35 protein-coding genes and 1 pseudogene (2 of these 36 running past the window's edge) are annotated in these 57,671 nt (G+C 37.6%); 15 read left to right on the top strand and 21 right to left on the bottom strand.

Annotation, left to right across the window (positions count from 1 at the left end; all coding sequences use genetic code 11):
• The 8 genes from BUB91_RS06740 to BUB91_RS06705 form a co-directional block, all read right to left on the bottom strand.
• On the bottom strand, positions 1–1,392 hold the 5' portion of the coding sequence (locus BUB91_RS06740) for a Gldg family protein (protein WP_073098470.1). It extends 870 nt beyond the left edge of the window; only the first 1,392 of its 2,262 coding nucleotides appear in the window; it begins with the start codon at positions 1,390–1,392; its stop codon lies beyond the left edge, outside the window.
• A 110-nt stretch (positions 1,393–1,502) separates the two neighbouring features.
• The gene (locus BUB91_RS06735) at positions 1,503–2,987 is read right to left on the bottom strand and encodes a PKD-like family lipoprotein (RefSeq protein WP_241652579.1); all 1,485 of its coding nucleotides are present in this window, start codon (positions 2,985–2,987) and stop codon (positions 1,503–1,505) included.
• A gap of 79 nt (positions 2,988–3,066) precedes the next feature.
• Positions 3,067–3,771 (bottom strand): DUF4843 domain-containing protein, encoded by a 705-nt coding sequence (locus BUB91_RS06730; RefSeq protein WP_073098468.1) that lies wholly within the window; start codon positions 3,769–3,771, stop codon positions 3,067–3,069.
• A gap of 22 nt (positions 3,772–3,793) precedes the next feature.
• On the bottom strand, positions 3,794–5,263 hold the full coding sequence (locus BUB91_RS06725; RefSeq protein WP_073098467.1) for a RagB/SusD family nutrient uptake outer membrane protein: 1,470 nt from the start codon (positions 5,261–5,263) through the stop codon (positions 3,794–3,796).
• An 11-nt stretch (positions 5,264–5,274) separates the two neighbouring features.
• Entirely contained in the window at positions 5,275–8,604 is a 3,330-nt protein-coding gene (locus BUB91_RS06720) for a SusC/RagA family TonB-linked outer membrane protein (protein ID WP_164917833.1), read from the bottom strand.
• Positions 8,605–8,767: 163 nt separating this feature from the next.
• Positions 8,768–9,937 (bottom strand): FecR family protein, encoded by a 1,170-nt coding sequence (locus BUB91_RS06715; protein ID WP_073098465.1) that lies wholly within the window; start codon positions 9,935–9,937, stop codon positions 8,768–8,770.
• Between the two features lie 163 nt (positions 9,938–10,100).
• Entirely contained in the window at positions 10,101–10,664 is a 564-nt protein-coding gene (locus tag BUB91_RS06710) for an RNA polymerase sigma factor (protein WP_073098464.1), read from the bottom strand.
• 643 nt (positions 10,665–11,307) lie between these two features.
• Positions 11,308–11,514 carry a hypothetical protein gene (locus BUB91_RS06705; RefSeq protein ID WP_073098463.1) on the bottom strand — a complete coding sequence of 69 codons (207 nt, stop codon included), beginning with the start codon at positions 11,512–11,514 and terminating at the stop codon, positions 11,308–11,310.
• A gap of 335 nt (positions 11,515–11,849) precedes the next feature.
• Between BUB91_RS06705 and BUB91_RS06700 the strand changes: the two genes are divergently transcribed.
• From BUB91_RS06700 to BUB91_RS06635, 14 genes and pseudogenes are all read left to right on the top strand, one after another.
• A complete protein-coding gene (locus tag BUB91_RS06700; RefSeq protein ID WP_073098462.1) occupies positions 11,850–12,923 on the top strand; it encodes a sensor histidine kinase in 1,074 nt (357 codons plus the stop codon).
• A complete protein-coding gene (locus BUB91_RS06695) occupies positions 12,916–13,593 on the top strand; it encodes a response regulator (protein WP_073098461.1) in 678 nt (225 codons plus the stop codon). Before BUB91_RS06700 ends, BUB91_RS06695 begins: the two co-directional genes overlap by 8 nt.
• Positions 13,594–13,795: 202 nt before the next feature.
• The gene (locus BUB91_RS06690; RefSeq protein ID WP_073098460.1) at positions 13,796–14,092 is read left to right on the top strand and encodes a hypothetical protein; all 297 of its coding nucleotides are present in this window, start codon (positions 13,796–13,798) and stop codon (positions 14,090–14,092) included.
• On the top strand, positions 14,085–15,647 hold the full coding sequence (locus BUB91_RS06685) for a TrkH family potassium uptake protein (protein ID WP_083557864.1): 1,563 nt from the start codon (positions 14,085–14,087) through the stop codon (positions 15,645–15,647). Before BUB91_RS06690 ends, BUB91_RS06685 begins: the two co-directional genes overlap by 8 nt.
• 24 nt (positions 15,648–15,671) lie before the next feature.
• A complete protein-coding gene (locus BUB91_RS06680; protein WP_073098459.1) occupies positions 15,672–16,349 on the top strand; it encodes a potassium channel family protein in 678 nt (225 codons plus the stop codon).
• 443 nt (positions 16,350–16,792) lie between these two features.
• Positions 16,793–17,476, top strand: a complete 684-nt coding sequence (locus BUB91_RS06675) for a response regulator transcription factor (RefSeq protein WP_073098458.1) — start codon at positions 16,793–16,795, stop codon at positions 17,474–17,476.
• Between the two features lie 20 nt (positions 17,477–17,496).
• Positions 17,497–18,870: a sensor histidine kinase gene (locus BUB91_RS06670; RefSeq protein WP_073098457.1), complete on the top strand. Its 1,374-nt coding sequence runs from the start codon at positions 17,497–17,499 to the stop codon at positions 18,868–18,870.
• Between the two features lie 67 nt (positions 18,871–18,937).
• Complete coding sequence (locus BUB91_RS06665) at positions 18,938–20,248, top strand: TolC family protein (protein ID WP_073098456.1); 1,311 nt, start codon at positions 18,938–18,940, stop codon at positions 20,246–20,248.
• A gap of 5 nt (positions 20,249–20,253) precedes the next feature.
• Positions 20,254–21,354, top strand: coding sequence for an efflux RND transporter periplasmic adaptor subunit (locus BUB91_RS06660; protein WP_164917832.1), 1,101 nt, complete (start codon positions 20,254–20,256; stop codon positions 21,352–21,354).
• 18 nt (positions 21,355–21,372) lie between these two features.
• Positions 21,373–24,476, top strand: a pseudogene (locus BUB91_RS06655) (efflux RND transporter permease subunit).
• Positions 24,473–25,453, top strand: a complete 981-nt coding sequence (locus BUB91_RS06650; protein ID WP_073098454.1) for a bile acid:sodium symporter family protein — start codon at positions 24,473–24,475, stop codon at positions 25,451–25,453. The pseudogene BUB91_RS06655 and the gene BUB91_RS06650 overlap by 4 nt, the downstream one beginning before the upstream one ends.
• Before the next feature lie 609 nt (positions 25,454–26,062).
• Complete coding sequence (locus BUB91_RS06645) at positions 26,063–29,221, top strand: SusC/RagA family TonB-linked outer membrane protein (RefSeq protein ID WP_073098453.1); 3,159 nt, start codon at positions 26,063–26,065, stop codon at positions 29,219–29,221.
• A gap of 17 nt (positions 29,222–29,238) precedes the next feature.
• The gene (locus BUB91_RS06640) at positions 29,239–31,077 is read left to right on the top strand and encodes a RagB/SusD family nutrient uptake outer membrane protein (protein ID WP_073098452.1); all 1,839 of its coding nucleotides are present in this window, start codon (positions 29,239–29,241) and stop codon (positions 31,075–31,077) included.
• Between the two features lie 55 nt (positions 31,078–31,132).
• On the top strand, positions 31,133–31,807 hold the full coding sequence (locus BUB91_RS06635) for a DUF3823 domain-containing protein (RefSeq protein ID WP_073098451.1): 675 nt from the start codon (positions 31,133–31,135) through the stop codon (positions 31,805–31,807).
• Positions 31,808–32,159: 352 nt separating this feature from the next.
• Here BUB91_RS06635 and BUB91_RS06630 read toward each other — a convergent pair whose 3' ends face one another.
• The 13 genes from BUB91_RS06630 to BUB91_RS06570 all read right to left on the bottom strand — a co-directional run bounded on the left by BUB91_RS06630 (position 32,160) and on the right by BUB91_RS06570 (position 56,373).
• Positions 32,160–32,459 (bottom strand): response regulator transcription factor, encoded by a 300-nt coding sequence (locus BUB91_RS06630; RefSeq protein ID WP_073098450.1) that lies wholly within the window; start codon positions 32,457–32,459, stop codon positions 32,160–32,162.
• A gap of 27 nt (positions 32,460–32,486) precedes the next feature.
• On the bottom strand, positions 32,487–33,905 hold the full coding sequence (locus tag BUB91_RS06625) for a TolC family protein (protein WP_073098449.1): 1,419 nt from the start codon (positions 33,903–33,905) through the stop codon (positions 32,487–32,489).
• Positions 33,906–33,982: 77 nt separating this feature from the next.
• Positions 33,983–34,651, bottom strand: a complete 669-nt coding sequence (locus BUB91_RS06620; RefSeq protein WP_073098448.1) for an ABC transporter ATP-binding protein — start codon at positions 34,649–34,651, stop codon at positions 33,983–33,985.
• Between the two features lie 69 nt (positions 34,652–34,720).
• Positions 34,721–37,141, bottom strand: a complete 2,421-nt coding sequence (locus BUB91_RS06615; protein WP_073098447.1) for an ABC transporter permease — start codon at positions 37,139–37,141, stop codon at positions 34,721–34,723.
• Positions 37,142–37,166: 25 nt separating this feature from the next.
• Entirely contained in the window at positions 37,167–39,611 is a 2,445-nt protein-coding gene (locus BUB91_RS06610; protein WP_073098446.1) for an ABC transporter permease, read from the bottom strand.
• A 25-nt stretch (positions 39,612–39,636) separates the two neighbouring features.
• Positions 39,637–42,033, bottom strand: coding sequence for an ABC transporter permease (locus tag BUB91_RS06605; RefSeq protein ID WP_073098445.1), 2,397 nt, complete (start codon positions 42,031–42,033; stop codon positions 39,637–39,639).
• Positions 42,034–42,058: 25 nt separating this feature from the next.
• Complete coding sequence (locus BUB91_RS06600; RefSeq protein WP_073098444.1) at positions 42,059–44,530, bottom strand: ABC transporter permease; 2,472 nt, start codon at positions 44,528–44,530, stop codon at positions 42,059–42,061.
• 66 nt (positions 44,531–44,596) lie between these two features.
• Complete coding sequence (locus tag BUB91_RS06595) at positions 44,597–46,972, bottom strand: ABC transporter permease (protein ID WP_073098443.1); 2,376 nt, start codon at positions 46,970–46,972, stop codon at positions 44,597–44,599.
• A gap of 63 nt (positions 46,973–47,035) precedes the next feature.
• Entirely contained in the window at positions 47,036–49,435 is a 2,400-nt protein-coding gene (locus BUB91_RS06590; protein WP_073098442.1) for an ABC transporter permease, read from the bottom strand.
• 58 nt (positions 49,436–49,493) lie between these two features.
• Complete coding sequence (locus BUB91_RS06585; RefSeq protein WP_073098441.1) at positions 49,494–51,851, bottom strand: ABC transporter permease; 2,358 nt, start codon at positions 51,849–51,851, stop codon at positions 49,494–49,496.
• Positions 51,852–51,876: 25 nt separating this feature from the next.
• Positions 51,877–54,264, bottom strand: coding sequence for an ABC transporter permease (locus BUB91_RS06580; protein WP_073098440.1), 2,388 nt, complete (start codon positions 54,262–54,264; stop codon positions 51,877–51,879).
• Between the two features lie 94 nt (positions 54,265–54,358).
• Positions 54,359–55,063 carry an ABC transporter ATP-binding protein gene (locus tag BUB91_RS06575; protein ID WP_073098439.1) on the bottom strand — a complete coding sequence of 235 codons (705 nt, stop codon included), beginning with the start codon at positions 55,061–55,063 and terminating at the stop codon, positions 54,359–54,361.
• 56 nt (positions 55,064–55,119) lie between these two features.
• Positions 55,120–56,373: an efflux RND transporter periplasmic adaptor subunit gene (locus tag BUB91_RS06570; RefSeq protein ID WP_073098438.1), complete on the bottom strand. Its 1,254-nt coding sequence runs from the start codon at positions 56,371–56,373 to the stop codon at positions 55,120–55,122.
• A 206-nt stretch (positions 56,374–56,579) separates the two neighbouring features.
• Here BUB91_RS06570 and BUB91_RS06565 point away from each other — a divergent pair, with 206 nt between their 5' ends.
• Positions 56,580–57,671 carry the 5' portion of a sigma-54-dependent transcriptional regulator gene (locus tag BUB91_RS06565; RefSeq protein ID WP_073098437.1) on the top strand. 255 nt of this gene lie beyond the right edge of the window, so only the first 1,092 of its 1,347 coding nucleotides appear in the window; its start codon is at positions 56,580–56,582; its stop codon lies beyond the right edge, outside the window.

The raw sequence follows: 57,671 nt of genomic DNA, 5'->3' as shown, positions 1-57,671 counted from the left end.
CGCAGCCCTAGTAATATCGCGTTCTCCATTCCCATTTAAAAAACCTACTCGCACCGGATTTTCTAATAATCGTTTTATCGCGGCTGCCATTTCAGGTTCTTGTGGATAACCAATCTGATCGTAGAACATACGTAAACTTGTAGTTTTACCCTTATAGCCCACCTTCCTAACAAAGAAGTTGTTCTCATCTCTAAGATCTACTCTAGAGCGTATTTCTTGAGGGCTTAAAACTTTATTAAAATCATAACCGTAGGCAACTGCTGATTTTCTGGCCTCCTTTTCAAAAGAATCAATAGTTGCATCACGAGAAGTATAGGTGGAGTCGTAATAAGCAACATAGGAAATATCAATTTCAGGAATAAAACGAGTAAACTTACTAAACTGATTAAATTCAAATATTCTGTATTTAGGGGCCCCTATGTGTGCATATCCATTGAGTACATTAACATATGTAGTTAAAGTTATAGGCTCTTCTAATCGATTAATAAGTTGCAGAGTAGTATCTGTTAACGTTTTCCTTTTGAAACGGGTTGTATCATAGTACACATCTAAAAGGGGCAATGAACTAACATAACCAACAATTAAAACACCAACAATTAATACTGTATATGAGGAAAATTTAGTTGCTTGCGAAGTCTGTTTTCTACCTTTATCAAAACGCATAACGGTCAAGGATAAGAACAACCCGATAATAAGTAAAAAATAGATAAGGTCTTTAGAGCTAATTAACCCATTTATAAAGTTATCGGCTCTTCCTGCAATAGATATCCAGTAAGTAATATCTCTAACAAAATCTATACTCTGCCCTATTGTACCAACATAATTTAGTGCAGCTAATACAGCTAGTGTACTTATGGCAGCAACGACCTGATAAGAAGTAAGGCTTGACATAAACAGACCTATACTACTATAAGCACAAAGCAACAGATAAAGGCCAAATACACCCCCCAATAAGTATTGCACATCAAGATTATCAATGCTAAAAGCTGCGGCAATTATTATTAATAGTAGCACACCAACTAGAAGTAAGCCATAGAAAGCCATAGCCAAGAACTTTCCTAATATGATTTGCCTACTGGTCACAGGAGAAGAGAACAAGAGTTTGATTGATCCACTTTGGAGCTCCTTGCTAATTAACCCCATAGTCAAAAGTGGAATATATAAATAGAGTTTATTTTGAACTGAACTAAAGAACCCTTTATTTCCTCCAAAAATATCCTCTGATAATGACTTTAAATTAGACCCTAGCTGCTGGCTGGTCTCTCTAGCGTCTATTAAATCGACAAAAGTAAGTCCACATTGAAGAATAAATAAGATGAGTACTAACCAAGCAATTGGAGAGAAAAAGAGTATATTCAATTCAACTTTGGCTATTTTAAAAATCTTTTGCATAAGACAAAAAAAGCTTGTACTGCAGATATTTCTATCTACGGCATCATTAAAAAATAAAGGGTTCTCCTTATCCTTTGAAAAGAAAAGGAGAGTGCCCTAGCTAATACAAATTAAAACTGACTGGTTAAAGCTGTAACCTCATCAAATCCTTCCCATATTTGTATATTATCTACATCTACGTTTCCAACACCTGTATTTATAAGAGGCATGAGATAAACTCGTCCTTCGTTTTCATCATAAGTTGATGCTAAAAGAGCTCTATTATTTAATGGTAAATAATCTGATCCAAATGGATAATCTGCATCTTGATAAATTTGAAGGGTAGTAAATCGCTCACCCTCACCTAAGGTATAACGTTCCTGTATGGTAGCCGTCGCAGTGGAATAAAGAACAGCGTATAGCTTTGTATCTGTAGCATAATATAAAATTCTCTGATTATCCACAAACACGAATAACTCTGCATTTTGAATTTCTGGTGCTTCAGATAAATCATAGTATCCAATCGCTGAAGGTGGAATAACATCAGGATAAACACTTTCGCCACTATCGAATATATATAATCCTACATCTCCGTTGTTTTCGTCCTTTAAAAGATGTCTAAAATTCCCATCAGTTCCTACACTTGCTGCTAAATTGATTTTATCATCCACAGTTGATGGATTGAACGCACCATCATTTGAATTAGGCATGGCGTACATATTGCTGTCCCCAAATTGAGTTATTGAAGGCTGGTATACAAATTCATCCACTTCTTCATCATAAAACATTATGGTTACGGGCGGGGATTGCACTGTCTTTCCAGCAATTATACCAGGGACGGTATATTCAGAATCAAAGGCTACACCGAATTTTTGAGATGCCCCAAAATAAGTAGCGGTAAGGTTTCCATTATTAATGAAAAGACTCCCTTGATTTACCTGCCCTAAAGCTTGAGGACTGTAAACAGGTCTATCTACGTAAAATAATTCTCCATTTGTACCACCTAATGTAAAGTCGACCGTATTTATTTTGTAGATCGAATTATCGGTAATTCCTAATACAGCATCTTGACCATAAATTGAGTAGTATTTAAGCTGTTTAGTTACTCCGTTAATCGTCCCATCATTTAAGGAGCTATACACATTGTACTTTACATCTAAACCATCAAAATCTGATGTCACCTGTTCACTCATTATATGACTTAAGTCTGTTGACATACCATCGGAAGTTGTAGCCACTACAATACCTTGTCCAATATTATTTAATACCCTCAATGGCCAAGCCATAATATAGTCAATATCAGTTTGAGTATCAGTAACAGTCAATATCAATTCATGGTTTCTAATTGCGTCTGTAGGTCTATAAGCTATTGGGGCATCCAAATTCTTATCATTACTCAATATGTCAAAAATAGTATCTGTAGGTGCGATATTTATTTTCCACTCAAAGGCCAGGTTTTCTTCATTTCCAGCATAGACCACATTGGGCTCAACAACTAGATTATCAAATTGAAATACTGTGAGTTCACTATTCCCTGTGGTATCGATAACTACACCATCTATTGTATTAATATCGAAACCACTGTTGTCTTCAAAACAAGACTGTGCTACTATCATAAGTAATAGCGCATAGGTTATTCTTAAAATTATTCTCATTGCTTTATTTGTTAAATAAGTTATATCGAAAATTCAATGCTTAATATACCGGAACGATTTCCTCCCCTGCATTTGGCCCATCATCATGAACTAAAGGTTCTCCAGGATGCTCCGCATTATAAGCTCTAATATAATCCCCATAAGCCCTACCTAAAGCCTGAGCACCGGTCGGACCAACCTCTCTATAGTCTGCTAATGAAAAAGTGGTCATTCCTGTTACTTCAATGAAAATGCGGTAAGCACGACTGCTGGGATATGCTGTAAAAAAATATCTAAAATAAGTCCACGCTGGAATGACTATTTTATTAGTCCAAATTAATTTAGTCTGATTGCTTTCTTCAGCACCAGCAACAAAATCATCAGAGGAAACTATCAAAAGTTTAATAGCTACAGAGCTTTCATCAAGTGCAGGACTTTTCCTTACTTCAACCTTCAGATTTCCACTAAAGCTGCCAGAAGGAATGATTCCTTCAACAATTTCATATTGACTTTCTGAAGCTGTAGTTTCAGGATCGTTAAGAACCTCTACGTTAAAAAACCGGTCATAAGAAGTTGAATCCCCTGTAACAAAAACTGGAATTTCTACGATATGCTCATCCGCTGGTTCCTGTATAAAAGAATATTGAGTAGAATCGTTTATAAAATTTATAGCAGGTGCAGTCGAGAAACCAGTCAACTCATCCTTTTCACATGAGCTAAGTACTATTATAAATACCAAGCTAAATATTAATTTAAAGATTTTCATAATGTTAAAAGTTTATGGAGTACTAATTTCTATTTCCAAATTCTACTTCATTGTCTGGATATGGTAATACATATTCTTGATCATCAATAGTAATGGTATTGTCAAATACTCCAGGTATTTCTGCAATACCATTTCTTTTTAAATAATAAAACCACTGACCTTCACCTAAAAATTCTTTGTGGTATTCTTTATATACTTCTAAAAGAACATCCTCTTGAGAAGCATCACTTGGAATTTGTTCAATTATGCCTCTACTACTTCTAACCGTGTTAAGAAGTTCTACAGCTTGATCAAGCATATTGCTCTTAGCATAAGCCTCGGCAGCTATATAATACATCTCTGGAAGCTTAATAAGCGGTATTTGATTATAATTTTCTGCACGCATATTATTTTGGAATAACTTTAAATTCACAACTCCCCTTGCTTGAGTTTGCATCAAGGTATTAAAGCGTACATCTGGAACACCCACATTTACATTTTCTGTTTCAAATGTTTCATTTACATAATTGGATGTATAATACAAAGCATCATAATTAGCATTGTCTCCTTCTGCTCTAAGCAAAGGGTTTATATCATCTATAAGACCTTCGACATCTATCATAAACAACACCTCTTGATACAATATGCGATCTGTAGAAACCGGATGAGAATCTGAATCGATAAGCATCGCAAAAGAATCATCAATAATCTCTTGCGCTACGGTTCCAGCCGCTTCTTGATCACCCTGCCATTGCAACACTCTTGCTAATAAAGCTTTTACAGCAAAATAATTCATACGTTGCTCACGGAAATTGTAAAATCCATCTCGGTTAACCTCAGCATAATAATTATCTGACTGTTCTGAAAAAACAGGATCTTCCTCTAATAAGGATAGTGATTCCTGCAAGTCAGCTTCCATCATCTCAAAAGTTTCACTAAAGCTTAACTGAGGTTTAATTTCTTTATCAAAGGTGGTTACATAGGGTATGGCATATTCTTGAAATAGCTCTGGTCGATTTTCTAGATTACCTGCATTAAATAGGCGCATCATATCAAAATGAAGAAATACCCGAAGACCTAATAGTTCTCCTCTTATCAGTCTATAATTAATATCTCCGAGTACCGACCTGTTTTTTTCAGTCATTTCCAATGCTAAATTTACATTTGCAATTGTATTATATGCCCCACTCCAAGAAGCCTCAATTTGACCAGCCGACCTTAGTGTCTCATACTGAAATTGCTGTATCCCAGCATATTGAGCCTGAACAGGTAAGGCTGCATATTGTTGACTCAGCAAGTCAACCATATTCCAAGATAAATCTTTTCCATAAAGCTCTTCAGCAGTTAAACCTATATAAGAGCCTATTAATGCATCCTTAAATCCATCGATAGTTTCAAACTGCTCTTCTGCAGTAAGTTGGTTGCTAGATTGCTCATCTAACCAGTCATTCTCACACCCGGCCCCTAAAACCAGAACTAAGCACATCAGAAATTTTATATATATTTTGTTCATAGTAATTAATTTTAGAAAGTAGCAGTTAGACTAAATGACATTGTTCTTGAAAAAGGATACAAGGTTCCACGCTCTATTTCAATGGTTGAAAACTTCACAACGTTATTCATATTGAACCCTAATCGTAAACGCTCTAGGCCAAGAGCTTTATTAATAGATTTACCGAAGTCATAATATGCACTTATTGCTGCGATATCTAATTCATTACGATCCTGTACAAAACGTGAAGTAGGCTTAGTTAAGCTTCTATCAAAGGTATATCCATTAGTAGCGTAATTGAAAACACGTATACCTCTAAAATAACTTTGCTGACCTTGATACTGCCATCTTCCAGTAAGCACACGTTCATCAACGTTGTAATTCATATCAACATTTTCAACCTTATCTACAAGAGTTTGATTGTACAGCTGACCGCCACCTAGATATCGTGCTGTAACACTTAGGCCAAACCGCTCATATTCTCCAGAAATACCAACTACTCCACGATACTTAGGATTATTATCTCCTACGACAACCATTTGGGTCGCATCCCATTCATAAGTTGTACTACCGTCTTTGTTGATGAAAATTTCACGACCACTGGCAGGGTCAATACCCGCAGATTGCACGGCCCAGATTGCATTCATAGACATCCCATCTTCATATCTTAGAACAGGAGTATTATTTTCCTCATCTGCAGCAAGTTCCTCTTGAGACTCATTAAAGCTTCGCATTGCATTAGATAGTTCAACAATTTTATTCGTGTTTGTAGCAATTCCAAAATTCACATTTAAAAAGTTGGTGCCGTTTGACCAAATGAGATAGGTAGCATTAGCATCTATACCACTGTTTTTTACCTTACCCAAATTTTCTTTAACACTATCAAACCCGTTAGAATAAGGTAAAGACACATCTGTTATTAAATTTTCTGTATAATTTTCATAATAATCAAAACGTAAACTCAATCCTCCTATCTTAGTATCTAGTCCAATATTGTAATCAAATTTGCTTTCCCACTGAAGATTAGGGTTACCTAGGTTAAGTATATACGATCCTGGAAAATCTTGATAAAAAGCGTCCTGATAATAAGCATAGGTTACAATAGACTGATTGGTATTAAAATTCTGATTTCCCGTTGAACCTAAAGAACCCCTAACTTTCAATTGCTCGAATACACTTTTTCTAAAAACACTCTCATTGTGTAAATTCCAGCCGAGCCCTAAACTCCAAAAGGTAGACCATCTTTTGTCTGCTCCAAATTGAGAGGAAGCACTTGATCTTAGAGTAAGGTCACTTAAAAACCTATTGTCATACACATAGGATCCTACTGCCAGAAAACCCAGCTCTCTTGAAATCCCACTTATTCCTATAGGTCTTGAGTCGAGTGCGTAAGCTCTTGCAAAGGTTATGTTGTTAAGTCTACTGCTAGGAAAACCTTCTGCAAGATGTTGTAGTTCTTCATATTTACGCTCATTTATATCAAAAGAGGCATTCCCAAATACAAAATGTTTCCCAAAATTTCTAGAGTATTGAAGATTTAGATTTCCCGTTAGAAATGTGCTTTTACCATTATTTACTTGATAAGACCCCTTGCGCTCATCATCTACATAATTATCAAATTGTGTATGTTGCCCAGGGTAAAACTCGTCTGCGTCATTTCGTTTTACATCAACACCTATTCTAGCAATTGTTTTCAAAGAAGGAATCAGCTGCCACTCCAAATAAAAGTTGTTTATAAAATTGAAATAACTAGATTCATTTTTTACTCCAATTGTGGAATTATAAAGTGGATTGGTATAGTTATTATCGGCATCAAAAAACTCAGCATAATACGGTATAGTCCCATCTATATTTTTAGCCCTCCAGTACGGATTCATAATTGCATACTCATTGAAAGTACCATAAGGAGATTCTGCTGCTGAATTCGAAATAACCGTTGTAATATTTCTAAACTTTAAATTATCAATGGAATACATAGTAGTAATTCCACCACCTATATTTTCACGATAAGAATCCTTCATTACACCTGCTTTTTTTTGATAATTAAGATTTGCAAAAACTCTTAAATTTTGCCCTCCTAATTCAACACCTAATGAATGTCTTTGCCCTATTGCATTTCTCAACGGAAGAGCCATCCAATCGGTGTTCAGCCCCTCCTTTGCAAGTTTTAGGCGGCTATTATATAATTGTTGTAACTCAATGTAATCTTCAACATTACGGGCCTCATAAAAACCATTTAACTGCTCTGCTTCCAGTTTTTGCAAAGAATTTGTTAGATTGTAACTAGAAAGATCTGGTAACTCTACATCCAACATAGCGTTATATGTAATGCGTGTCTCTGAATTTTTCAGTTGATCAGTTTCGATGACTACGACGCCATTTGCCGCTCTTGAACCATAGAGCGACTTAGAGGCCGCATCCTTTAAAATTGTAAGACTTTTAATTCGATTAAAATCCAGATCGAAAACACGTTCTACAGTAACTTCAAAACCATTGAGAATAAACAAAGGTTGATTGGGACTTTTTAAATAATTCCCTTTAAATCCATCAACCCCTTCACCCGGAAAAGTAGAAGTTCCACGAATCTGCATATCAGGTAATGCGTTAGGATTTGATCCTAATTCAAAATTATCCAGAATTGCAATTGACGGATCTATATTTTGAATAGTCTGAAAGATATTTTGATTCCCAACTCGGCTTAACTCTTCCTTAGTAAAAGTTACTGCTGAACCTGTGAAACTCTCTGCTTTTCTCTCAAAAATTCCATTAATAATAACTTCTGAAAGCTCTGAAGTACTCTGCTTCATTTGAACATTGATAGTCGATTGTTGGCCTACAATCCTTGACGTAGTAGTATAACCAAGATAACTGAATACTAAGGTATCCTGCGGAGAAACATTAATGGTATATTTTCCATCTAGATCACTTAATGTACCGTCATTAGTATTCTTCTTTACTATATAAACACCCGGAAATGGATTCCCCAAATCATTTGTTATAGTACCACTAACCGGTTTTTGAACTTCTTTATTATCAGAATAACTTATTGAAATCTTTGGCTTGTTATCTTGCTTTAAAATTATCTGCTTACCGTTTAAAGTAAAGCTAGTCTGAAGAGTGGCTAAAACATCAGTCAAAAGAGTTTCAATATCTTGATTCTTAGCATCTACATCAATCTTTTTTGTTAGGTCTATGTCTTGGACTTTATATACGAAGCGATAATCTGTAGACAATTCAATTTGATCAAATAGCTGCCCTATTGTAATATCACTTAACTTTAAAGTTATCAAGTTTTTAGGGTTTTTCTCGCTGGCTTGAAATAGGGATGTGGTAGTCAAGAAATAGAGAAGAAGTATTTTCATAGAAAAACTTTTAGGGTAAGACAATACTTTTCTTCTTGTTCTAGTAAGAAGTTTTTTCATACATTTAAATAATTAGATAATGGATTAGTTTTATGAGCTGATCGATTTAATTCAACCGGAAAGTGCTGGAACCATTTTCCGGTTACTTTTTTTTCATAAGTATTTAGTTTTTAATTATAATTTTATTTCCACTTATTTGGTAGTCAATTTTGTGAATCTCATTGAAGTATTCAAAAACTTCGTCAATATTAGAATCCCCAAAATTTGCATTGAAAATTTCCTTTCCTAATTCAGCATCATCATTAACAATAGAAACATTATAATGCCTTTCTAATCGTGTTAGAAGTTCATCAAACTCAATATTTCTAAATATTAACTTATCATTCATCCAAGAGGTATAAATTTCAGGGATGACTTGATGAATTTCGCTTTTATTTACTTTGGCATTATGAATAGCCATTTCACCTGGATTTAGGATGGCACTAGGTTCTTTCGACTGAAAGTCGATTTGAACCAAACCTTCTACAAGAACAACATTAGTCTTAGATTCATTTTGAAATGCTGAAACATTAAACTGGGTTCCTAAAACTTGTACATCAAGATTTTTTGTTTCTACAATAAATGGATGTTCTTTATTCTTTGTGACTTCAAAATAAGCTTCTCCTATTAGTTCAACTTTACGAGCTCCTTTGAAAGAAAAATGATTTGGAAACCGAAGCTGAGATCCTGCATTTAAAACGACTTTAGTACTATCAGACAAAATCATTCTTGCTTTTTTACCGTATGGAACTTTTAACGTTGAGAATTCTATATTCTTAACTAAGTTGCTTATTTGAGGAAGAATAATGGTATTATTACTTATCCTAGCGACCATCTTACCTGATACAGATATACTATCTTCCTGACTATCAGTAAGTGTTATTTCGAATTGTGAATTTCCTGTTTCTAATAGGACTTCCTCATTAACGATTAGAGCGTCCAAACTTGGCCGTTCAATATTATTCAAAGAATTCTTCACCAAAATGAAAGATATAAGACCAACAAATACAGCTGCAACAGCTGAAATCAAAGCAACCCTATTTCGACGTTTTATAACAGCATATTTCCTCTTATCACCAAGCCGGATTACTTCTTGATATATTTTCTCCGCTCTTCCCTTATCTAAATTGTAAGTGTCTCCCAAAGAATCTAAAATATGCACTACATCAATATCAGTTTCATCAATTTCATTTTGTTGAAATAACGTTGTTAACCGCGCTATTTCAACTGATGTGCATTTATTTAATGCGTACTTTTTTAGTAGATCCCTTATTTCTTGTTTGCTATCTGACATAAATTTTAATGGCTAGTCATATATAATACAACTGAGAATTACCTAAGTACTATTCCTTTTATTAAAAATTTTCACATATACACTCAATTTTTAGCAAAACAATAACAACAAAGCCCCGATTTACGGGGCTTTGTTAACACTTTATTAATTGAAATTTTTGTTTCTAAATTTGAAATAATACTAAAAGTAAAACTCCTATAGGTAGATCAGAATTCATATGAAGATATGTTCTTATATTCTCTAAAGCCTTACTCATTTGATTCTTTACTGTGCTTATGGATAAATTTAGTTCTCGACTGATATCTTCATAGCTCATACCCTCTTTACGAGACATCTCAAATATCAGTTTACGTTTAGGAGGTAAGCTATCTATAGCTTTTATACGTAATCTATTATAATCTTCAGTTATGAGGTTGTTTTCAGTAGTATTTGCACTTGACTCAATCTTTAGCTCTAGTGAACTCTTCAATTTATTTTCATATGCCTTTTTCTTTAGCGCATTAAATGCTGCATTTCTAACACAAGTAAATAAATACGACTTAAATGATTTTTTATGGTCAAGATTGCCTCTATTCAACCAGCATTGTAAAAACACATCTTGAAGTATTTCTTCAGCATTTGCCGATGATTTTAATAGACTAAGAGAGAATCTATAAACATCATTATAATACTTATTATAGAGAAATTTGAATGCACGTTCATCCCCCTTAGCTAATTTTTGGACCATTAGCACATCTTCATTTTTATGGAGGTTAAATTGCAAGATTAAAAATATATTATAAATAATTCATCAAATAATAAATATCATTAAATAATATTTATCCAATAGAGTCAAATGTAATATTATTTTTAAAATAACAAAATTTGTATAAAAAATTTTGCTTTATAAAAAGCCAATTCAATTGTAAAATTGAGATGTAATATTTTATATTAAAGTCAACATTAGAAATTCTATTTGTGTTAAAAATGTTAAACTTTCAAATTAGGTGTACGATTCGGTGAGTCATCAAAAATTGGCTATTTCAAACCCCTTACAACACTGGTGCTCACAGATTAGTTCGAGTCCCGTCCAGACCGCAAAAGCCTATTCCTAGTCCATGATAACGTATAAAGTAAGATTAGTATCTAGAATGAAATTCACGCAAAACCGAATGAAAAGTGGGCAGGAATGCTCGGTTTGTTTTTAAAGTTTGCAATGACGTTAAATCAGGAGTATAAGTCTATTTTAAAGGGACTTCATATTGCTAATTCACAAAAGGCCTAAAACTAGAAAACCGCTCATCCCGAGCTATCGGGACGGTTTAAATAAATGAGATTTTATAAGAATTAGGGGCTTGTGCAACGGTTATCGGTGTTACCAAACGTATTTTTTAATTTATTTGTTTCATTATTTTGCACCTTAATTCAATCCAACTTTTAATTTCTTTTTGAGGAAATACAACTCCTCCATTATAACCTTCTCCTTTTATTCCAATCCTACATTTTTCAGGAATATTTTTTCCGAATTCTTTTTCCGCAACTTGAAATAAGTCAACTCGATAGTCGCTTAGCAAATGAAATGCTGCAGATAAAACCATTCAACGAGGATCTTCATTTTCATCCGCTAACTATTTGATCAGAGCGTGTTCTTCAAAAAGTGACCTTTAAGGCTTCACTCTGCTCGACATGCGAAACACTTTGATTACTGATCCCCAGCTCTTGAGTAAGAGTTTCTTATTTCATCCCGAGCAGCTCACGGGTGCGGGCGATCTTTCTCCCGATATGTGTTTTCTTTTCGATTGCCGGTATTTAAAATTTAGAATTGAGGATAGCTTTTATAAAAAGAGTGACTTGAGAGCCTGACTATGCAAACTGCTTATTTTTTATAAAATATTTATAGAATCTAAAGTAACTTCGTAGAAACAGGAATTTGATGCCTTTAACAATCTATAAAAGATCGAATCCGTATTTGATAAGCGGCTTACTCATTGTCGCAGCAACGCTTATTTCTCAAGTATCAATTCACCATATTGGATATCAGGGAGTAGCTTTGATTTATTTGCTTGTAGTTTCGATAAGTGCCATGCTTTTTGATATTTGGCCGGTTTTAATTACAGCTTTAAGCAGTGCCGTATTGCTTAATTTCTGTTTTATTACACCACTTTACACCTTTAAAATAGTAAGTACCGAAGATGTACTGATGTTTTTTATGTACTTGATTTTGGCTTTGGTCAATGCCGTACTGACCTATAAAATCAGAGATTACAACAGTAAGAAAAGGGACGAAGAAGAAAAGACCAAGACCATAAACCTGTATAACATTCTCTTAAATTCACTTTCTCATGAGTTACGAACTCCTATTGCAACCATAATCGGTTCTATAGATACCATACAGGATCAAAAAGCCAAACTTTCTGAAACGCATAAACAGGAATTGTATGATGAGATTTCAATTGCAGGTTCGCGGTTAAACAGGCAGGTAGAAAACCTGTTGAATATGAGTCGACTCGAAGCTGGGATCTTAAAGCCCTCTTTTGACTGGTTTGATGTCAATGAGCTAATTTTTAATGTGCTGAAACAAAACCAGGAACACGTCGCAAATCATCAATTAGTCTTTACGCCGCAGAAAAATCTGGATCTGGTCTGGACAGATGGTGGGTTTCTGGAAACCATTCTTCAAAATCTTGTTTACAATGCGTTGCAACATACTCCGAAGCAAACCACCATATTAATCGAAGCACGTCTTAAAGATCAATCTTTAAAAATTAGTGTTTCCGACAATGGGAATGGTTTTCCTAAAGCGAGTATTCCTGTTGCTTTTGATAAATTTTACAAGCTCAATAATCAGGCTACCGGTAGTACGGGATTAGGTCTTTCAATTGCTAAAGGGTTTACCGAGGCTTTGGCGGGAACCATATCCTTAGAAAATAAGAAAACAGGTGGCGCTCTTTTCAATGTATGTATTCCATCTAAAACGCTTGCTTTAAAAGATTTTGAACATGAATAAAGCCGAGATTCTCATTATTGATGATGAGCCCCAAATACAGAAATTGCTTCAGATCAATCTGGAAAGCAATGACTATAAAGTAGTGCAGGCGCGTACTGCTAAAGAAGGGATTTTAATGGCGGCTAATCATCCTCCAGATCTCATTATTCTAGATATAGGGCTACCCGATAAGAGCGGGCACCAGGTTTTAAGCGAACTCCGGCACTGGTACGCCAAGCCTGTAATCATTCTTTCTGTATTGGATAATGAAAAAGACATCGTATCTGCTTTAGATACCGGTGCTACAGATTATTTGACCAAACCTTTTAGAACAGGCGAACTCCTCGCCCGCATTAGAGCTGCAATACGCAGAAGCCAGACCGCAGTTAACGCATCTGTAGTTACTGCAAACGAACTGGAAATTGATCTGGTAGCGCGTATTGTAAAACGCAATAACGAGATCGTAAAACTCACGGCTACCGAATATAACTTACTGGCTCTTTTTGCTAAAAATGAAAGTAAGGTACTTACCCATCAATACATCTTAAAAGAAGTTTGGGGCTATGGCTACCAGACCGAAACGCAATACCTAAGAGTATTTGTAGGGTCACTTCGGAAGAAAATAGAAGAAAACCCAAACAATCCCCAACACCTCATTACCGAGAGTGGCGTAGGCTACCGTTTTCAATAGTCTTTATAAAATCTTTATACCGGTTGCCAGTTCTTTGATTTTATACATATTCTTTTCGCCTCAACTTTGTATTGTCTAAGAAGCTAAGGTTTTAAGGGAGTTGAAGACTGTATAGATGTTCATTACAGTTTACTCCTCAAACCCGACTTCTTAATTAAGGGTAGAACACACAGTTTCAACCCTTTTTTAAAAATTCAGTAGGATGGAACAATCAAAGGCAAAGCTGCTTGTCGCTATTTTATTTCAAATGCGAAAGGTGAGCAATCTAACCAACTCCACACTCACCATTCAAGGAGTTGATTCAGAATTGAACAGGTTGATGGGAGAAGTCCTTTCAAGCGAGGAAGAACTTGATTTTTCGGGTAAACTTGTTCCCCTTCAAAAGTATGTGACGACTACCCGGCAAAACCTGAAGGTTTTTGAAGAACTGAACACCCTACTTCTTCAACTTCAAATGCTTCTACAACAATTTGGCACTAACCTGAATCCACATGTATAAGACAATTATCAAACAAATCTCGAGCCTTCTGATTATTCTTGGAGGTGTTATGCTTGTCCCATGTCTGGTAGCTATCCTTTACAAAGAATGGTACTCCTTATTAGGGTTTGCCACTTCGGGAATTTTAACTTCCGGTCTGGGGTATATTATTTATAAATTCCTGAATGACGCTCAAGAACCCAAATACCAGCAATCTCTTATTATTGCGGCATTTGGTTGGCTTAGTATTATCATTATGGGAGCTTTGCCTTATTATGTAATTGCAAACATCACCCCCCTTGAAATTATGCGGGAATTTATACCTGCAGGTGCTTCGTATACCGAATCGAGTATTCTCAATTTTAAAAACATCCTGCATTGTATTTTTGAAAGTACCAGTGCATTTACCACTACAGGCTTAACGATGGCTTATCATGAACCTTCGGTAGGTAAAGCGATTCTTTTTTACCGCTGTTTTTCACAATGGGTGGGTGGCGCCGGTTTTATTGTAATGGCTTTAGCTGTTTTTAAACACATTCCCGGACAATCTGCTATTTTACTCTATGGCTCTGAAGCCAGCGGAACCAAGTTGAAAACAAACGTGATCGAGACAGCACGGTCTATATGGAAGGTCTATTTCATAATCACGCTTATTATGTTTTTTTACATCGCCATCGGCACCTACTTTATTTTGCCTGAATATCCTTTAGCTGAAAATATTTTTGATGCCATCAACCATGCAATGGCCGGGCAATCTACAGGAGGTTTTAGCACGCTTGATGATAGTATAGCGGGTTACCATTCTGAAAAAATGGAAATGCTCTTTTTACTTCCGATGTTGCTGGGCGGACTTTCTATTCCCTTTTTATACCGATTTATTATTCTGAAAAAATTCAGTGAAGTCTGGAACGATATTCAAACACGTGCGGTACTTATAGCTTCAGTAGCAGGCGGTATTGTATTGTCGTTGTTACTGATGCAGTCTGGTACTGTTCTAGAACCTTTTAGAGAAGGTGTTTTTCAATTCATTAGCGCACTTTCTACAACCGGCTGGCAAACTTCAGCAATAGGCGACTGGAGTGATCTTTCCATACTCTTTATTGTTGCTGCAGCAATGATCGTAGGAGGTTCTGCCGGAGGAACTGTGGGCGGAATTAAAATCATAAGGGCTTTGTTATTACAGAAAGGCCTGCGCTGGCACATCAATAAGATCTTTCTCTCTGAAAATACCATTAAGAGCGTCAAGTTCAATAATCGCTATATGATGCCTGCAGAAATGAATCAAGAGTTAGCCCGGGCCGGGATTTTCACTTTAATCTATTTATTATTTGTTTTTAGCTCGACCATGCTTACGGTGTATTACATGAGTAGCGATTTTACACTGGCAGATGCACTCTTTGAAGCAGCATCTGCACAGGGAACGGTAGGTCTTTCTTCCGGGATATCAGACCCTTCTATGTCGCCGGTTTTAGAAACGGTTTACATCCTGCAAATGTGGTCTGGCAGAATCGAAATCATACCTGTGCTTGTGCTGGTTCGCATACTTTTTTTCGGAACCAAAGCACGCAAACTATAATCTTAATCTTAAAAAAATACTGTTATGCATATTATCATAGTAGGTTCTGGCAGAACCGGGAAACACATTATCGAAGCCGCCCTAAATGACCGTCAGGATGTGTATGTGATTGAAAAGGATAAAGAAGCCGCCAACTGGGTTGCAACGAATTTTGACTGTGTGGTCATTCACGGGGATGCGACACGATGCGAAATCTTAAAGGAGGCAAAGGCCGAAAAAGCCGATGCCATTATTGTAACGACTCACGATGATGCTGTAAATGCATTGGTTATACTTCTTGCAAAAGATTTGGGAATTAAACGCTTAGTGAGTTCTGTTAACAATGATGATCTTTTGCCGGTTTTTGAACAGCTTGGTATTGACACCGTTGAGAGTCCGCACCGTTTAAACGGAAGGTATTTGTACAGAGCGGTACAAGGTCCTAATGTTAAAGAGTTTCTGGATTTAGGAGATGGTTTTGAACTCTTGGAAATTATTGTTGAGCATCAATCCTCTATCGCTAATAAATTAATCAAAGACCTGAATAAGGAGAAAATCTTACCGACAGATACGCTGATCAACCTTATCAAAAGAAACAATCAAATTATTATTCCAGAGGGAGAAACCCGTATTTTTGTTAATGACATTGTGGTGGTTTTATCGCGCAAAAATCAGGTTTCTGCTATATCAAAGGTGTTTGGGGCAGCCAGCCTTTTAAATTAAACCAATTTCATCATCCAATTAATTAATCAGATATTTAGCTCTAAACTAATTGGAAAAATTTTCAATAAAAAAACAAATGCTAAAGTTTCAAATCGGGTGTACAATTCGGTAGTCATTAAAAATAAGGGGTTTGAAACCCTGAAAAAACGGGCACTTCCAGATCTGTTCGAGTCCCTTCAAAGATCGCAAAAGCCTCCCAATTTCTTGAGAGGCTTTTTTGTTTTTAAAAATTCTATTTAAATGATTTAGGCTTTCTTTTTCTACTCTACAAAACAAGCAACCGCTTAAAAAATGTTTTAATACAAACAGTTAAGCTAATTTCGCATTAGTGTAAACCACTTTCGACAATCTCAAAACGTATTTACTGATGTATTGTTTAAATTCGAAGCAAGGCTTCACAGTATTTATTTATCGAGTAAAAATCTATAGCATTTTACAGCACAATGAAGATTTTAGTAATTGAAGACGATCCTTCTTTAAATAAGAATATTTCTGAAGCCTTACGGGCAGAATCTTATACCGTTGTTGAGGCTTTTGACGGCTTGCTTGCCGAGCGTTTTCTTAAAAAAGAAAGCTTTGACTGTGTCGTTATGGACATTAATCTTCCCGGTAAATCAGGCTATGAGTTGTGTCGTAATTTTAGAACCTACAACACACATACCCCAGTAATCATACTTACTGCATTTAGCGAGCTAGAAGACAAAATCACAGCCTACGACTATGGGGCAGATGATTATCTAACTAAACCTTTTTTTATGCGGGAGCTGCTTTTACGCATAAAGGCGATACTCAAAAGAAGTTCTTCTAAAGATTTAGAAACATCCACCTCACAAACACTTTCTACTGGTGACATTAGCTTAAATAAAACCACTAAAAAGGTTTACCGGCAAGATCAAGAAATTAACTTAACCCCTAGAGAGTTTCAAATTCTAGAATTACTACTGGAACAAAATGGTGATTTTGTATCTAAAGATGATTTAATCGCTAAAATTTGGGGCGGTGCTTTTAATTTCAATACTAACACCATCGAGGTTTACATTAGTATGCTACGCAATAAGGTTGACAAACCTTTTAATACCAATTCAATAAAAACTAAAGTTGGCTACGGCTATTATTTAGACTTCTAATTGAACCCCCGCTTCTACAAATGAAAATACGTAACAAAATACTTTTCTATTTTTCTTCAACGGTTAGTGTACTGCTGGGAGTTGCTTTGCTGAGTATTTTTATTTTATTTTCTGAATATAGAGAAGAAGAGTTTCAGCAGCGACAAAATACAAAAATCAAGCAAACGCTTATTTTTCTCAATAAATATAAGGCTTATGGAAAAGAACTGGCTGGCGTTATGGACGAACTCACCATCAATGATTTTTATGATGAAAAGATGCTGGTTTTTAATGCTGATAAAGAACTCATTTTTGCCAGTATAGACAATCTACCTATTGCTAACTATAAAGAAATTCTCAGCGAATTAGACACTTCCAATATCTGGATTGAAACTAAAGTTGACAACTATGACATTGTAGGAGTTTACCTTAAAATAGAAAACAGCGGCTACTATGCGATTAGTAAGGCTTATGATGAAGCAGGGCACTCAAAAATTTATTTTTTAGGAAACGTCTTAATCGGAATATTTATTTTTATAACAGTAATCGTTATTCTGATTTCTATTGTTCTCTCCAATCATATTTCAAAACCCCTTACATTACTTTCTGAACGTTTAAGCAAATTTGATTTAAATCACTTGGGAGGCAGCTTTCTAAAAACTGATAAATCTTCTTATGAATTAGAATTACTTACAGAACGATTTAATGCCTTACTTAAAAAAACTAACGAAGCTTTTTTGTTTCAGAAACACGTGGTAAATCATATTTCTCACGAACTTAAAACTCCTATTTCTATTTTGGTTTCAGAATTAGAAATTTTAAAAAGCAATAGAGATCTTGATCAGGTGCACCAACTTCTGGAGGGGCAAATACAAGCTGCTAAATCCTTGGGTGATACTATTAATATTTTACTGGAGATTGCTAAATATGAAGCTGGCCAAGAGATCACTTTACAGTGCTTACGCGTAGATGAATTACTATTTGACACCATTGCAGAACTCAACAGCTTATATCCTAATCACAGCTTTGGTATTAATTATTCAAGCTTAGTAACGGGTGAAGAAGATTTGCAGGTTATGGGTAATGAAATGCTATTGAAACAAGCTTTTCAAAACCTATTGACTAATTCTGTCTCTTATGGCATTACGAAGCAAACTTCAATAACCTTTGACACGATAGCTCAAACAAAAGAATTAGCTGTTTGCATATCTAATTCCGGAAAAACCATATCTAAATCTGAAGAAAAATATTTATTTGATTATTTCTTTAGAGGAGCGAACAGTCACGGTCAAACCGGGTTTGGCTTAGGTCTCGTGCTTACTAAAAAAATAATACTACTCCATAAGGGCAGCATTCAATATTCAAGCAAAAAAGATAAGCACAATAACTTCGAAATCAAGATCCCTTTAAGCTAAATTTTAGCTGCCTTAAGGTTATTTTAAGGTCATTCCCTTGAATTTTACAGCATTAAAAGTAAAATTCATGAATCTAAACAATTGTCGCTTTTTCCTGTTGTTGCTCCTCCCCTTTGCTTCTTTCTGTCAAGAGAACGGTAAACTAGTATTGAGCTTAGAAGAAGCTGAAACGATTTTTCTTCGGGAGAACTTACAGCTACTAGCAGAGCGTCTTGAGATCCCTAAGGCTGAAGCCGAAAAACTTCAAGCAAAAGTATGGCCTAATCCCAGTCTCGAAATAGATGAGGTCAACCTCTGGACCACAGCTTATCAAAAAAGAACCGGTGAACAATTACCGGGGTTATTTGGTAGCGATAGTTTTGGGAGATTCAGACAGATTTCTGCACAAATTTCACAATTGTTTGAAACGGCCGGAAAGCGTAGAAAACGTATGGAACTAGCAGATGTTTCCGCAGAAATGGCTCAATCCTATCTTGAAGATTTTTTATCAAGCCTTAAAACCGAATTTAGAAAAACGGTTTTTTCTTTTCATTTTCATGAGCGCTATTCAGATATGCTTGAACGTCAACTTACCTCTTTGGAGAATATTGTAAATGCTTACCAGCATCAATACGATGCAGGGAATGTAAACAAGGCAGAGCTCATTCGCCTTCAGGCATCACTATTTAGCATAAAAGATGATTTAATTGAAGAGCGCAAAACCATAAACAAACTCACTAAAGAGCTTGTTGTTTTATTAAACTTTCCTGATAACACTCCGCTTTCATTTAGAGATGTATATAGCACAGATTTTAAGTATCAATTGCCCTTTAACTATACCCTAGACTATTTACAAGAACAAGCAATTCTAAACAGACCAGATTTAATCTATAGCAAATTAGAGGTTAAGCATTCTCAAAAAGAACTAGCTCTAGAAAAAGCCAGGGCTGTACCAGACGTGGAGTTTTCTGTAGGCTATGATCGGGGTGGAAACATTCTACAAGATTTTATAGGTGTAGGTGCTTCAATAGACCTTCCTTTTTTTGATCGTAATAAAGGAAATATCAAAAAAGCAGAACGAGCTGTTGAACAGCAAAACTTTTTAAACCAAAACAAACTGCTGGAAGTTAAAGAAGAAGTGCGACAGCATTATAAAAATGTTCTTGAAGCAGCTGGATTTTTTGAAACTATTAATGTCGAATATACACAAGATCTTGATACTGTAATGAATGCTTATACCGAATATTTTAAGCTTCAATCTATAAATATCATCACCTATATGGACTTTCTGGAATCGTATATAGATACTAAAAAAACCATTCTTGAAAATCAACAGGAATACTTAGATGACCTCGAAGATTTAAAATACAGTACCGGAATAGAAATTGAAAATCCTTAATGAGCATGAAAAACTTAATCACTATAAAACTAATAGGTATCTGCTTGCTTTCGGCAAGTATCCTTACTTCTTGTAAAGAAAAAGAAAAACCTGTAGTAGAATCAAAAATCTGTCTTTCTGAAAAAGAAGTAAAAGAGTTACGCCCCCTAAGCATCACAAATGATACGGTAGTAAATACACTACGCCTTAATGGTGTGGTTGCTTACAACCCTAATGCAGTTGTAAGTTATGTGAGTCTCGTAGGCGGAGTTATCACCAACACGTATTTTACACTGGGTGATAACGTTTCAAAAAATCAGGTTTTAGCTGAAATTCAGAGTACCGAACTTAATGGCATTGAAGCAGAGCTGAAACAGATTACTGCTAATCTTGAAGTGGCTAAGCGCCAACTGCAAGCGACTCAAGGCTTTTATGATGACGGTATTGCTTCAGAAAAAGAACTGATTGCAGCTAAAAGCGAAAAAGAGAGTCTGGAGTATGATATTGAAAAATTACGCACTAACCTGCGTTTATATAGTGCCAGTCAAGAAAAAGGAGTTTTTCAAATCAAAGCTCCCAGAAGTGGTTTTGTGGTAGACAATACAATCTCTGCAGGTATGCAGATAGGAGCAGAAGGAGATCCTTTATTTACCATATCAGATCTTGATGAAGTGTGGATCAATGTAAACATATACGCTTCAGATATAGCTGCGGTACGGGAGAACATGCCGGTTTCCATAAAAACCAGCAGCTACCCGGATAAAGTTTTTACAGGAAAAATAGATCGCATTTCTAATGTTTTAGAACCTGAAGTTAATGTGCTTAAAGGAAGAATCGTACTGGATAACAAAGATCTATTCCTAAAACCCGGCTTGCACGTGGAAGCTTTGGTTAAAAACAAGTCTAACCAGAAAGCCCCACATATCCCTGCAAAAGCTGTGATCTTTAATAACGATGCGTATTTCACAGTTCAGCTGACAGATCGCTGCTCTCCTACTGTTAAACCCGTTCAGATTTTATCTCAGGATGAAGACTCTTTTTACATAGCAGCAGGTCTTGATGAGGGGGATGTTATAGTTACAGAGAATGCACTGATGCTTTTTGAAAGTACATCAATAATCAATTAAACCGGAACAAAACCTACTATGGAAAAATTTACAAATGCTCTGGTTTCGTTCTCATTAAAAAATACGTTGATCGTATTTTTCTTAACAGGACTATTAGCCGTAGCCGGAGTTTATAGTTATATATACACCCCAATAGAAGCATTTCCTGACGTTACCAACACTAGAGCACGCATTATAACACAGTGGCCTGGCAGGAGCGCAGAAGAGGTAGAAAAATTTGTTACGCTACCCATTATGAAAAAAATGAACACCATTCCTAAAAAGTCTGATGTTCGTTCTATCTCATTATTTGGATTATCTGTTGTGACCATTATTTTTGAAGATGATGTAGAAGATTTTTATGCACAGCAATATGCTGCAAACCGTCTTCAGGGAATTGATTTACCAGAGGGAACTGACGCTGAAATTGATCCGCCTTATGGAGCAACCGGTGAGATTTTCAGATATGTTATAGATAGTAAACGCCCCATTAAAGAACTCGCAGCCATACAAGAATGGGTTATAGAGCGAGAACTTTTAGCAGTGCCTGGTATTTCTGACGTACAAAGTTTTGGAGGGAAAGAAAAAACCTATCAGATTCAAGTAAATCCTAATGCACTAGAGCAATACGACCTCACCCCGTTAGATTTATATGAAGCCATTACTAAAAGTAACATCAACGTAGGTGGTGATATGATTCAAAAAGGGAGTCAGGCCTATGTGGTACGCGGTGTTGGTTTACTTACCAGTATAGCAGACATAGAAAACACGTTAATCACCACCCACAACCAGACTCCGGTTTTGGTAAAAAATGTGGCTAAAGTTGCTATTAACGCAAAACCCAGATTAGGCCAAGTAAGTCTTGATGATGATGAAGACGTGGTTGAAGGGATTGTGGTTATGCTTCGTGGAGAAAATCCTGCTGAAGTTATTGACCGACTTAAAGATAAGATTCAAGAACTCAATACGCGTATTTTACCGGGTGATGTTAAGATCAAACCCTTTATTGATCGTACAGAACTGGTTAATTCTACCGTAAAAACCGTTAGTAAAAACTTAGTAGAAGGGATTGTTTTAGTCTCTCTTATTGTTTTAGTTTTTCTTTTTAACTGGCGTACCACTATTACCGTTGCCATTATAATTCCGCTTTCTTTTTTATTCAGTATTACTTTGCTTAAAATTCAAGGGATGCCGGCAAACTTAATTTCTATGGGAGCGCTGGATTTTGGTTTGCTCTTAGAAGGAACGCTGGTCATTGTAGAAGCCGTCTATGTCAAACTCGAACAAAAGTCTGCTGAACTCGGAATCAAACGTTACAATGAGACTTCAAAAACAGATATGATTAGAAAAAGTGTGAGTCATGTTGCACCGCACATTTTCTTTGCTCAGCTTATTTTAATCATTGCTCTCTTCCCTATTTTCTCTTTTCAGAAAGTAGAAGGTAAAATGTTTACACCATTAGCCTATACTTTAGGTTATGCACTTCTAGGATCACTCTTATTAAGTCTCACCTTAGTGCCGGCAATGTGTAAAGTATTGCTTAAAAACACATTTCGGTTAAGAATAACCCCGTGGTCAATTTCTTCCGTGGAAACCTATTTAAACTGTTTAATGCTGCGACAAGATACAAGCGTACAACTTTAGGAATCTTTCTAGCAATCTTTGTAATCTGTGTAGTAAAACTGTTGAATTACGGTACCGAATTTATTCCGCAATTAAACGAAGGTGCAGTTTACATCAGAGCAACCTTGCCCAATAGTGTGAGTCTTGAAGAATCTGTTAAAACCGGAAAAAAAATCAAAGCCCTGCTGCGTTCGTATGAAGAAGTAGAATTTGTACTGAATCAAACCGGGCGTCCTAATGATGGTACAGATCCTACTGGTTTTTTCAATAATGAATTCCACATTCAATTGAAAGCTCATGACGATTGGGAACGGAATTTATCAAAAGATGAACTCCTTGCAGAAATGAAAACGGATCTGGCGGAATTTAAAGGTATCACTTTTGGTTTCAGTCAGCCTATTCAGGATAACGTTGAAGAATATGTTGCAGGGGTAAAAAGCTCACTGGTTATCAAAATATTTGGTGACGACTTGTTTCTAATGGAAGATCAAGCCAATCAAGTAGCGAAAACCATCAGCAAAATTGAAGGAGTAACTGATGTTTTGGTCTATAAAAACATTGGACTTCCAGAATTGCGCATCAGCCTTCAGGAAAACAGAATGGCTCAATATGCCGTGAGTACCGAAGATGCTCAAGCCGTAATTGAGATGGCTATTGGAGGGAAAACTGCTTCGTATTTCTACGAAGACGAACGCAAATTTGATCTTCAAATTCGTTTTGAAGAAAAATACAGGGATAGTGAAGATGAGATAGGTAATATCCTTATTCCTACGCTGGATGGGCGTAAAATTCCATTAAAAAACATTGCAGATATTGAGTTTAAAACCGGTCCTGCATTTATTTATAGAGAAGGAAGCAGCCGTTATACAGGTATTGGTTTTAGTATTGATGGGCGTGATTTAGGAAACACCATAGCAGACGCTCAGAAAGCTGTTGATGAAAAAATTAATTTCCCGAAAAATACTAAAGTAGAGTGGGCAGGAGAATTTGAAAGTAAAGAACGCGCTACCAAGCAGCTCAGTTATATTGTACCTGCTGTATTACTGCTTATTGTTTTCTTATTGTATATGAATTTTGGTAATATCAAAGACACCATTGTTTGTATCTCTACGCTATCTTTTGCTTTTATTGGTGGGTTTATATCCTTATGGCTTACCGGAACCATCTTTGGAATTTCGGCAGGTATTGGCTTTATCATTCTCTTTGGCGTTTGTACCATAGATGGTATTATCCTCGTGGCAGTTATGAAAGAAAACTTCGAACATATGCCGCTTAAAAAAGCTATTTCTGAAGGTGTTTATAGTAGAATTAGACCTGTTATTATGATTGCGCTAATGGGATCTTTAGGCCTTTTACCGGCTGCTCTTTCAAACGGTATGGGTTCTGAAGTACAAAAACCTCTGGCTATTATGATTGTAGGTGGTTTATTAATCTGTATGCTATTGTCGTTTACAGTGCTCCCGCAAATATTCTATATGTTCTATAAAAAAGAAGATTCAAAAAACAGGGAAGAAGAATGAGAATAAAGTTTGATAAGTTGGTCTTGGCAATTGCGATTGTAGTCACAATTGCCTACTTCTTCCCCCACTATGGAACAGGGTCAAGCGCTTCTGTTATTAAAAAGATTAGTACAATAGGTATTGCGCTAATCTTTTTTTTCTACGGTCTAAAATTGAGTCCGTCAAAACTAAAATCTGGTTTAAGTAATTGGAAGTTACATGTGTTGATTCAGTGTAGCACATTTGTGATATTTCCGGTTTTGGTATTGCTGCTAAGACCTCTGATCCAAAATTCAGAGCAAGAAATAATTTGGTTAGCGTTTTTCTTCTTGGCAGCTTTACCATCAACCGTAAGCACGTCTGTTGTGATGGTTTCCTTGGCAAAAGGGAATCTACCGGCCGCAATATTCAACTCCAGTATTTCAGGAATAATAGGCATTCTAATAACTCCGCTTTGGATAGGCCTTTTTGTAGAAGACACTCAAGTAACTTTTGACTTTTCTGAAATTTACATCAGCCTTGTTTTACAGGTTTTATTTCCGGTATTTTTAGGAGCTTCTCTTCAACGCTTTTTAGAAAAATTTATAGAGAAACACAGTAAGAAACTTACCATGTTTGACAAGTCTATAATCCTATTGATTATCTATAAAAGTTTTGCAGAATCATTCTCCGAAAATCTTTTTAGCACTATATCCATAATAGATATCGTTGCTATTTTAGCAGGAGTTTTATTGCTGTTTGGGTTCATCTTCTTGTTCGTTAATTTCATTTCTAAAAAACTTGGCTTTTCTATAGAAGATCGTATAGCTGCACAATTTTGCGGAACCAAAAAGTCACTGGTTCACGGTACCGTTTTTTCTAAAATACTCTTTGGCAATATGGCTGCTATAGGCATCATTCTACTCCCTTTAATGCTGTTTCATATTTCTCAAATTGTTATCATAAGTATTATTGCTTCGAGGTATAAGGATAGAGATGAGTTAATAATCACCAATTAATAAGCATCTTAAAAGTCAGTTTTATCAAATTGAATTTAAAGCTACTTAAACAGTACAGTATGCAATCTTATTCTAAGTCTTTCAGCCCATCAAGGCCGTAAGACGCTTATAAAAGTGCTTTTCTTCCCTAATACACACCCGAGCTCATCATATTTCTAACATCAAGTAAGTATCTATCATAAACTCCAAGTAAACCGACACAAAAATCTAAAATAAAACAACTTATTAAATTTTTTAAATCTTGTGCATGACGATTAATTTCGTGTTCCACTTTTTAAGAGGCAATAAAAAAACAATTTTAATTTCTAAAGCATCAATTAAAATCAAAACATTAATTACCAAACACTTAAACACAAGAATTAGCTTTTATAATTCGTATTATATAAAAAATTATTATTTCTAAAACAGGGTTGCTTGGTAAATTTATTTTTATCACATTTGTAAATGTAAAAAACACATTTATTTTTTTATGCTTTCCGAAATCGATATAGTTTTTTGTAATTATTCAAAAAACTATATCTAAAACTTTTAGGTTTTATTTGAAAATAAATTACAGTTCTAATGTATCTACTAAACAAATGTTTAATGAGTAAATTTTAAAATTAATCTATGACAAAAGCTATTTCTCCACGCAATAAACTTCACTGTTCGCTATTACTTTTTGTATTATTAATAAGCTCTATTACTTATGCTCAAACCAGAGTTCTAGAAGGAAACATACAAGATCCAGACAGCCTACCGTTACCAGGTGCAAACGTTATCGTAAAAGGGACTTCAAACGGTACTACTACTGATTTTGATGGTAATTTTACTCTTAACATACCCGACGACGAGAACGTTACAGTCATTGTTACTTTCATCGGGTATAAATCAAAAGAAATCAATGTTAATGGGAAGAGTCGTATTGACGTCACCCTAGAATCTGATCTAGAAGCTTTAAGCCAAGTGGTGGTGGTAGGTTATGGTACGAAAGAAAAAAAGGACGTAACTGGCGCAATTAGTACGATTCAAACCGATGACATCACGCGAACCACCTCAACAACAACTGCCGGAGCACTTGCAGGTAAAATACAAGGGGTTTCAGTAAGAGCTCAGGACGCAAGACCTGGTAGAGGCGCATCCCTTGAAATACGTAATATGGGAAATCCTCTCTATGTTATTGATGGCATACCTTATGGGGGAGACACGGGCAGAGACTGGGTACAGTCTACAGGGAACTCAGGTAACGATATGTTTAACTCCATAAACCCGGAAGATATAGAAAGTATCACCATCTTAAAAGATGCCTCTGCTGCGGTTTACGGAATGCGTGCTGCTAATGGAGTAGTACTGGTAACAACGAAAAAAGGAAAAAATAATGACACACCCAAAGTAAGTATTAACAGCTACTATGGATGGCAGAATTTAACCCGTTTTCCTGAGTTAGCAAATGCAGCTCAATTTACTCGTGGACTAGTTGAAGCAGCACAAAATCAAGGAAGTGACCCGAACCTAATCTATACTCCTGAAGAGCTTGAGAAGTGGCAGCAAGGCGTTGAACCGGGTTATCAGAGCTATGATTACTACGATTTTCTAATACGCGACAACGTGCCACAATATCATCTCAATGCGAGTGTTAGTGGAGGAACCGAAAACACTAACTATTATCTTTCCTTAGCTAATACCAATCAAAAGGCACTACTTAATGATTTTTCATACGACCGTACTAATATTCAGGCCAATCTGGAATCTAAAATTGGTAAACGATTAAAAGTGGGTACCCAGATAAGCGGGAGATTAGAAAAAACTAAAGATGTTGGACTTCCAGGTGGAGACGGTTATTTTTCTGCGATATTAGGGGTTTTCAGCAATTTACCCACCACTCCTCCCTACGCAAATAACAATCCTGAATATCCCAACCATATACGTGATTTCTCCAGAAACCCGGCACTTTTTAATCGTGAAACGTTGGGTTATAAAGATAACTATGCACGTAACCTTAACATGAATGTTTTTGCAGAATATGAATTTAGTTTTGGGCTAAAAGCACGAGGAACATACTCCTATAATTACAGCAACAACAAATTTGACGGATTTCAATATACATATGATGTATTTACCTATGATGAAAGCAATGACACCTACAACCGTACTGGTGGGGCTGATGGAGGGTGGCGCTATCAAACAGAAAGAGAAGACATCAGTACTTTTACTCAATTCAAACTGGATTATGCAAAAGACTTTGGAGACCACTCGATCACTGTGATGGGGGCTTTTGAACGGACAGATTTTGAACAAGATTACCTACAACTAGGTACTAATCCCTCTAATAACTACCTGCCTCTTTTAGAATTTGACAACCTCAATTCATTTAATGACAGCTGGAACTATCAAGCCCGTGCAGGGTTTATCGGTAAGATTAATTATAGCTATAAAGACAAGTATCTGATAGAACTATTGGGAAGGTATGATGCCTCATACCTCTATCCGCCAGGAGAACGTTGGGGCTTCTTTCCGGGTATTTCCGCAGGTTGGCGTATTTCTGATGAAAACTTCTTTAAACCGTTACGCAACATAGTAAGTGACCTAAAAATACGGGCATCAACTGGTCAAACTGGACAAGAACAAGGTGTAGGGATGTTTGACTACTTAGGGGGGTATAATTGGGCTAATGGAAATGCTGTGTTAAATGGAAACTTTGTCAATGGAATACGACCTCGAGGTTTACCTATTAGAAATCTTTCTTGGGTGAAAAACACAAGTACCAACGTTGGTATAGATTTAAGCATGTTTAAAAATAAACTAAGTGTTACTGCGGATGTCTTCCAGATACGAAGAACAGGAGTTCCTGCTCCTCGTTATGACGTATTGCTACCTAGCGAGGTGGGATATTCTTTACCAAATGAAAATCTTAACGAAAACGGTTATAATGGCGCAGAGGGTATTATCACTTACCGAGATAATATTGGGGAATTTAATTATAGAGTTAGTGGTAATATGACCTACTCTCGTTATAAAAGTATTTCTACATACAAACCCCGCTTTGGTAATTCTTGGAGTGAATATCGTAACTCTATAGAAGACAGATGGGGTGGCATTAATTGGGGCTATCAAGTAGTAGGCCGTTTTGAGTCGGAAGAACAAATTAGAAACTATGAAGTTGATATCGACGGGCAAAATAATCAAAATCTGCTGCCAGGGGATTTTATTTATAAAGATGTGAATGAGGATGGGATTATCAATTGGATGGATGAACGTCCTATAGGTTACCCTACAAATTGGTCTCCAATGATTTCCTACGGGGCAACTTTTGGGATGGATTATAAAAACATTGACCTAACTATTGACTTAGCAGGTGCATCTATGCAATCATGGTCTCAGAATTATGAACTCCGAAACCCATTTCACGCCGGCGGAAATTCTGCCGCTTATTTACTAGAAGACCGCTGGCATCGTGCTGACCCCTACAACCCTGACAGCGAATGGATTCCCGGTAGGTATCCGGCCATTCGTAATGGTACAGTAGGCCCTAATGCACGTAACAGTGATTTTTGGTTAACGAATGTATGGTTTCTGAGGGTTAGAAATATTGAACTAGGATATACGTTCCCAAAGCAGCTTATTTCTAAACTACATGTTGATCGCTTTCGGGTATATGCCACTGCATCTAACCTGATTTCATTTGATAACGTTAAAAAATTTGGTATTGATCCTGAAATTTCGGCAAGTGCTGCCGTAGTTTACCCACAACAACAAACCATTGTGGTCGGATTAAACCTTTCACTATAATATTTAAAGAGCTTATTATGAAATATACGCTACTATTACTTATACTTTGCGCTTCGTTTGCTACCGTGAGTTGCAACAATGAAGACTGGCTTGAACGGGATCCCAAAAACATCATTACCGATGAGCAATTGTGGAACGACCCTCAGTTAATAACATCTTTATTAGCTAACTATTATGATCGACTTCCTACTTTCCACGGTGTTTTCAATACGGGAGGTATGACTGAAATCGATGATGCGATGTGGTCGGGACACTTTGACCAAAATTGGCGTAATGATTTTCAATACGGATATGATTACGGGAGGTATTGGGATTATACGTTTATCAGAGACATCAATTTAGCTCTTGATAACATAGAAACCTTTAGTACTGAGATTGGAGACGAGCAAAAAAATCTGTTTACATCAGAATTGCGATTCATTAGGGCCTTTGTTTATTTTGAGCTTGTTAAGCGAATGGGTGGAGTTCCTCTCGTCACAGAACAACTCATTTATGACTTCGGAGGAGATCCTGAATACCTACAAATTCCTAGAAGCAAGGAACACGAAGTCTATGATTTTATATACTCTGAACTAGAAACTATTAAATCTGATTTACAAGCTAATAATGGTAGTCAGACTCGAGCCAATGAGTTTACCGCACTGGCTTTAGAAAGTCGGGCGATGTTGTATGCTGCGTCTATAGCTAAATACAACAACCTGATGGATACGCCTATAAACCTACCAGGTGGTGAAGTAGGTATCCCTGCTGAAATGGCAAAGGATTATTATGAAAAATCTCTACAAGCTTCGCAAAGTATCTTACAAGACGGCGGCTATGCGCTTTATGATGAGAATCCTGATAAGCAGGCAAACTTCTATGAAATGATGATGAATAAAGGAAATGCTGAAGTCATATTTGCAAAGGATTATGTCAACAGCCTTAAAACACATGGATTTACGTTTGAAAACATCCCACGTAGCCTTACTGAAGATAATGAATACCCTAGTAACCTCACCCCTTCTTTAAATTTGGTAGAGAGTTTTGATTATCTTGATGGCGGTGAAGGAAGCCTAAATATTACTGATGCTTCAGGGGATCCTATTGTCTATGAAGATATAAACGGTATTTTTGCGAACAAAGATGCTCGTTTATACGGAACTGTGATCTACCCGGGTACAACTTTTAAAAGTGCACCTGTTAAGATGCAGGCCGGGGTTGCTGTGTGGAATGACTCTGATTACGAATTGCTCGCTTCTCAAGATCTAGGATCTAATTACAGCGACGAGGGCTTGTGGACGGGAGCAGATGGTCCACAGGATAACACTCAATTTGTTTCAAACACGGGTTTTTATGCACGTAAGTTTTTAAGTGATGCACCAGGAGCCAGTCTTAGAGGAGTTGCTTCAGAAAACTGGTGGCCCTGGTTTAGACTAGGTGAAATTTATCTAAATGCTGCCGAAGCAGCTTTTGAACTAAATCAGGAGGGTGTAGCAACTACCTATATAAATACACTTAGAGAACGTGCTGGATTCCCTGAAAATAGTATTACAGATTTAAATATTGAAGACATCCGTAAGGAACGTCGCGTAGAATTAGCTTTTGAAGATCACCGTTATTTTGATTTGAAACGCTGGAGAATTGCTCACGAGGTCTGGGATGGGGACATCAATAATGAAGATGCAGCAGTTTTTGCATTATTTCCTTATCGTATTGTACGCCCAGGACATCCGGATAATAATAAATATATCTTCAATAAGTTCACACCTACCCGATTTAGACGTGCCCGTTTTTTTAGATTGGGTAACTATTATGCCTCTATCGATCAAGGGGTATTAAACAACAATCCTAAATTAGTACGAAATCCATTTCATTAGAAAAAATGATTTTAAATAATACAGTTGATTTTTACACTTAAAAACGCATACAATTATGAAGAAAAAATGGCTTTATTTACTTACACTCACCTTTGCTGCAAGTCTAGTGAGTTGTGAATTAGATAATATTGATGCACCAAGTGCAAGACTTGAAGGAAATGTAGTCTATGAAGGTGAAAACCTTAATGTACGTTCAAATAGTGCTCAATTAGAGTTATGGCAGGACGGTTATGCTTTGAATGAATTCATTCCCGTTTTTATCGCTCAAGATGGCTCTTACTCAGCATCCCTGTTTAATGGTGAGTATAAGCTTGTGCGTAAAGGTGGTGATCCCTGGTTGCCACAACTTAATGACACAATAATCGTTCAAGTAAACGGAAATACCCTCTTAGATGTACCGGTAACACCTTACTTCACAATCAAAAATGAAGCGTATAGTATTTCTGGAAACACCATAAGCGCAACATTCGACGTTAATCAAATTGTAGATTCAAGCGTTTTACAGGAAGTAGTTATTGTATTAGGTGAGTCAGTACTTGTAGATGAAAACATACAGGATGCTATTGCCCGTTATAGTGCTGATACTATTAACATTGACTCATCAACATCCTTAAGCATTGAGATCCCTGAAAATATGAGAGATCTAGAATATCTATTTATTCGTACAGCTTTAAAGTCAAACTCAAGCAACGAGTATATTTATACTAATTCTTACCGTTTAGAACTATAAATCAGAAGTCATCTAGTATTAAAGATGCTCCGTACAAATACTTAACAATTGTACGGAACATCTTTTTTAAGTTTTGACAGCTAAAATTATTATCCCCTAACAATGACACTACCTTCCGGTAATTAGAATAAATAATACAGGCCTCTCAGGTCTTTAGTTAATCAAAAAACTATACTAAAAACAAAAGCTCCTAAAAGCTGATCTTCTATTCTTTCAAGTCATTTTAAACAATCCCTTTTCGTGTAAGTTTTACTATTAGATGTGTAGAATTTTTTACATCAAACTGTATAAAAATCTTGCTCACTCGCTTATCTAAAGAGCTCTTACTATTAGGCTTTAAATCAGGTTTTATTTAACATTTTCTAATTTCACGCTTACTGAATCCGTCTGCTAAATCTTTGATTATGATTAAATCCAATTCTTCAAGATCAATTACAGTATTAGTTGCGCTTAAATCTTTCTGAGGAGAAACAAAACTTTTATTTTCAAATACGGTAGTTACTGCTTCTATTAAGTCATTTAAACTGCGGCGTCCCTTACTTACATAACCATTAATCTGATATTCTAAAAATAGCGCTTGCACTTTAAAAGGGCGATCTTCTACAGAATTTACGATGATTTTTAAATTTGAGGCTGCTCGTGCTACTTTCATCAAATCTGATCAAAGAAAAACACCCATTCAATTTACGCCTCCCTTATAATATTCCAGAACCTTATTACGCAAAACGTATTCATACTTTACAGTAGTAAGATTGATACGCGCATTGTCTAACTTATTCTTACTGATAAGGTATTCTACGCTAGTAGAAACACCAAGATTGAAGCGCGTCTCATTAATACGGAAAGAATCTTCAAAAGCGGCTTCCTGTTCTGTGAGTTTTGTTAAACGTATATAAGCGGCTTCTGTATCGTTATATGCTTGCTGTATATTTTGTTTTAGGGAAAGTTTAGTCTGCTCGAGATTTAGTTTAGCCTGATCCTTTTCTATCTTTTGTAACTGAACCGCATTTTTTGCCTGAAATCCATTAAATAAAGGAATGCTTACCGATACTCCTGCAGTAGAATTGAGGTTGTTATTAAACTGATCTGTATAAGAAATCGTAGATGCATCAAACAAATTTTCTTCGGTAAACACTGAATACTCAGTCCCCGAAACCGTAACAAAATCACCGGTTTGTTTTAGCTGCGTTCCGGCATCGTCAAACACTCTGGCGGCACTTGAATAGTTGGTTCCTAAATTAGCAAACACACGTATCTCTGGGCTGTACTGTGAGCGGGCAACAACTACTCCTTTAGTAGCAGCCTCCAAACGTAACTCTTTTGCTCTTACTGAAGCTAGATTTAAAAGAGCCTCTTCATAGATTGCTGCTGCGGTATCTTCTCGCTCTTGAAAATCTAGCAACAGCGTTAATTCATCAGCATTAATATTCACATTGGCATTCAACAAGGTTTCTAATGATGTGACCGCATTTTTAAGGTTGTTATGCGCCTCAGCCACCGATGCTTCGTCAGTTGCAACTTGCCCCTGTAAATCCCGGTATGCAGCAGGGTCTCCGGTTTCTTCTTCCTGCATTTTAGCTAAACGTTGCAGTTGTTCCTGAGAAGTGAGCACTCGGGATTGTGCCAATTTTAATAATTCTCTGGAATTTAAAACCTGTAAAAAAGCGAGTGTAACATCTAAAATCAGGTTTTGCTGCGCTTCCTTATGCTCCATTACAGCCGCAGCTTTATTCAGACTGCTTTGTTTGAGTGTGTTCAGCAATCTAAAACCGTTAAATACCGTTGCGCTTAGACTAAGACCTGCATTAGAATAGGTAAGTTGCTCATTGACATAAGCGTTCGTAAACGGATCAATACTCCGCCCGTTACTCAGACCTAGATTATAATCTGCATTAAGCCCCGGCAGTAACGCATTGCGACTTTGTTTGTATCTGATTGCTTCGGTTTCTGCGTTTAAATCTGCAGTTTTTAGGTCCAGGTTATTTGCTAAAGCAAGTGCTATAGATTGCTCTAAGTTTAAAGATTTGCTCTGTTCTTGCGCGTTCAATTTTAAAAAGGAAACACCCAACAGAACTACTAAAAATAGTCTGTAAAACATAGTTTTTTGATTGATGATGATTGAAGCATTGCAGCACAAGCCGCAATGCATTTTACTTTTTAGGTGGAAAAAGCTGATTAGGCTTTTACTTTACTTCCATCTAAGAGATTGATAATTCGGTTCCCATATTCCGCATTAGACTCAGAATGTGTGGCTTGAATTATGGTTACCCCTTCCTGATTCAATTCTTTAAAAAGCCGCATAATTTCTTCGCCTTGTTTAGAATTGAGATTTCCGGTAGGCTCATCAGCAAGAATGAGTTTAGGCTTGGCTATTAAAGCACGGGCGATACCCACAAGCTGCTGTTGTCCGCCACTCAACTGCGCCGGAAACAGGTCTTTTTTTCCTACAATATTGAAACGATCCAGCATATCTGCAACCAGGGCTTTTCGCTCTGCGGACTTGATATTCTTATACAATAAGGGGGTTTCGATGTTTTCATAAACCGTTAATTCATCAATAAGATGATAAGCCTGAAACACAAAACCGATGTATTCTTTATACAATTTAGATCGATGCTTTTCTTTAAGCGTATGTACAGATTCATCCAGAAAATCATATTCGCCTTCCTGAAACTCGTCAAGCATCCCGATGACATTGAGCAGTGTAGATTTTCCGGATCCCGAAGGTCCCATAATGGAAATAAATTCGCCTTCTTTAACCTGAAGACTGATATCATTCAGCAGAAAAACACGTTTCCCTCCTTGTTTGACCCATTTGTAAATATGATTGAGTTGTAGTAGCATGATTTGTGTTATTTGTATTGAAATTATTATTTATACTAGAATAGGTGTTCTTCTCCCTTTGAAACCGGGCTATTCTGTTCTAAGTGATTTTACAGGGTTTTGCATTGCTGCTTTGATGGTTCGTAAGCTAATGGTTACCAAAGCGATTATTAAAGCAGCCAGACCGGCAGCGATAAACACCCCTAGCGTAAGGTTTATGTGGTTTGCATAATTCTGAAGCCAGTTATAGGCTAACCACCAACCTAGCGGTGCTGCAATAACAAAACTGATTCCTACAAGTTTTAAAAAGTCTTTAGAAAGCATCACCGTTATGTTGAGTACGCTTGCTCCTATCACTTTACGCACACCTATTTCTTTTTGACGCTGCGCTACGATGAGCAAGGAGATCGCAAACAGACCAATACAGCTGAGTATGATTGCCAAGATAGAACCACTGGTAATCATCGTTGCCATTTTCTTTTCGGACTTAAAAGTTCGGTCTATATTTTCATCTAAAAACGAACCTAAAAAATTAGCGTTAGGTTCTATTTCTTTCCACGTATTTTCAAGGAGAGCCAATGCGTTTGCAGCTTTATTGGGAGCTACTTTGATATACGCATAATGCATATTCCAATTAGGCTTTAAGAAAACCGTTAGTGGTGCTACAGCCGTATTCAATTTTTGAAAATTATAATCTTTAAGCACACCTACTACCTGATAAGCAAGGCTATCATCTAAGATGAATCTGGTCTCTAAAGGATTCTCCTCATGTAATTGCGCTGCCATTTTCTCATTGATTAGCACGGCTAAACTATCTGAAGCATAACCCCTTTTAAAAGAGCGACCGGCAACCAGTTCCATATCTAAGGTTTCCGGGTAATCGTAGTCTACCATAAGAATATGAGTTTCTACAACACGACCTTGATGCTCAAATCCCATCTGGCTGGTCATACTACTTCCATCTCTTCCCAGGCCCAGAATATTATTGGCTGCCGTTACATTTAAAATTTCAGAACGGTTTTGAAGTTTATTTCTCAAAAGCTGTATAACCTGAGCGTCTGACCTTTTTCCGTTAAGCGGAAGTGAAATAACCTGTTCTTTATTAAAGCCCAGATTTTTATTCCGCATAAAATCTATTTGTTGCCAAAGCACAAAAGTTCCACTAATTAATAAAATAGCAATCCCGAACTGCACCACCATCAACACATCGCGCACGCTATTTTTTCGAGTAAGATTAAGTTTGCCTTTTAAAGATTGTAACGTTCCTAACTTAGAAAGCAACAAGGCCGGGTAACCTCCTGCTATAAAGGTGATCAACATAAATCCTAGTACAAAGCCCGTAATAATTTTAAATGTGAATATCGCTTCAAAACTCGCTCGTGTTGAAAACAAGGTTTTAAAGGGTTCCGCTAATAGAAATGCCAGTAAACCTCCCAGTAGTGCTGCTCCTAGAAATATCAAAACACTTTCACCCCAAAACTGAAAAAACAATTGACCTGTCCCTGCTCCTAAAGTTTTACGCATCCCTATCTCGCGCAAACGCTGGCTGCTTTTTGCGATGCTCATATTGATGAAATTCACACAGGCTATAAACAAAATTAGAAAACCAACTCCCAGAATCAAATACGGCATCGTCTTTTCTACCCGGGCTATACCGCTATCAAAATTGGCATAAGAAACATCTTTAAAAGGAAGCAGGCGTATCTGTTTAAAATTTCCATTAGTATCAGGTTGTGCGCCGTCGCGCTTAGCAGCAGCCATCTCATCTTTATAATGAAGCTGGGTAAAAGGTTCTGTCCCTTTTTCAAACTGAGCAGCAGTAACACCTTGCTCTAATTGCACATAAACCTCGTGATTCTCTTTACTCCAATCGTCTTTAATCTCTGCATATGAAAAAGGAGCCTGATTGCTAAAATCTAAAGCCAAATCAAATTTCATACTACTCTGATCTGGGAAATCTTCAATAATTGCCGAAACCGTAAACAGTTGTTCTACCCCTTCCGTAATGACACTAATTGTTTTTCCTAATGCGTCTTCAGTTCCAAAAATTCGATTGGCAGCATATTCAGTAATGCTTACGGTACTCTTGTCTACTGTTGGTTGTTGCTCTTTTCCCTTAATTACAGGAAAACTGAACATCGAGAAGAAATCAGGATCAATATACGCTGCACTCATTCGCAATTCCTTATTTCCAGAAATCACCAGAACCCCCTTATTGTTATAGCGGGTAATTTTTGCTACTCCCGGAACCTCATCTCGCAATGCCGGTGCAAAAGGCACCGATTTAGGTTCGCTGGCCTCAATACCTTCAGGTGCTTGCTCTGTTGAATACACCTGGTACAATGAGGCTTTATTTTTGTGAAAGCCATCGTACGAAAGCTCAAAAAAGGCATACATCCCTAAAAGCACAGCAACAGCAAAAGCGGTACTCAGACCCAAAAGGTTTAGCAGCGTAAAGGTTTTATCCTTCCACAGATTCCGAAAAGCGATTTTGATATAATTTCTAAGCATAACTGATTGATTTTTTATTGATGAATTAGTCGGTTCGGAGGGATTTTACGGGATTTTTAAGAGCTGTTCTAAGTGTTTTAAAACTCATAATAACTATCGCCAAAAGCACCATAGCAAACCCGCTTAATGCAAAAACCCACCAACTCATATCTGTTTTATAAGCATAATCCTGAAGCCAATCATGCAATCCCCACCACGCTAGTGGTGCTGCAATTACATATGCTATAATTACCAGTTTTAAAAAGTCTGTACACAACAACAAATTGAGCTGTACCAATGATGCCCCCAGTACCTTACGAATACCTATTTCTTTGGTACGACGTTCTGTAGTGTGAATAACAAGCCCCAGCAGACCAAGGCAACTTATGATCACCGAAAGACCTGTTGCCCAGTTAAGCAGGCTTGCTATGCGCTGTTCTTGCTCGTAAAAATCAGCAATCGTCTCATCTATAAAAGTCATCTTAAACGTTTCTCCCGGATATACATCTTTATACACTTGCTCAACTTGAGCAAGTATTTGACTCCAGCTTTCAGGAGAATCTCCCAATAGCACGTGTATATTTCTAAAGTTTGTACGGCGCTCTCTACTCGTATCTCCGGTTAACATTAAGGGAATAACTTCCGTTTTAAGAGAGCGCTGGTTGAAGTCTTTCATGACTCCTACAATCAATTGTTTATTGGTGTTTAACTCGATATATTCACCTACAATGTCTTCCGGGTTTTTAAAGCCAAAAGCACGCATTCCGGTTTCGTTAATCACATATTCTTCGATGGTGTCATTTAGCGCTTTTCTCCCTGCCAGAATATCAATATTGTAGACATCCAAATAATCTGTATCTGCATTGAGGATTTGTAGTTCATGTATTATTTCTTCGTTTTCCTGTTTGTAGATTCCCATTCGGGTAGCCATATTGTGAGAAGCTGGAGGCATTCCTCCTAAACTAACGTTAGAAATATTAGGTAACTTTTTGATTTCGTTTTTTAAAACCAATCTTTTATTTACAGAAGGGTCTTCCCAAGGAGTTTGCAGGTATGCAACAGCGTCTGTTCTAAAACCCAAATCGCTGTGCATCATAAAGTGTATTTGCTTACTCACAAGCAAGGTAGCAATCACAAAAACCTGAGCAATTACAAATTGTGACACGGTTAATACTTTACGTAAAGAACTTTTATTTTCAGAGCGTATAAATTCGCCTTTAAGAGCGCGGAATGGCTTAAATCGAGACAACACAAGCCCCGGATAAAAACCTGATAAAAAAGTAATGGTAATGATAAGTCCGATCACCAAACCGATAAACCATGGACTTGCCATAAGCATTGCATCAACACCTTCTGGCATAAAATCATCAAAAATCTTTAAGGCGAAAATAGATAAGAAAACAGAACATACAGCTGCAATTAGTGTAAGCAAGCAGGTTTCTCCAAGAAATTGAATAACCAACTGTTTTTTTGAACTCCCCAGTGTTTTACGAATGCCTATTTCTTTTGCCCGCTGCGTGGCTTGAGCCGTATTGAGATTGATGAAATTAATACTTCCCAGAAGGAGTAAGAAGATTGCTATAAAAATAAGGCTGATCAATACATTCTTATTGGCTTCCTGCCGACTATAATCGTAAATACCATATTCCTGATCAAAGTGCAAATCAGCAAGTGGCTGCAAATTAAATGTGCGCTTATTATTGTATTTTACCATTTCAGGATCAACGTGCTGCTCGCTTAAAGCCAATAACTGACTTTTAATTTGCGTTGTTGTACTATGCCCTGATATCTTCACATACAGTTGCGAAGCATTGTTTGTCATGCTCCAGCTATCACTTAGAATTTGATCTTTACTATCGGTCTGTTTTGCGGTTTCTAAAGAGACAAACTCATCAAAGTGAAGATCTGTACGTTTGTCAAAATCTTCAACGATACCAGAAACCACAGCCTGAATCTCAGCATTATACTCAAGCGTCTGCCCAATAACAGCTGTAAAAGAAGTATTAGGAAAGTATTCTAAAGCGCGCTTACGGGTAAGCACTACTTTATTAGGCCCTTGTAGTGCGGTTTCTTTAGAACCGGCAATCCAGTCGTATTGAAAAATATCAAAATAGCTTGCCTCGGTAAGTATGATTTTTTCAGGATCCGGGAAAATGTGTTCACTTGAGGCGGCTTTAGATTCACTAACCCACCAATTAAAAAAATAGGCAGATTGCTCAATTCCGGTTAATTCTTCCCGTGCTGCAAGACGCATAGGTGGTGTTACTCCACCATTTTTTAAATTACCCTGAGGCGTTTCAAAATCTGTCACAACTCGATAAATGCGATCGCCATCTTCATGAAAGGTGTCAAACGTAAACTCATAATATACCATCAACCCAATAACAAAAGAAGCACTCAAACCAATTGCGAGACTAATGATATTAATCGCTGAAAAAAGCTTGCTATTCCAAATATTCCGCCAGGCGATTTTGATATAGTTCTTAAACATAACTGATTGATTTTTGATTGATAAATTAGTCGGTTCGGAGGGATTTTACGGGGTTGGCTATTGCGGTTTTGATGGCTTGCGTACTTACCGTTAAAACTGCCAATAGTAAGGCTCCCAGCCCTGCTCCTAAAAACACCCACCAGTGTATTACTGTTTTATAGCTAAAATCCTGAAGCCATTCGTGCATAAAATACCAAGCAATTGGTGACGCAATTAGAAAAGCGAGCAGCACCAGTTTCATAAAATCAAGTGAGAGTAATGCAGTAAGCTGAACGACAGAAGCCCCTAGTACTTTTCTAATTCCTATTTCTTTGATGCGTTGCTGTGCACTAAAGGTTGCCAGTGCAAAAAGTCCCATCCCGGCGATGATCATCGCAAGAATAATAAACAGGGTGAATACCTGAGAAAGTCGCTCTTCTGAACGAAACATCGCATCAAAAGCATCATCCAGAAACTGATATTCAAACGGAGAAGCTGTATCGTATTTAGAATAAATAGATTCAATATTGGTTACCAGTATTTGCACATCGGTATCCGGTTGAAATCGCACATACAAACAGCCACCACTTTTACCTAAAATATCTGTAGTGCCAGTTGTTTTTGACTTTACAAATAGTGCTAAAGCATTAATGGGAGCATCTAAAGTCTCAAAATGAAAATCCTTGACTACCCCAACAATTTCTCGTGAACTATTTCCAAAAGTGAGGCTTTCACCTATTGGGTTAGCTCCTAATTTAAATTTACTAATCGCTGCCTCATTGATAATCACTTGCTCCTTATTGGTAAAGAAATGTTCATCTTCTGGTTGGCTATCCCAGATGACACCAAGTGTTTCAAAAAAGTCTTTATCTACTGCAAGTATTGGCAGTCCCGTACCTTCGGGGATCTCTTCCGAAGAAGCAAAAAACATATTATAGCCTTTGTAAATAGGGTATTGTGTAACAGCTGTGTTTGTAACTACAGACAACTTTTCAATCTCATTTCTAAACGGAGTACTGTTTGTTCCCATAGTTTTCTGCAACGGCAGCATCAACAAATCAGACCTCTTTAAGCCGGTATCTACACCTCTCACATAGTTGAGTTGCTGATGGATAATCACACCGCTCACTAAAAGCACTATCGCAATAACAAACTGTACCGTAGTACATACTTTACGAAGCCTCGCGCCTCGCATTTTTGAAGCAAGACTACTTCTCAAATTCTCAATAGGATTAAACGCAGACATCACCAATGCCGGATAAAAACCAGTCGCCAAAATGGTAAAGAGGAGCAGACCAACAAGAATGCTTAAAAACGAACTATTGAGAAAAAATGAAGCATCGATCTGAATGTCTAAAATCCCAAAAAACCATGGTTTTAAAACAATACTCAATACTACCGAAACTAAAAATGCAAGTACTACATAAAGCATTGATTCTACATAAAATTGAAAAGCAACACTCTTTCTGGTCGCTCCATTAACTTTACGTACTCCAATTTCTTTAGAGCGCAACGTAGCTCTAGCTGTTGATAAACTCAGGTAATTGACCAATGCAAGTATCAAGATCAGTACGGCTATTAGGGGAAAAATACTAAGGTATTTGGGAGTCGAAGAACCTCGAACATTTAAGTGCCTATCAATTAATGCACTTAACCTATATACGTCCGTAGCAGATGGATTGCCCTGCACACTCAGGTCTTGCATCGTCTTTTCTACAGACTTTACAGCTTCAGCACTATTCAATTTCAAATACGTAGGAAAAGATCCTAGTCTAAAAACGTCTGAATCAAAATCAATTTGATGTTCAATCATAGTTGGCATACTGCTAATCGACGCTACAAAATCTGGATGAATACTGGAGTTGCTAGGCATATTCTCCATCACTCCCGTAACCGTAAACAAATACGTACTGTCTTTTTTTACAGATATAGTTTCCCCTATAGGGTTTTGAGTCCCGAAGTATTTCTTTGCCATATCTTCTGTAAGCACTAATGAATACGGCTTACTCAACACTGCACCTGTAGTGCCTTTCACAATCTTGAAAGAGAAAAAATCAAAAAAATTGGTATCCGCATAGCTGAAATTCTTCTCTGAAAACTGAGTGTTGGGCTGCTGGCTACTTTTAAGAATTATAGGTTTGTATTCTTCCTTTAATCGCAAACTGGAAGAAACAGCCGGACTCGCATTTTCAGTGAGTGCCGCTACTGTTGAATTCATCGAATTCATATAGATAGTATCCCCGGCCATATTTACCTGAGCCTCCACAGCGTAAATCCGTTCGGCATCTGTATGAAATTTATCATAACTACGCTCATGTGCTACATAAAACAGAATAAGCATACAAGCGGCAAGCCCAATAGCCAGACCGCTAATGGTTATAAAACCAGAAAGTTTATTCTTAAGTAGATTCCGCCAGGCGATTTTTATATAGTTCCTAAACATAGCTGATTGATTTTTGATTGATGAATTAGTCGGTTCGGAGGGATTTTACGGGGTTGGCTATTGCAACTTTGATAGCTTGGAAGCTTACGGTTAACAGCGCGATAGCCAGTGCCAAAGCACCTGCTGCTAAAAATGCCCAGATGGGTATGTCTATGCGATATGCAAAATCCTGAAGCCAGTTGTCCATCGCAAACCAAGCTACAGGCACCGAGAGGATTAGCGCCAACACAACCAACTTTAAAAAGTTTATTGCCAGCAACTTAACGATACTACTTATACTAGCTCCTAACACTTTTCGCACTCCGATCTCTTTGGTTCGTTGCTGCGCAGTAAATGCGATTAGACCAAATAATCCCAGACAGGCTACAAAAATGGCGAGTATCGTAAACACCGTAAACAAAGAGGCTAATCGCTGATCTTCCTGATAAGCATAAGCTAAATCTTCATCCAGAAAAGAATATTCAAAGGGTGTATTTTCTGAATAACTTTTCCATAAATCTTGCACCTGATTGATTAGCCTCTCGGTATGTTCACCAGAAATTTTAAGACTTATAAACGATGTACGGGTATCATAACTCTGTGATTCTTCAGCAAAAAGCGCAAACGGCTGAATGGGCGTATGCAGGGATTCCAGATTAAAATCTTTTAAAACTCCTACTACCGTATAATACTCCATATTCCCACCGGGATAGCGTATTTGCTTCCCTATAGGATTTTTCCAACCTATTTGAGCTGCGGCAGTCTCATTGAGTATCACCGACAAGGAATCCTTAAAGCGTTTGTCAAATCCTCTTCCGACCTTGACTTCAAGACCTAGCGTTTCTATAAATGCATCATCTACTAGATACGAACTCAATGAAATATCGGTTGTAATATTAGGTTCATCTGCTGTAGGTTTTGGAGTATAAAAATCTCCAAATTCGCCACGGGTTAACATTCCGCTAGAACTGCTCGCTTCGTCAACACCTGCTAAAGCAATGAGTTCTTTCTTAAAACTTAAAGCACTACTGCCTAAACTTTCAGCATTATTAATCACCAGAACACGATCTTTCCCGAAGCCTAAATCTTTTTGCTGCGTATACTGCAACTGACTAAACACAACCAGCGTACAAATAATCAAGGTAATCGCTATAAAAAATTGGAATACAACCAATCCGTTACGTATAAAACTAGACTTGGTGGTTTTTGCAGCTTTCCCTTTTAAAGCACGAATAGGGTTGAAAGAAGTAAGGAAAAAAGCAGGATATATCCCGGCTAAAAGTATAGTGAAAACTATTATCCCAACTATTAGTAAAATCAGATTTCCATCAAAAAATGCCTGAATATGCAGGTCTTTCCCCGTCAATCCATTGAATACGGGTAAAATCAAGAGGATCATGATAAAAGCCAGTATTGTTGCAAAAAACGTATAACAGAGTACTTCGGTCATAAACTGCTTGATGAGTTGTTTACGCTGAGAACCCAAAACTTTACGAATTCCTATTTCCTTACTGCGCTTTACAGATTGAACGGTAGAAAGATTCATAAAATTCACACAGGCCAAAATGACAATAAACAAAGCAATAATCCCCAAAATATAAAGGCTCTTTACGTCGTGCTGTTCGGTTATCGAAGAAGTAATTCCTTGAGAATACAAATGAATATCTGATAAGGGTTGCAAGTACAACTTCCAATAATTTCCTTTTTCTAAAAATTCTTCAAATGGCTGGCCAATGCGCTCAAATGCGGGTGCAGCTTGCACCTTGAGCATTTCTGGAAATCTCGATTGCAGACGAGTCAGACTTGCAGGATGTGTACTTGCTTGTGGTGTAAGTTTTACATAGGTAGCCATATTGAGCCACACCCAACTCCAATTGAAATACGTAACATCATTAAAATTAGCTACCGGCATCAAGGCATCAAATTTCACCGAAGCCGGATATTGCGTTAAATCTTCAAAAACACCAGTAACCTGCAAGGATTTTTTACCATCTCCGTACGCCAATGTTTTCCCTAAAGGATTTATATCACCAAAATACTTTTGAGCGATTTGCGGCGTAATTACAATACTATTGGGCTCCTGCAAACAAGTTGTAGGATCTCCTTTTTGCAGCGGATAACTTAAGACTTCTAAGAAATTGGGGTCAACCGCAAGAATTTCAGATTCATTAAACACCTTGGGATTCGCAGCGTCTTCGTAAGCTAATTTGGTATTATCGGGTTGATAGATTCGCGTTGCGCTTTCAATCTCTGGAAATTGGTCAACTAATGCATCCCCGGCAGGTGGTGGCGTGTATCCCGCATAAAATGAGTTATCACCCATTTTACCTTTCATATTCACCCGATAGATTCGCTCGGCTTGATCAAACTGTGTATCATAACTCAATTCGTTTTGTATATACAGCGCAATGAGCATCACCGATACCAAGCCAATGGCCAGTCCCAAAATATTGAGAACACTATTGGTCTTATATCTTAAGATGTTCCGCCAGGCGATTTTGATATAATTTCTAAGCATAATTTCTATTTTAAGTTGCCTACTTCTCTCCTTCCGGGAGAAATACCCAAAAAAGGGTAAAGCGGGTTATTCTGTTCGCAATGATTTTACTGGGTTTGCGATTGCGGCTTTAATGGCCTGAAAGCTTACCGTTAACCCGGCAATGGCCACTGCTGCAATTCCCGAAAACAGATAGAGCTCGTAAGGCATGGTAATTTTGTAGGCGAAATCCTGAAGCCAAATACTTGTTGCGTACCAGGCGAGGGGAGCAGCAAGTAAAAGAGCAATTAAAACAAGTTTTAGAAAATGCAAAGAAAGTAAAGCAGTAAGCTGAGGGATTGATGCGCCCAGAACCTTACGTATGCCTATTTCTTTTTTCCGCTGAGCAGCAGCAAATACGGCAAGTCCAAAAAGACCAAGACAGGAAACCAGTATTGTAAGTGACGACAAAATATTTAAAATTGTGGTTGTGCGCTGTTCGGTTTTATAAAGTTCGTTGTATTCATCGTCCAGAAAATGATATTCAAAAGAGCGGTTGGGATAAAAACTCTTCCAGATGGTATTAATTGCGGTTAAAGATTCTGAAGTATTTCCCGCTGTTTTAATAAGTAATTTATCAAACAAATCGTATTCGGTAAAAAGAACCACCGGGGTAATGGCCTCATGAAGCGATGCAAAATTAAAATCTTTGAGCACTCCTTTTATTGTGCCATGCCTTCCGTTAAGGTTGACCTTTTGACCTATTGCTTCCTTAGCTTTAAGTCCTAATTGTGCGACTGCTTTTTCGTTTAGCATAAACGCATAGGTTCTCTCATTATCTACTAATTGAACCTGTTTTTTATCGGTTTCATTAAAATTTTGACCTTCGAGCAGCGTTAGATCAAGGGTTTTTATAAAATCTTTATCTACAGGGGCAGCCGTGACAGACATAGCGTTACCATTCATTTTTCCATCTACTTGCAGGCTATAGCCACCTCGTATATCTACGGGTGAGGAAGCTGAAGCCGTAACATTTTCAATATGTTGTCCCCGCATTAATTCTGCTTTAAGGGCTTCAATTTTTTCTGCTTTAATATTGCTCACATCAAGTATGACAACCTGAGATCTGTCAAAACCCGTGTCTGTTTCCCTTATGTATTGAAGCTGTTCCCGTGCTACAAGCGTCGCTATTATAAAAGCGATTGAAATCGTAAACTGAAATATGATCAAGAATTTTCTCAACGAAGCACTACCGCCCAGTGACGCGCCTCTTTTTTGTAGTGCATCAACAGGTTTGAATTTTGATAGGACCAATGCTGGCCAACTGCCAGATAGAAGTGTGGTTGCCAAAAAGAGTATGGTAATCGTAAGGCTGAAATAGGTAAAATTCCAACTGGAAACACCAATATTTAAGCCCGTTACCGCGTTAAATACCGGAATTAACAAGTAAGCCAGCGCTACGGCACTAGTTATCGCGATAAAACATACAATAGCGGCTTCCGTAATAAATTGAAATATCAGGCTTTGACGTTTTGCACCAAACACTTTGCGAACGCCAATTTCCCGGAGTCGATCAGAAGATTTGGCAGTCATCAAATTGGTAAAATTAACACAGGAAATTATGAGCAATAGCAATGCAATAGCGCCCAGAATGTACAGATAGGTCTTTATATTACCCGATGCGGTATCTGTAAGATGCAGCTCAGAAAGCGGGACAAAATCCAACCAGGTTTCATAGCCCTGTTCAAAATCTGAACGAAACTCTTCTTTGATGTATGCATTGTATTGTTCCTGGACAGCTGCGAGTTTATCTGGCGATTTTAGCAGTAAAAAAGATTGATCATTTGCCGAATTCCAGCGTTCATTTGTTGCCCTTGCACTAGAGCTATACGAGCCCACAATATCAAATTGTAGCGTAGAATAAAGTGGATGATCTTCTATAACCCCGGTTATGTTATAGGGCTGTTCATTTACCAAAATCGTATTTCCCACAACCTCGCTTTTACCGAAGTATTTTTGTGCGGTAGTCTGAGTAATAACCATATCAAACGGATTATCTAGAGCATTATCCGCGTTACCTGCAATAAAATGGAAACTGAAGATGTCAAAGAGTGCTTCATCTGCCAGAACCATATTTTTTTCGGTAAAATTTTTCGTACCTACTTGCAGTTCTCTATTATAGCTATAGATCCTAACAGCATTTTCTACTTCAGAAAACATACGTTTTGCAACAGGTACAACAGCAGTAGGGGTGAGGTTTGTATGCGTTGCCTCTTTATCTGAAGGAGATTTATAATTGTAGTTTACATAGACAATGCGATCTGCCTTTTCATTAAAACGGTCATAACGCAGTTCATTGAGAATATAAGTGCCTAGAAGCATAAAGCAGGCTACCCCCAGAATAAGACCAAAAAGGCTCACCGTAGTGGTTATTTTATTCTTCAAAAGGCTTCGCCATGCGATTTTTATATAATTTCTAAGCATAATTTCTATTTTAAGTTGCCTACTTCCCTCCTTCCGGGAGAAATCCCCAAAGGGTAAAGCGGGTTATTCTGTTCGCAATGATTTTACAGGTTTAGCTAATGCTGCTTTAATGGCTTGAAAGCTTATGGTTACAAAAGCGATTACCATAGCTGCAAGACCGGCAAGACCAAACACCCACCAGTGTATGGGTGTGCGGTAATTAAAATCCTGCAGCCACTGACTCATAATCCAGTAAGCAAAAGGTGATGCCAGTATAAAAGCTATACCCACAAGCTTCAAAAAATCTTTAGAAAGTAGGCGTGTTACACCGGCAACACTCGCGCCTAAAACCTTGCGCACACCTATCTCTTTAGTACGTTGTTCTGCCATAAATGCAGCAAGCCCAAATAGACCCAAGCAGGCAATAAAAATGGCTAGTACCGAAAAAAGTGTAGCTGTGCGTGCCGTTTTCTCTTCTGAAGCATAGAGCTGCGCTACGTGCTTATCAACAAAGGTGTAGTCAAAAGCTGTATTGGGCAAATTCTCATTAAAGGTCTGTTCTAAATCATTGACTAATTGCTGCAGATTTTGAGAAGTATATCGCACAAGCAGCGTTCGGATACTTTCAGGAGCAACGTTGGATTTGTAATACATATATCCGCCACTATCTTCCTTCAGGGAATTGAAATTGAAATTGGCAACAACTCCGGTGATGATTGCGCGGCTTCCTAACTCGGTATTTATGATTTTACCAACAGCATCTTCAGGGGTTTTATAATTGAGATAACTCAGTATTTTTTCATTGATCAACGTGTATATTATGGAGTCTCCCTTAGCAAGGCTTTGGGGTAATTCACTACCAGCGAGTAAATTCAATTTGAGCGTTTGAATAACATTCCCCTCTGTACGGCAACTGGCAATAGGCATTCCTGTATTATCGGTGCTTATTCTGCGAACAGAACGTCCACTTTCATCGGCACCTGGTAAAGACTGCACAGCGGCAATGCGTTCAACGTAAGCCTTTCGATTTAATGCATTTTCTAAACTCTCAACTTGCTGACTATTTTCTGCTGATTTTACTGAAACAGCAACTACGCCACTAGGATCATAGCCCAAATTCTTATTCTTTATAAAATTCATTTGCTGAATAATTATGGTAACAGCGATTATAAGAACTATAGAAGCTGCAAACTGAAAAACCACCAAACCTTTTCGTACAAATTCTGAAGCAGTATGTTTTTTCTTGGACTTATTTACCAACGATAATGGAGCTATATTGGTCATTGAAATTGCCGGATAACTACCGGCAAATAATGTAACTACGAGCCAAATTAAACCTAAACCTATCAGAATTGGGGTGGCCAGTAGATCCTGGTAGCCTAATGCATTACCTGTAAAACTTTTGAATACAGGTAATATGAAAAACGAAAGCGCAAAAGCCAGTACTACTGAAATTAAAACAAGAATTCCTGTTTCAACATAAAAAAGAGAAAGCATGTGCTTTCTGCTGGCTCCTAAAACCTTGTTTACACCAATACTTTTTCTTCGCTTGCGTGAATTTGCAGTGGCTAAATTCATATAATTGATACAGGCGATTACTAAAACCAGAAGCGATAAGAACAATAAACTTTTAATCGTACTTATGCTACCTAGTTTTGTTGAGTAGCCTTCTCGTATATCCGCTGAATACAAATGTATTTTGGTTAAGGGTTGCAGATTGAATTGCGTAAAATACTTTCCTTCTTTGTGGACGTATTTATCAATTAGTTGTGTTGCTTGAGTTTCTATCTGCGCAACCTTAGCATTGGGTTCTAGTTGCACATAGGTTTCATAACTCGCATTGCTCCAATACACGTTAGTTCCCATCCAAGAATCCATAATATTATAGACCATATCACAATCTATCACACTGCTTTTAGGCAAGTCTGTATACACACCAGACACCTGAAGCGTATCCCGGTTGTTTACGGTAATAAATTCTCCAAGTGCAGATTTATCACCAAAAAATCGCTCTTTTGCAGATTGGGAAAGCACGATAGCGTGAGGATTTGCAAATGCATTTTTAGCATTACCTGCTATGAAATTAAAATCAAACATTTCAAATGCGGTTGAATCTGCTAGATAAAGTCCGTTTTCTGTAAAGTTTTTGTCTCCTATTTTCAAAGATGCAGTAACCCCAAAATCGTCTTTGATGAGACGTGTCATTTTTTTCACCTGTGGAATATCCTGAACCATTGCCGGTCCTACCGCATTGGGTAACTCCGCCCAGGTTTCAAAATTGTATTCTTCAGAGGTTTCCATATTTACCCGGTAAATATCTTCCGAATGCGTGTACATTTTATCAAAGCTCAGCTCGGTATTCACAAACGAAAAGAGCATGATACAAACACATAAACCAACAACCAGCCCTACAATGTTTAACACGGTAAACAGTCTGTTTGCTTTTATATTCCGCCAGGCGATTTTGATGTAGTTCTTTAACATTATCTATTGCTATTATTAGTGTTATTCCTATTAATTCTCCCTTTGGGGGTTAGGGGGCTCATTCGGTTCTCAATGATTTAACAGGGTTAGCGATTGCGGCTTTAATAGCTTGAAAGCTCACCGTCAACAAAGCGATTCCTATAGCTGCAATACCTGCAACTGCAAATACCCACACATTAATTGAAATGCGGTACGCAAATCCCTGTAACCAGTTGTGCATCATAAACCAGGCAACCGGTACTGCAATGACTATGGCAATCAGAACCAGCACTATAAAATCTTTAGACAGCAGGCGCACAATACCGGCAACGCTAGATCCTAAAACTTTGCGCACGCCTATTTCCTTGCGACGCTGCTCCGCAGTAAACGCTGAAAGTCCAAAGAGACCTAAACACGAAATAAGTATTGCCAGCAATGCAAAAATTTGAGAAAGACTCCCTACTAATTGTTCGCTTTTAAAACGAGCATTAAAATCGTCATCTACAAAACGGTATTTAAAGGGATAACCAGGGTTGTAGGTTTTTAAAGTAGTTTCAATAGTGTTTAGAATTTCAGTCGCAGCGTATTTAGGATTTGTTTTTATATACATGTATTGTGCTTCGGGCGGATAATTGAAAAACATCACAGGATCACTGGTGCCATACATATCGCCATACAAATAATCATTTGTCACACCTATAATGGTATAAACATCCCCGTAGCGGTCTATAGTTTTACCAATTGGACTTTCTGTTCCCATCAATTTTGCAAAAGATTCGGTAATAAGTGCATTTGCACTATCATTTGAAACTACCGAACTAAACCCACGGCCTTCAACCAACTCAATACCTGCAGCGGTTAAGTACTCATCATTAATATAGCGGTAAGACACTAAAACATCCTCTGTATTGTCACCTCCCTGCCATTTTAAGCCCGAGCCATTATTCCCCGCAGAAAGAATATTTGAATTCGATAAACCCACGCTGGTAATCATTCCTGAGTTTTTTAAACTTTCGGTTATTGAATTCCTATTTTTAATCACATTTCCATTTACCGGTATTTGTATAAGATTTTCCTTATTCATTCCTAGATCTCGGTTTTTTACGTGCTGTACCTGTTGGTAAACCAGTAGCGTACTAATGATGAAAATAATTGAAATCACAAACTGAGTAATTACAAGACCTTTCCGAATAAAACCGGCTCCTTTGGCTTGTATGCGATTGCCTTTAAGAACGTCTATAGGCTTAAACGAAGAGAGGTAAAATGCAGGGTAAAGTCCAGCAAGAATTCCGCAGATGAGTGTAATTGCCAGCAATGAAAGGAGATGAGACGGAATTGTGATTCCCAAAGAAAGTTGTTTATCTATTAACGCATTAAATGCCGGCAGGATAAGAATCAACACCAAAACGCTAAGAACTGCAGCCAGTAGCGCGGTTAATAAAGCTTCGGTAATAAATTGAAAAATCAATTGTTTTTTATCAGAACCTAATGTTTTACGAACACCAACCTCATTTGCTCGTTTTTCGCTTCGTGCGGTTGACAAATTCATAAAGTTGATACAGGCGATAAGCACAATTATGAGTGCTATAAAACTGAATAACTGCACATATTCGATACGGCCACCTACGACCTTACCATTTTTGAAGTCAGATCGTAAATGCCAGTTTTTAGCCGAATGTAAAATAGCCTGAGTGTCTTCATCGCCAGTTTTTGCAGGCAAAACGCCTTTCACCTTCTCATTAACCGAATTAAAATCTGCACCTGCTGAAAGCTTTACAAATGTTTCGGTAAAGTTGCTACCGTATTCTTGAGTCCACGGCTTGTCATATGTAAAATTCTCAAAGGGAACCAGCCAGTTAAAACTGTAGGTCGTATTTTCCGGTAGGTCTTCAACAACACCCGTTATTTTAAAATTATCCTTTTGATCAATCAAGATGGTTTTCCCTAAAAGGTTGGTAGGGTCTTCAAAAAGAATTTTAGCCACTTTTTGTGTAATTACAATTCCTTCTTTTACTCTAAAAGCTTCAGAAGCTTTGCCTTCAATAAATTTTAAATTCAATATTTCAAAAATATCTGCATCTGCAAAAGAACCGCTGCTGGAAACCGAAGAAGAATTAAGGCTGAATAAAAAGTCAGTGCTACGCAATCGTGCCGCTTGGGTTATTTCTGGAATTTCAGCTTTTAAAGCTGCTGCAAGGGGCCCCGGTGTCGCTTGAAAAAAGGTGCGCCATTGCCCATCATATTTTTGATTTGTAGGCACACTATAAACCAGTTCTTGGTCTGCAACAACTGTATCAAAACTCATTTCATCTTCAACCCAAAGCAGAATTAAGCTGGCACAAGTGATTCCTATCGCGAGACCAAATATATTGAGTGTACTGTACCCCTTTTTCTTCCATAAATTTCTTAAGGCGATTTTGATATAATTTTTGAGCATAGCTGATTATTTTTTAATTGATGAATTATTCTGTTCTGAGTGATTTTACCGGGTTTGCGATTGCAGCTTTTATGGCCTGAAAACTTACGGTAAGCATCGCAACACCTATAGCTAGCATTCCTGCAACAGCAAATATCCACCAAGGTATTTCTATTCTATAAGCAAAATCTTGTAACCATTTATGCATACTGAACCAGGCTATGGGTACTGCTATTAAAAAGGCAATTCCTACCAGTTTTATAAATTCTTTAGAAAGTAAATTGACAATCCCCAAGATACTAGCTCCTACAATTTTGCGGATGCCAATCTCACGGCGGCGTTGTTTCGTACTATAAGAAGCCAGACCTAAAAGACCCATACAAGAAATAAAAATAGCCAGGACTGCAAAATTTAAAAAGAGGTTACTAAAACGCTGTTCTGCACGATACTGACGATCAAAAAACTCATCTAAAAAATAGTAGTCAAAATGGGTGTCTGGTAAAAACTGCTTCCACGATTCTTCTACAAAAGCTAGCGTTTCTGGCAAATCTGCTGCAGCAACTTTTAAGGTCAATAATTTGGTTTGCTTGGTGTCAAATACAAAACTCAAGGGCTGTATTTCTTTTTGCAGAGATTCTGAATGAAAATCTGCAACGACTCCTACAATCTGGCCCTCTCTACCCCATTGGTCAAAAGATGCTCCAATAGCGGCATCTGGGTTTGAGTAGCCTAATAAATCAACTACCTTTTCATTTATAATTAATGCCTGAGTACTGTCACTGGCTAAATCTCTTGAAAAATTTCTACCGGCGATAAGCTTTATATCTAACTGGTCAAGGTATTTATCGTCTATGATATAACGGTCTACAGTAAGGGTCTGATCCTGCCCTTGACTGTTTTGCATAATAGAGAGTGCAGAGCTCTTGTTACCTCCTCCTCCGGGAACTGTTGAGCCTTTTCCTACTGAAATAATATTGGGATTTTTCTTTAAATAATCAGCCAGTAGTTGTTGTTTGGGATGATTATCTATATCTAAAATCAGTAAACGATCTTTAGCAAAACCCAAATCCTGACTCTGCATAAAATGCATTTGATTGTAAATAATCAAGGTGCCAATTATCAATATGATAGAAACCGTAAACTGACTCACCACAAGTGCTTTTCTTAAGAACGTTCCACTACGGGTAGTAGAAAATTTACCTTTAAGAACACTTACCGGTCTAAACGAAGAAAGAACAAGTGCAGGATAAGTTCCCGCCGCTAAACCAATCGCCAATGCAATCGCAAAAAACAGCCCTACATAACTCCAATTAGCAAACACTCCGCTGGCTACTTCCTGACCGGCAAGGGTATTAAAATAAGGTAATGCCAGAGTAGCAATTGCTATACCCAGAATATAAGCCAGTATAGTAACGATAAGAGACTCGCCTACAAACTGCAACATCAACTGATTTTTTTGTGCACCTACAACTTTACGGATGCCTACTTCCTTAGCGCGTTCTACAGATCTTGCTGTGGTTAGATTAATGAAGTTGATACTTGCAATGAGCAATATGAATAATGCTACAACACCAAAAATGTAAATGTTGTTGATGTTAGCGCTTCCGCTTCCTATACGTGTAGAATATAAATAGACATCTGTAATGAGCTCTAAATCTTGTTTTATAAATAGGTTGGCAGCTTTCATCTTCTCACCATCTTCTTCCTCGAGGAAAGTATTGATTTTAGAAACGAGATTTTTTGTGTTCACATTTTCTGATAAAAGCACATAACCTCTGGGCTCATAGTTTCCCCAAGACTCGTCAAGAGTAGGATCTATGACCTTGGTGTATGTTGACAGCGAGAGTAAATAATCTGCTTGAATCTGTGTGTTTTTAGGAAGGTCTTGCATGATGCCAGTGATTTGAGCCGTATACTTGCCATTCATAATCTTAAGGCTTTTGCCCATAGGGTTTTCTGAACCAAAGTATTTTTGAGCTCCTGTCTGGCTCAACACCAAACTTAAGGGTGCCCGCAGGGCCTCATCAGGATCTCCCTCTAAAAGCTTTAAATCAAAAATCTTAAAAAAAGTAGAGTCCGCAGCCAGAGAGCGCTTTTCTACAAAATTCTCCGTCCCTTTTTGAATACTCAAGTTCATATCTACAATGCGGGTTGAAGACTGTATTTCAGGAAATCGCGGAGTGATTTTCCCAAGAACGCTCCAGTCTACCACGGGTATTTGATACGAATCTGAGGGTGTTTTTAAATCGCTTACCAACATGTGGATACGATCTTTCTTGGGGAACATCGTATCGTAGCTGAGTTCAAAACCTACATATAAAAGAATTAAAAAAGCGGCAGCCATTCCTACCGCAAGGCCACTTATGTTTAAAGCTGAAAACCCGCGGTGCCTCCACAAATTCCGAAAAGCGATTTTGAAATAGTTTTTAAACATAGTTGTCAAGTTAAAGGGAGTGATGAAGTCCCGGTTTTGATTGATTGTTTCGGCAGCTGCCCTATTGATGAATGAATCCCCGTTCAAAGAGGCTTTAAACTTCTAGCGTATTGCTTTTGTATTCAGTCAATACATTTTCGGTTACTTTTTGTCCGTCTAGCATTCTGATGATGCGGTGGCTATACTTGGCATCGTGCTCACTATGCGTTACCATGATGATTGTGGTTCCGGCTTCGTTGAGTTCAGTAAGTAAATCCATCACCTCATTACCGTTGCTGCTGTCCAGGTTACCTGTAGGTTCATCAGCCAGAATGAGTTTAGGGTTGTTGACAACAGCACGGGCAACTGCAACACGCTGCTGCTGCCCACCCGATAATTGCTGCGGAAAATGCTTGCGACGGTGCATGATTTGCATTTTTTCTAAAACTTCATCTACGCGGGCTTTACGCTCTGCAGGTTTTACCCCGGTGTAAATCAACGGAAGCTCTACGTTTTCAAAAACGGTGAGTTCGTCAATAAGGTTAAAGCTCTGAAACACAAAACCGATATTATGCTTGCGCAGATCGGCACGCTTTCGCTCGTTAAAACCGGCTACTTCAATACCGTTAAAGATAAAGCTGCCACCATCTGGATCATCAAGTAGACCCAGTATATTGAGTAAGGTTGATTTCCCACAACCTGAAGGTCCCATAACGGCCACAAATTCGCCTTTCTGCACCTGAAAAGACAGTTTATTGAGTGCTATCGTACGCACTTCTTCAGTAGCGTAGTATTTTTCTAAGTCCGTGATTTTTATCATTAGGATACGATTAGTGTTAATAATTCTAGTAGTAGTGAAACCATTTTATTTCTTATTTAATCTTGTAAAACCAATTCTTGTACTTCGCCATAATTATCATAGCTACTCGTGATTACGCGATCTCCGGGTTCCAGACCGCTAAGCACTTCATAATATTCGGTATTTTGACTCCCCAGAGAGATGTCTGCTTTATACGCTGTGCTGCCATCTTCGCTCACTTTAAAAATCCAGTTACCGCCGGTTTCCTGAAAGAATCCTCCTTTAGGAATAAGCAAAGCCTTTTTTTCCTGACTCAACGCTACACGGATCTGCAAGGTTTGACCACGGCGTATCCCTTCCGGAACTTCAGATTCGAACTCCATATCTACTTGAAATCTACCATTTGTCACTTGGGTGTAAACTTTCTTAATGACTAGGGTGTAGCTTTTTCCGTCAAAATCAAAGTTTCCGGTTTGTCCGGTATAAATCCGGGAAATGTAGTGTTCATCAACATCTACACGGACCTTATAACCGCTCAATACATCAATCTGCCCTAGGCGTTCCCCTTTATTTTTAGACTGACCTATTTCGGCATCTAAAGAAGTTAACTGTCCGTCAACCGGGGCTTTCACCACAAGATCAGCTACTTTTCTGCGCATCAATTCTAATGCGTTTTGTGTGCGCTCATACGAACTAGAGACTTGTCCTTTTTCCTGTTTTACCGCAATAGAATCCTGAGCCAGAATTTGCTTCGCCAACTGCATACGCTCTTTCTGATAATTAAAATCGTTCTCTGCTTTTATAAGGTCTTGACGCGCAATCGCATCTTTATCGTACAATTTTTTGTTGAGTTCATACAGGCGTTTTGCTTCGATCAAACCGTTCTCTACATCTGTATATTGATTGAGTTTGTTGATCGTATTTTGACGTGCTGCATTCTGTGAGATTTGCATTTGTGTCAATAAATTATACACTTGTGTTTCCTGATTTACAAGACTCAGCTCAAGATCGGTGTTAGACAATCGTAAAATGGGTTCGCCTTTTTTCATAATCGCACCGTCTTCAACAAACTTTTCTTCTACCCTACCGCCTTCTAATGCATCCAGGTAAATTGTGGTAATAGGCAGCACCACACCGTTTACCGGTATGTTTTCCTGAAAAACACCTTGAGTCGCCGTAGCGATACTGATGCGTTCTTTTTGTACATTGAGTTTAGAATTTCCGGTAGTTGATAAAATCACAAAAAGAAGGAGTGCAACAAGTGCAACTCCACCTACAATCATCAAGATTTTTGAGGTTGTAAAACGTTTCTTTTCTAAAGGGATGTCCATAAGTATTTTTGTTAGCACTTGATTAGATAGTAATATTGTGCCAAAAACATAAAATACTGACTACTAATTAATTAACATTATCAATCCTTTTAAAAGTGTTCGGTTTTGATACACTCCATGTACGCTGCTGATACAGTTTATTTACTTTAAAAATTAGTACATCAAAAGGTATTTTCTGAACTACCTAAAATTGTAATATTGTAAGTATGCAATTAAAGGAGGCTAAAATACTGGTCATTGATGACGATGAAGATGTGCTTACGGCACTGCGGCTTTTGCTGAAACCTAAGGTTGATCTGGTTATTGTTGAAAAGAATCCCAATGCGTTACAAGGTATTCTGAGTAAACAGGATTTTGATGTGGTTATTCTGGATATGAACTTCAACGGACTCGTAAATACGGGCAATGAAGGAATCTTTTGGCTGAATAAAATCAAACTCTGGAAACCGGCTACTGATGTGATTTTGATCACTGCCTACGGAGATATCGATTTGGCGATACGCTCTTTAAAAGAAGGCGCTTCTGACTTTTTAGTCAAACCCTGGAAGAACGAAAAGCTCCTTGAGTCTATCGCTGAAATTCTAACCAAAAAGAAGAAAGCTCGTAATTTTAAAATCAAGCTGAATTCTGCAACCGAAATCATTGGCGATAGCGAACCCATGCAGGAAGTTTTTGTAAAACTGAAAAAAGTAGCTCCTACCGATGCAAACATTTTGGTCTTGGGAGAAAACGGTACCGGAAAAGATCTTATCGCCCGTTCTATTCACGAGAATTCGCTGCGTAAAAACAAACCTTTTGTAAAAGTAGATGTGGGTGCACTCACTTCCACACTTTTTGAAAGTGAACTTTTTGGGTATAAAAAAGGTGCTTTTACCGATGCCCGGGAAGACCGTAAAGGTCGGTTTGAAGCGGCAAACGGCGGAACGCTTTTTTTAGATGAAATAGGTAATATTAGTCTGCGTCAACAAGCACGCTTGCTTACGGTTTTACAAAACCGGCAGGTAACACCTTTGGGCTCTAATGAAGCAGTTTCTGTAGATATACGGCTTATCTGTGCGACCAACCTCAGCCTTTCTGATCTTGCTGATGAAAACAAATTCCGTAAAGATTTAATGTATCGCATCAACACGGTAGATCTGATGATTCCGCCTTTGCGCGATCGCGGATCTGACCTGACTCTTCTTGCGCATCACTTTGTAAAATTATACACAGAAAAATACAACAAGGAAACTTTCAACCTTGACCCTGAATTTCTCAAGAAGCTGAAAACCCATCCTTTCCCGGGGAACGTACGGGAA

This window comes from Leeuwenhoekiella marinoflava DSM 3653, from assembly GCF_900129005.1.
Classification (GTDB): Bacteria; Bacteroidota; Bacteroidia; order Flavobacteriales; family Flavobacteriaceae; genus Leeuwenhoekiella; species Leeuwenhoekiella marinoflava.
This window is presented reverse-complemented; position numbering and strand designations above follow the sequence as displayed.

Bases quoted from the DNA above. Each gene is read 5' to 3' on its own strand.
- BUB91_RS06660 (WP_164917832.1), top strand. From the start codon at position 20,254: ATGAAAAACTTAATCACTATAAAACTAATAGGTATCTGCTTGCTTTCG.
- BUB91_RS06665 (WP_073098456.1), top strand. From the start codon at position 18,938: ATGAATCTAAACAATTGTCGCTTTTTCCTGTTGTTGCTCCTCCCCTTT.
- BUB91_RS06605 (WP_073098445.1), bottom strand. From the start codon at position 42,033: ATGTTTAGGAACTATATAAAAATCGCCTGGCGGAATCTACTTAAGAAT.
- BUB91_RS06640 (WP_073098452.1), top strand. From the start codon at position 29,239: ATGAAATATACGCTACTATTACTTATACTTTGCGCTTCGTTTGCTACC.
- BUB91_RS06725 (WP_073098467.1), bottom strand. From the start codon at position 5,263: ATGAACAAAATATATATAAAATTTCTGATGTGCTTAGTTCTGGTTTTA.
- BUB91_RS06595 (WP_073098443.1), bottom strand. From the start codon at position 46,972: ATGCTTAGAAATTATATAAAAATCGCATGGCGAAGCCTTTTGAAGAAT.
- BUB91_RS06610 (WP_073098446.1), bottom strand. From the start codon at position 39,611: ATGTTTAAGAACTATATCAAAATCGCCTGGCGGAATATTTGGAATAGC.
- BUB91_RS06735 (WP_241652579.1), bottom strand. From the start codon at position 2,987: ATGATAGTAGCACAGTCTTGTTTTGAAGACAACAGTGGTTTCGATATT.
- BUB91_RS06685 (WP_083557864.1), top strand. From the start codon at position 14,085: ATGTATAAGACAATTATCAAACAAATCTCGAGCCTTCTGATTATTCTT.
- BUB91_RS06585 (WP_073098441.1), bottom strand. From the start codon at position 51,851: ATGCTCAAAAATTATATCAAAATCGCCTTAAGAAATTTATGGAAGAAA.
- BUB91_RS06590 (WP_073098442.1), bottom strand. From the start codon at position 49,435: ATGTTAAAGAACTACATCAAAATCGCCTGGCGGAATATAAAAGCAAAC.
- BUB91_RS06645 (WP_073098453.1), top strand. From the start codon at position 26,063: ATGACAAAAGCTATTTCTCCACGCAATAAACTTCACTGTTCGCTATTA.
- BUB91_RS06680 (WP_073098459.1), top strand. From the start codon at position 15,672: ATGCATATTATCATAGTAGGTTCTGGCAGAACCGGGAAACACATTATC.
- BUB91_RS06675 (WP_073098458.1), top strand. From the start codon at position 16,793: ATGAAGATTTTAGTAATTGAAGACGATCCTTCTTTAAATAAGAATATT.
- BUB91_RS06690 (WP_073098460.1), top strand. From the start codon at position 13,796: ATGGAACAATCAAAGGCAAAGCTGCTTGTCGCTATTTTATTTCAAATG.
- BUB91_RS06720 (WP_164917833.1), bottom strand. From the start codon at position 8,604: ATGAAAATACTTCTTCTCTATTTCTTGACTACCACATCCCTATTTCAA.
- BUB91_RS06570 (WP_073098438.1), bottom strand. From the start codon at position 56,373: ATGGACATCCCTTTAGAAAAGAAACGTTTTACAACCTCAAAAATCTTG.
- BUB91_RS06695 (WP_073098461.1), top strand. From the start codon at position 12,916: ATGAATAAAGCCGAGATTCTCATTATTGATGATGAGCCCCAAATACAG.
- BUB91_RS06715 (WP_073098465.1), bottom strand. From the start codon at position 9,937: ATGTCAGATAGCAAACAAGAAATAAGGGATCTACTAAAAAAGTACGCA.
- BUB91_RS06700 (WP_073098462.1), top strand. From the start codon at position 11,850: ATGCCTTTAACAATCTATAAAAGATCGAATCCGTATTTGATAAGCGGC.
- BUB91_RS06730 (WP_073098468.1), bottom strand. From the start codon at position 3,771: ATGAAAATCTTTAAATTAATATTTAGCTTGGTATTTATAATAGTACTT.
- BUB91_RS06575 (WP_073098439.1), bottom strand. From the start codon at position 55,063: ATGATAAAAATCACGGACTTAGAAAAATACTACGCTACTGAAGAAGTG.
- BUB91_RS06580 (WP_073098440.1), bottom strand. From the start codon at position 54,264: ATGTTTAAAAACTATTTCAAAATCGCTTTTCGGAATTTGTGGAGGCAC.
- BUB91_RS06625 (WP_073098449.1), bottom strand. From the start codon at position 33,905: ATGTTTTACAGACTATTTTTAGTAGTTCTGTTGGGTGTTTCCTTTTTA.
- BUB91_RS06615 (WP_073098447.1), bottom strand. From the start codon at position 37,141: ATGCTTAGAAATTATATCAAAATCGCTTTTCGGAATCTGTGGAAGGAT.
- BUB91_RS06635 (WP_073098451.1), top strand. From the start codon at position 31,133: ATGAAGAAAAAATGGCTTTATTTACTTACACTCACCTTTGCTGCAAGT.
- BUB91_RS06600 (WP_073098444.1), bottom strand. From the start codon at position 44,530: ATGCTTAGAAATTATATCAAAATCGCCTGGCGGAACATCTTAAGATAT.
- BUB91_RS06650 (WP_073098454.1), top strand. From the start codon at position 24,473: ATGAGAATAAAGTTTGATAAGTTGGTCTTGGCAATTGCGATTGTAGTC.
- BUB91_RS06630 (WP_073098450.1), bottom strand. From the start codon at position 32,459: ATGAAAGTAGCACGAGCAGCCTCAAATTTAAAAATCATCGTAAATTCT.
- BUB91_RS06705 (WP_073098463.1), bottom strand. From the start codon at position 11,514: ATGGTTTTATCTGCAGCATTTCATTTGCTAAGCGACTATCGAGTTGAC.
- BUB91_RS06620 (WP_073098448.1), bottom strand. From the start codon at position 34,651: ATGCTACTACAACTCAATCATATTTACAAATGGGTCAAACAAGGAGGG.
- BUB91_RS06710 (WP_073098464.1), bottom strand. From the start codon at position 10,664: ATGGTCCAAAAATTAGCTAAGGGGGATGAACGTGCATTCAAATTTCTC.
- BUB91_RS06670 (WP_073098457.1), top strand. From the start codon at position 17,497: ATGAAAATACGTAACAAAATACTTTTCTATTTTTCTTCAACGGTTAGT.